This window comes from Argonema antarcticum A004/B2, from assembly GCF_023333585.1.
GTDB lineage: Bacteria > Cyanobacteriota > Cyanobacteriia > Cyanobacteriales > Aerosakkonemataceae > Argonema > Argonema antarcticum.
In genome coordinates, this window is sequence record NZ_JAIQZN010000051.1 from 1 (window position 1) to 52,916 (window position 52,916).

Sequence of the window (52,916 nt, forward strand, 5' to 3'; positions counted from 1 at the left end):
AGTCTGTTCTGAGGCATTCTTCTGTGATGTTAGAAGCCCACACTATAATCGCTTCGATTTAGTGTGGGTAGTTCACGATGTGGAAAGTATCTTTGCTATGCAGAATCAATGCCGCGATCGCTAAAAGTTCGCTCTGAGTGCATCCCTACAGTCAAGTCGTCTCTCCTCAGAAACGGCTTTCCCAGTCAAAAAGTCCTCGCTGAAGATCTAGGGATAGCCCAATCTACTGTGAGCAATTTTCTCAATGGCAGACCCGTTGATTATGTTAATTTTCGGGAAATTTGTCAGATATTGAGCCAAGAGTGGCGAAATATAGCCGATTTATCCGATACTTTGCCAGAAAATGAAATAAATAACCTGAAAGCTAAAGTTTTCATCAGCAGTCGTCATCAAGACTTCCGCCTCGTCCAGCAGTTGCAGCAAGCTTTGAGTGCGGCGGGACACGAAGTTGCGATCGCATCTGAAAACACTCCGCCCGAACAATATTTACAAAGCTGCGATTACTTGCTGCTGCTGTTGTCCCAGCAATCCGCCGTCAGCGAAATCGTCTTGGAAGAAGTGCGGGTCGCCAAAGAATTGCACAACTTTACCGCCCAAAAGCCAGCCATTTTACCGCTATGCGTAGGTTTACAAACCAAAACGCCTCTTTCCTTCGATTTGCTGCAACTTTTGCAAGAAAGTCAGCCTTGGCAGTGGTGTAGCGACGACGACACCTCAATCATAGTCTCAGAAGTTCTCAGCGTAGTGGCCCAAGGACGCACTTCCCTAAGCGCCTCCAGCAAATTAGCTGTAAACTTGGCTACTGAAGGGACTGGGGACTGGGAATTGGCAATTGGCAGGCAATTGGGCATTCTCCCCCACTCCCCCACTCACCCACTCACCCACTCCCCCCCTCCCCCACTCCCCCACTCACCCACTCCCCCCCTCCCAGTCGCGTCACCAGAGTTACCGGAGGGGCAAGTGGAGGTGGCATCGAGCTTTTATATCGATCGTCCTCCCATCGAAACGCGCTGTTATGAGACAATATGTCAGCCTGGTGCCCTCATCCGCATCAAAGCGCCCAGGCAGATGGGCAAAACCTCGTTAATGGCGAGGATTCTGCATCACGCAGAGGAACAAGGCTCAAGAGCGATCGCATTGAGTTTTCAGTTAGCTAATAAACGAATTCTTACCAACTCGGATACATTTTTACAGTGGTTTTGTGCCAGCGTCGGACAAGAATTGGGGATGCTGGAGAAGCTGGGCAAGTGTTGGGAATTAGCAGATATTATTGGCAGCAACCAGTGCTGTAAAGCTTACTTTGAACAGTTTTTGTTGCCGGAAATATCGACTTCCCTAACATTGGGTTTAGATGAAGTCGATCGCGTGTTTGAATCTCCCGAAATTGCCGATGACTTTTTTGGTTTGTTGCGAGCTTTGCATGAAGAATCCAAACGGCGCGATATTTGGAAAAAATTTCGCTTGATAGTCGTTCATTCGACAGAAGTTTATATTCCGTTGGATATCAATAAATCGCCTTTTAATGTGGGATTGCCGATAGAATTACCGGAGTTTAACTCACAGCAGGTGCAAGAGTTAGCAATGCGGCACAAACTAGATTGGAATGAGAAACAAGTCGAGCAATTAATGGGTTTAGTGGGAGGACATCCCTACTTAGTGCGCTTGGCTATGTATTGCATTGCGCGTCAGGATGTTACTTTAGATCGGGTGGTGAAAGAGGGTGCCACAGAAGCGGGAATTTATAGCGATCATCTGCGGCGGCATTTGTGGAATCTAGAAAAATATCCTGATTTGTTAGAAGCGATCGAAGAGGTTGTGAGTGCTGCGAGGGGAGTGCGATTGCGAGCGGCGCAGGCGTTTAAATTAAATAGTATGGGATTGGTGAAACTTGATGGCAATAATTGTACTCCCAGGTGTAGTTTGTATGAGCAATATTTTCGCGATCGCGTTTGTAGATAGTTCGTAGAGAATAGTTCATGGCAATCCCCAATCCCCAATCCCCAATCCCCAATCCCCAATCCCCAATCCCCAATTCTTTTTACTTTGAATTAGTCATCATCTGCTGAACTTGGGGATTGTACAGACGCAGATAGTTCCAGTAGTTGCCAAACACCTGCTTAACGTAGTCTTTAGTTTCTGGAAAAGGGATAGTTTCGATAAATTCATCTGGATCGGTGATTTTTTTCTGCCCAATCCATTTATCGACGTTACCGGAACCGGCATTGTAACTAGCCAATGCCAATAGAGAGTTATTTTTAAATTTCTGGTGGGTTTCCAGCATCAGCCATGTGCCGAGATTTATGTTGTCGTTGGTATTGTCTAAGGCGTATTGCTTAAGATTGATGATTCTGGCTACGGAGGCTCCAACTTGAGGTATCACTTGCATGACACCAACGGCACCGGCATTAGAGCGGATATTCGGCATAAATCGCGACTCCTGCCTCATTACACTAACCACTAGCAAAGGATTTAGCTCACGCTTTTGCGACCAAGTTTCGATCGCTTCTTTATATGGAAAAGGATATAGAGCATACCAGTAAATGGGTTGTTGCTTGAGAGACTCAAACTCGGCTTGCTCAGAAGGCGTCTCTCGGTCTTCCAGGGTAGCAACTTGAGTAATTCCTGATATGTAATCTCCCACTGCCAGTTTCAGGAGACCATCGGTAAACTGTTGGGTTACGGTTGGCTCGATCCGGTTTTGAAATTCTACCCGCCATAGTGTCCAGGCATCGCGATCTTGAGCCAATTGGTATAGTTCTTTCAATGTTTCAGACCCCATTGGCAGTACGAGGCGCTCGGTAGGTAAGGCTACTTGAGGTTCGATCTGCCGCACGGTGTCGAAGGTTCCCACATCCCGGCCTAGCATAGTGGCAGAACGCCAAGCATAGTAAGATTGGGGGTATTTTGTCACCACCTGTTCAAAAGCTGCTTTCGCTTGCTCTTGCTGTCCCAGTTGCAGAGACCATTTACCGATCCAAAAGCCTGCCTGACGAGCGGGTTCGCTATTCGGGTTTTGAGTGAGGATTGGCTGTGCCCATTGTAATGCTGCCTGGGAATCCCCCTCTGCTGCTTTAGCTTGAGCCATTTTCCAGCGATATTCTGCTGCTGCATCGGAGTTGCCATACTTGGTTAGCAATAATTGACGAGTCTCTTCAGCTGAAGAGGGATTGTTGAGATTATCTAAAGCTTCAGCTTTTGCTAGCATTGCCTCACCAGCTTTTTGGGGAAATTGCTCGATCGCTTGTTCGAGATAAGGCACCGCCTCTATGGATGGTTCTATTTTGGCGATCTGGATGAGGGCGTCTCCGGTTTCTTTGGCTTTGGGGAACTCACTCAGCATCTTTTTATAGGCGAGCTTAGCGTCTGTCTCCCTCTCGGCTAGCTGGAGTCCTCTAGCGACAAGGTAGGCGTGGCGAGATGAGGGTGGGGCTTTGGCATAAGCGGCGCTGGCTTGGCCGTATTTTTTGTCTTTCCAGTAGCCAAGAGCGATCGCTTGCCAGTCTTCTGGTTTGAGTGGCTCTACAGGTTTTCCCTCTATCATTCCAGGCTGGCTAAGTATCTTGTCTAGCACCAAGCTAATTTCTGGCGTGTCAAAGCTATACTTCGCCAGTAACAACATCAAGTCGCGCTGATTGGGATTTTCCTTGAGCCAGGAATTTGCCATTTCCAGGGTGAGGGGATGGCTGGGGTATTTCGCGATAACTTCGTTCCAATCTTCTCGTTTCGTCTTGCCGAGTGCAACGAGGGCTTCTGGGATCGCGGGAGAGTCGGGATAGTGTTTGAGCAAATCTTGCCACTGGGCAGTTGCTTTAGCTTCGTCGCCGATGGCTTGGTAAGCGATCGCGCGTTTGACTAGAGCTTGTGCCCCTAAAAGCGAATAATCGCACTCTAAGCCTTCTAATAAGTCCACCGCAAGAAGTCCCTGCTGCTGTTCAATTAGATCGGATGCCAGCAGATAACGGGCTCTAGCACTCTCGCGGGAGCCGTCTCCATTGGCGATCGCTTTTAATTCTCCAGCTCGTTTCTCTGGCTGCATCAGCGCCAGGGAAAAAACTGTCGTGTTGCTCTTATATCCCGTCGTTTCGCGGCTTTTTCTCGGCCACAGACAGACGATCGTTCTTCGCGCAAACCCACGGCCAAAGTGTCTTTCTAATAGGGGATATGCAATCAGCAGCACACTCAGTCCGATACAGACAGCAACTCCCATTTGATTTCTGCGTTGCGTTTGCCTTGACGAACTGTAGCCGGAAAATTTAAAACCTGACATTTTTTTCATAGAGCCTCGTGGCGACGTAAATCCTATGTTTTTAGACGATCGAGCCAGAGTGAGCCAATGCCGTCAAGAATTTACGGCTCGCTCACGGGCGCGGGAAGGACGGTGGGAAATGCGATCGCTCAGTGGCCCTTCATAGATGCCGGGGATCGCACCCTCAAACGCTACAAGTTTAACAACACAAAAGTGCTTTAATTGACATTTCCGCCGCTAAAACCGCGATCCCGTAAGCGTAAAAGCCCAATTTTACATGGAGAATAAGGACTAGAAAAGTCAAAAGTCAAAAGTCAGTAGGGGCGGGTTTTGTAAAATATTCTGTTGGTAATGAGATGTGTGGGCTAAACCCGCCCGTACAAAAGTCAAAAGAAAATTGTTCATTAGACTTCTCCAGAAATTAAAGGTGCGTTACCTGGAACCCTTGTAGAGACGTTGCATGCAACGTCTCTACTTTTTTGGAGAGGTCTATTGCTCCCCCACTCCCCACTCCTCCACTCCTCCACTCCCCCACTCCTCCACTCCCCCACTCTCCCGCTCCATGACTACCAGCCACTGACAATTGTTCTAAGTTCCGCCACATCCAGATAATCGACAGCAAATGCTTTGCGAAGCAAGTTGGGTGGAATAAACTCATCATATTTTTGGAGTTTCGGCGCTTCTTGGGCATTTACCAAGTCTTCTGCCCTAATTCCCTGCTTACAAAGAGAAAGAATTGCCTCCCCAATATCTTCTGGTTTGCTCTGACCGCACTTAACCGTCAGAAAATAAGGTGGCGAACCGCTAATACTTCTAATATCTAGAGATTCTCGACCAAATAAATTCAGCCATCTTTCCAAAGTGCGAAAAGCCACAGTACCCATCCAGGGAAAAATACAACAACTCTTACCTTCTAGCGATAAGATATTACTTCGATCCAATCCCGCATTTCGAGCTAGTTGACGAGCCGCTTTTAGTCTCTCTTTAGCACCATTTTGCAAATAGCTATACTCAATATCTTCAAACAAAACTCGCCGCATTCGTTGCAAAATGCCAGTATGAATATTAGCGCTGTTCCTGCCGCGCCAAGCAATACTCGCTATCCCCTCAACTTGCTTTACCCAAAGCGTTTTGGCTTTTGGCTCAATATCTAAAACTTCCCAAGTCCGACCTGCCAAAGTAAATTTTCCTCCCACAGGCGGCGGCATAATGATGCTACCAATTTCCATTGAGTCATCTCTGACAATATACTCTTTCTGTTCTGCAAATACGGCGTAAAACTGGAAAGATCGCACCATTTTTTCAGCAGCAGAACCGATGACTAATTCACCTTGTTCTGTCTGTTCAAGATGATCGAGATCTATCAGGTAGCGCAAGAATTGCCTAAAATCATCTTTGGAAATAGCGATAAAAGGCGGCAGAGTCAAAACGCGATCGGCAAGATAGGCTGGTGAAATTTCCCCCGTTGCTGTTAAAATACTCATTGTTTGATGATAGAGCAAACTCAAAGGATATTGCACAGGTCGAATTGGTTCGATCCAGCGTTCTTCTAAATAAACTTGGATAATAGCAATACACTGTAGAAGTTGCCAAGGAATTTGATTAGGCAAAGATTCTTCACCCGATGGCTCATTTTCAGTACAAACAAAGCGCATATCAGCGGGGTCGCCTCTTCTGCCAGTACGTCCCAATCTCTGTAGAAAGCTGGACACAGAAAATGGCGCATCTAGTTGAATTACTCGCTCTAATTGACCGATATCTATTCCTAATTCTAAAGTGATTGTAGCGGCAGTGATAGCTGGGGTATTTGGTTCGCGCATGGCTTCTTCGGCAGCTTCGCGCAACTTGGCAGAAATGCTGCCGTGATGGACGTGATAAATGTCTGGAAGTCCTTCATCAGAGGCGATTTGACGCAGATTGGTAATAACTGATTCTGTCTCGGCCCGATCGTTAGTAAAGATAAGACACTTGCGAGATTTGGTGATATTAAAAATGTATTTGTAGTGCGGACTGTCGCAGAAACCCGGTTTCTCTGAGAAACCGGGTTTCTGAATGTAGAAATGCTCTAAAGCTAAGTGAACTTTGCGCTGTTTATCACTGATATTGGCGGTAATTACCGATCTTTCTGTTTCCGATCGCAGCCAATCTTCAGCTGAGGAGTAATCCCCAAGAGTTGCTGACAAACCAATTCGACGCGGTGGTTTTTTCACAAATTTAGATAAACGCGCCAACTGGGAAAGAACCTGACAACCGCGTTCTGTTCCCATGAAAGCATGGATTTCATCAATGATGATAAACCGCAAATCTCCGAACAGGCGAGTTAGTTCGGTAGTTTTTTTGTTAATGAGCAAACTTTCCAAAGATTCTGGGGTAATTTGCAGAATCCCTTGAGGATTTTTGAGTAGCATTTCTTTGCGACTTCGCAATACATCGCCGTGCCAAGCGCAGACAGGAATCTCTGCTTGTTTCAAAAGGTCGTTGAGGCGATCGAATTGGTCATTGATCAGCGCTTTTATTGGCCCAATGTATAAAGCTCCGATGCTTGTGGCAGGTTTTTCGTGCAATAATGTCACAACCGGAAGAAAAGCTGCTTCTGTTTTGCCGGAAGCTGTGGCAGCAGCAATCAATAGGTGATCGTCTGTTTCAAAGATAACTCGGCAGGCTTCGATTTGGACTGCCCTTAATTCAGTCCAACCGTTGTTGTAGATGTATTCTTGGATAAAGGGTGCTAGTCGGGAGAAAGCATTCATATTGATTATGGATTATGGATTAAACTGACATTGTGCGATCGCAGATATTTTCTCCTATTTCCAGTAACTTCTCTTGTTCATCAGTCATCCTTCTATATCCAATGATTGAATTGCCGGTAATAATTTTTCGATTTCGTTGTCTCCCAATAAGCTTTACTACCTTTTTAGATTTTGGATTGGGGATTGAAATTGGATTCTGCAATTAGGCGATCGTAGATATATTCCCAGATTTCCAGGTTATTTTTGAAGTCAAGGAGTACCGCAGTTTTTTTCCCATCCTCGCCATTTAAAAACTGTAAGCTGGGAGGAAGCTCGTATTTTTCTAGAAGATCTGCCCATAGTTCCCAGTGTTTCTTCAAATCGATAAGGACAGCAGTTTTTCTATGTTGAGAGTCAGTGAAAAACTGAATACCCGGTAAGGCAGGCAGGTTATTCTTTGGGTAGCGTTGGACATATTTACCCCTTACACCTTGGCTGAAGTCATATTCATCCAGCATTTCCGAATCATCCTTTTCTGCATCAGGCTGAAAATTAGTTACCTTGTTCATAAGTTCTCCTTTCACGGCTTGTAGCAACACGAGCGCTAATGATACGAATATTATCCTCTCGTTCTGTGTAAACGACAACTAATAGGCGTTGTCTATCAGAATAGCCAATTGCTATAAAGCGGTATTCTTCCGTAGAGTGTAGCGGATCATCAATAATCACAGAGAAGGGATCGCTAAAAACAGTAGCAGCCTCTACAAATGAAATGCTATGTTTTTTAACGTTTGCTCTTGCCTTCTCCTCATTCCACTCAAAGTTAAGTGTCATTTCTAATAGACATCCTTTTCGCGTGAATTTTTTCAAGGTGTCACAGTGTTAAAGATAGCAAAGTTGCGGGTGTTATTCAGCACAAAAAAGCTACCCTTTTTAATCAAGTCTCCAGTGCATATTACTGGCAGACGATCCTGGTAAGCTTTAATCGCCAGGTTGTATTCTGGATGCCTTAGCTCAACATTGATTCTCCGAAGCTTCCCCACAACAACTCCCATCAAGGCGATGGTGCCAATTGAATCAAAATCTTGTATTTCAATTACCATTCCCTGAATTTCTATATCGGAAGCGTTGGTGAGCAGATCGCTTAAAATATCCAGTTGAGAACGCTTTTCTACTACCTCTAGTGTCGAAAGAGCGTCACTCATACGAGCTGCATAATCTCCCAGACTTTTTTTATTAGGGAGCAAAATTTCAAACTCATCTACATCATCTTTTTTATAAAGCCAAATAGTAGCATTATCCAAAAATGGGCGGTCTTTATACCAGCCGTGGGCTTGCAAGTAAGCAGCCAATTGACTGGGTTCTATAGTTTTAAGAATTTCGCTATCTCGCACTGTTACTTTCATGGTTGATTTCCTCGACTAATAAGTTGCATTAAGGACTGAAGCAATGACACTGTAAATTGATTGATTCTAGGTAAGGAAACTGTTACCGTTGCCGTGTTTTGTGTCTGAGGCATCCCCCGCAGTGACAGCCAATAAGCGCAATATCTTAGGCAGAGTTCTTCTTCAGACTGTTGTAACCATTCGTCTAGATTGTCGGGAACTAAAACTACAACTAAGATTCTCGGAATGGCAAAGTTATCCATTCTTAAATCATCGTAGTTTTTAAGCTTGACAGGGTATCTAACATTGCTGTCGTCGAGAAGATCCCTTGAAGTAGATTTTAACTGCAATTCCAGCCGAGGCGATCGGATACGTCCTGTTCCACCCCTAGCAGCAATCCCCCAGTCTACGCTGTCATCGTCCACCGCTGGCTTGTAGAGTGAATAGCCTGCTACTGATGCCACAGCCTGTATATAAGCATTACTGAACTGTTCTTTTTGCTGGTTGATTTCCACGCGACGCCGCACCTCTAGGACTTTCACAAAATTACCCTCCAGTATTGGAAGCAGTTTACCTACAGAGTAAACTCAGCAACTTCGCCATCTTCATCCACATTAGTTTTCTTACCAGCCGTGGTAAGCTGCAAACCAGTACCGTGAATAACTTGACCAAAAGACATTTCTGGATTTTGTTGCAAGATATTCAAAACACTCAGAAAATCTCGCACAATCTCTCCCGGTGTTAGCAACGCATTTGCACCCAAGCGGCTAATAATTTCTTGCAGAAACTCATCAAATTCGCTTTTGGTAATTTTCTTTTCACTACTGTATTGAGTGGTATGAACATCAGCCAAGCGTTGCAAAAGTTGCAATATCTCTTGCTGAGTCAAAGTTTCTAACTGAATAACTGGGCCAGAATTATCCTGCAAACCCGCTTTCGCAAAACGGCTTTTCGCTGTGCGTCTAGTCCATGCCGGGTCGGTAAAAAGTCCCCGTTTGGGATCTTCCAAAAATTTGGGTGTTCCACCTATTATAATACCAAGATGTTCCGCTCTGCCCTGCATAGTGTCGTTAAACATTGCCAGCAATTTGTCGTAGTTGTTCTGGCGAGAAACCGCATTGGTTATCTTCCACAAATGCACTGCTTCATCAAATAACACCAAAAGTCCTTTGTAGCCAATGTCGGCAGCAAATTTTGCAAACAATTTGACGTAATCGTACCAGGTATCGTCGTCAATAATTATCCGCACCCCCAGCGCTGTTTTTGCCTCCGTTTTGGTTGCAAATTCCCCGCGAAACCAACGCAGCGCCGCATCTTTTCTTTGTTTTTCATCTAATCGATAACCGCGCCAATAGTTAGTAACAACTGTGGCAAAGTCAAATCCGTGGACTAAGCCTTCAATATTTTTAACTGCTGACAAAATTGTCGATTCCACTTGGTCATCAAAGCCGCTGTCGTTGGGGCGCAATCCGCTGGTTTCGGCAACTTGGGTCTGAATGCTGCTAATCCATTTTTCTAGAATTAGTCCTAAAGCACCGCCGTTGGGATGAGTTTTGGTGGCGATGTTTCGCATTAGTTCACGATAGGTTGCTACACCTTGACCGTCTGTTCCTGCTAGTCGGCGTTCGGGGGATAAGTCAACATCAGCTACTACGAAACCTTGTTCCATTGCGTGGTTCCGAAGCAGTTGCAACATAAAGCTTTTGCCAGACCCGTAGCGTCCGACAACGAAGCGGAATGCTGCACCGCCAGCGCCTATGTTTTCTAGGTCTTGTAATAGTGCGGCCATTTCTTTTTCTCGACCGACGGCAATATGTTCGAGTCCGATTCTTGGCACGACTCCCCCACTTAAGGAACTGAGTAGTGTAGTTGAAACTCTTTTGGGAATTTTCAATTTTGCCATATTTATTCCTTGAATTTGAGAATTTCCTTAATATTTGTCAAGTACTCGGCTTCGGCAATTAGAGGAGAAACCGATCCTGGCTCAATAATTATATCGCCAATCGTAGCGATCGCACGTTCGTTTATGCCATCAATTAACAGTTCTGGCATGGTTATGTATGATTCAGCAATCTTTTTGATTTCTGGATTCGGATTTTCTAGATATACTATGGCTTTGAGTACCTGAAGTTCTGAATTGGTCAATTGAGCTACGAATTCCGTCCATTCATCAGGTATTATAGCAGATGTATCGTCATTAATTTTTATCTGAGATTTTTGGTTATTTTCGGTAATTTTTAGCTGTAATTGCTGGATTTCTGCTTCGGCGTTGTGCTTTTCAGATAAGAGCGATCGCAAACACAAATCTAACTCTTCTTTCTGTTGTTCTAGGTGGTAAACTTCTGTTTCCCAGTGATGCGCGTCTGCTGACAACAAGCGTTTTTGTTCTTCCAAAGCAATTAACTCTTGCGTTAGCTGATGCTTATATTTTTGTTGTTCTGCGGTTTGAACGTACAGTTGATTCAACTGTCTTTTCAAAAAATTTATGTGAATCTCTGTTCTCTGCTGTTCCGCTACCATAGCTGTGAGGTGATCGTACAGCTGTATTCCCCATTTTTCCAACTGGCGAATTTCCATTTCAAGACCAGTTCTAATGCGTTTGTGCTGCATTCTCTGCTTGCCGTTGACGGCGATCGCTCCACAGAAGGTAGCAGGTACGGCGATCGCAGCTGCGATCGATGCTGCCTTGATGTCTCGGATCAAAAGCAAGCTAAGGCCAAAACTCACAATGAAGGCAACTGAACCCAGTAGCCACCGATTTCTTAACATAGCTTGGCGCGATCCTCACAATTTGGCAACTACAAAACCCTGCTATTTAGTTTATTCCGTATCGCTGCCATAAAAAGAGCATTGAGCCAGGGCATCTATGCCTTTAGCGTGTGACTGATAAAGAAAAACTCTTTCTACTTGAAACCATTCTCCCTCTTTCAAAACGCAATCCCCGACTCTGGGAATAATTTTATAGGCTTTGATCCACTCTTTATCTTCAGTGGGTGCGCCATTGTTTTTATGTTCAAAAGATGTGTAGTAGACAAAATGAATTAAATATGTATCCATGTCGAAGTTCGCTTTGTGGAAACGCCGGAAGTAACAGAAAACTGCTCAGACTTAAACACTATTACCAAATTATCTAAATGTGACACCATGATGGCGACTTGTTCGGTGCTAGACTTGATTCAGTAGATGTGGCTGTGCTTCATGCTTTTATTTTGACATCTTCCTTTGGTATAGCGTTAGCTTACCAGAGGATTGCCATCCCGCACTGACGGGGTAAAGAAACGACATTAGCTTAAGATGACATCGCCGTTTTCCCGCAAGCATCCCTTTTTCAACTATCGAGTCGCTCTCCTGGTCACCATAATCCCCATTTTCGTCTTGGGTTTGACCAGCAAATTTTACCCTGGGCCGGGACACAAGTGGTTCAACAATTATTTTGGAGATTTTTTGTACCAAATCTTTTTGATTCTACTGGTGACTTTCGTCTGGCCGCAAGCTTCTCCCGCTTGGACTTCATTGGGGGTTTTCATTTTTAACTGTGCGATCGAATTTCTCCAGCTGTGGCAACCTCCCTTTTTACAAGCGATCCGAGCCACTTTATTCGGGCGTCTGCTGCTTGGCAATTCCTTTGTATGGGACGATTTTCTCTACTATGGAGGGGGATGTACCTTGGGTTTTATCTGGGTGCGTAGGCTGAAAGCAAAGGCGCTGCGATCGCTTCACCGCGCCTCCAGTCCCTGAAAAAACTAATTCGATCGAGCCCCACAATTCTTTGGTACTATGTCGGCGGCGAGAGGTGAGAATAGGCTGCGATCGTCTAACTTAAGTGTAGAGATCCTGAAAGCAAGCATTAGTTAAACCAAACTAATGAAGCCATTTGATTACACCTTAGACTTTAAAAACATCGATTTTCGCACTTCTCCCGAACTTTATCGAGTAGGTAAAGGAGAGCAAGGAGTGCTTTTGGTAGAACCCTATAAAGGAGAAATTCTTCCTTACTGGCGGTTCAAAACACCCGATATTGCTAGGGAGTCTGCCGACAAAATTTACCAGATATTTTTAGAATATCTCGATCGCGATGATTTTGTCGGCGCAGATATGGCTCGAAAATTTTTACAAATGGGTTATACGCGATCGCGCAGATACGCTAATCACAAAAGTGGCAAAAAGTACAAGCAAAATCCCCAAAAAGAAACCGATCCAGCAGCACAGCTTCTAGCTAGAAAAAATCTGTTGCCAAATGAACCAGACCCAGTAAAAGCTGAATCAGCAGCAATCTTTAAAGACAAATGGATGCAAGCGAAGACGAACGAGAAATATCTCCAGCTTTTGCAACAACACAGACAGATGTACGAATAAGATTAAATAGTGCCTTCATCCTTCATCCTGCTGCCACTGCTGCAAAACCTCAAAAGGATTAAACCCTCTGTAGTTCAGGTAATTGATCAACTTAGCTTTAGTTTTTGGATCGATATTTTGAAAAGCATCAATGTGGTATTTCCGCATAAGCTTAGCTTTTAACTGCGCCAGTTCTCCTGTTTCTCCAGCCTCTGTTTCTTCCACTTGCGAATCCCATACTTCCTCAAACACATCGGCGGCAATCCCTTTTTCCAGACATTTACGCTTAATTCCAGCCTTCCCGTATTTGCCTTGAGATGAGGCAATTAGAGTAGCGACTAAGCGAGGATCTGACTGGTAATCTTTTGATTGAATTTCCTGGAGAGCATCTGCGATCGCACTCTCATCAAACCCCTTTTCTTTTCCTTTCTTGTGCAGTTCGTAAGCACTGTACTCTCGGCGAGACAAAAGGTTCACAAAATAGGCGCTGCAACTCATTTATTTAACTCTCTTTATTCAAAGTAATTGTTTTGTAGATGCTTATCCTTTTTTACTAATTTAACATAATATCAATCGAACGAGCGTGATTTAAATGACTAATAACTAACGATCGCTTACCCATTCATGGTAGAATAACGCAGGAGAATATAAAAAATGAACAATACAGTCTCAAAGATTTTTTGGGGAAATTGACAGGCCAATTCTTCTAACTTTACTCTTCGATGCTGTTGTCACATCACAACTAATATAAATAAAATTAAAAACTCCGCTCTTTTTAGTTGAGTTTTAAGGTGTTGGGTGTAAAATGTAGGTAAGAAATTAATTATTTTCATTAGTTAGGTCTTCTTGAGAATAGCAGACCGAGTTTTTTTGACAACAATCGCTCAACCCCGGACGCAGTAAGGAGTTGAGCGATTGTTGTCACCCCGTCAGGTCTTGCATAGGAGTTTAGACTAACCGCACTTTAGGGCGCGGTTAGTCTAAACTCCAGACAATTAAACTACAATATAATTTAGTTGCTAAACCAAACAAAACAATGGCTAGATTACTCAAACGGTGGGAGTCACCCCGTCGAGAAGGCAGAAACGACAAAGGCAGAGGCGGTTCCGCACGTCAGCGACAGCTGAAAAAGCAACAGCAGATGCTACGCAAGAAACTCAAAGAACAGTCTGAAACAGAAAACAAGAAAAACTCAACGGGAGGGAATATTAGTTCCCTCCCTAATTTTTTTATCCAAGTTGGGCGAAACGAAATTAGAGTTAGCTTGCCAAATTTTAATCGTCCCATCATACGCGCCACTCGCTAGCAATTGCCCATCGGGACTAAAAGCGACACACTGCACCCAGTCTATATCTAGGGGAACCTCGCTAATTAGCTGTCCAGTTTGCAAATCCCAAAGTTTTAAACCATCTCTACCTGCACTAGCCAAAGTACGTCCATCTGGATTAACAGCTATAGAATTAACGATATCTTGATGTCCTAAAAGTGTATAAGATCTCTTTTTTCTGAGATTCCATACTTTAATCGTATGATCGTAACTGCTACTGATTAAGTTTTCACCATCAGGACTAAATGCCACAGAAGTAATAGCACCCTGATGTCCCGATATAGCACCGAGAAATTGGCTAGTCTCTAAGTTCCACAATTGAACTACTTTATCCCTACCGCCAGTCGCCAAAAGCTGACCGTCGGGACTAATCGCCAGTGTATAAACAAGTGGTTGAGACAAAGGTACGCGAGTGTAAAGCAGTCGTTCCGTCCGCAAATCTATTAATTTTATGCCATCCAAACCGCCGCTGACTAATGTTTGACCATCTGGCGTAATAGCAAGGGACAAAATATTACTAAAATCCTGTGTCAAACTACGGCTTAATCGCCCAGTTTTGAGACTCCAAAGATTGAGCGTGGTGTCTTCGCTACCGCTGGCAATAGTTAGATTATCAGGAGTAATGGCAAGACTAAGTACTCTGTTGCTATGAGCTTTAATTGTGCGAATATTTTTGCCCTTGATGGGATTCCACAACCTAATTTTGGTGTCAATATCAGTTCCACCGCTAGCCATAAATTTGCCATCGGGGCTAAAAGTAAGGGCATAAACGGGACCCCAATGAGCTTTGAGAACGTGGAGCAATTTAACGTTTTGCCATCCTCCAGTATTGAGAAAAGGTGGAACTGGAACGACGACTGGGGCAGGCGGAACTGGAATGCCCACTGGCGGAGGAACTGGAACGGGCAATGGTTTATACTGGGCAGTGGTATTCGACTGCCCTTGACTGAGAAAGTTAAAAGTCAAAAGGCAAAAGATAAAAGAAAGATTTAAGAGGATCGGGTTGTTCCATTTTTGTCTTTTGGAGTTAACTTTATGAGGTTTCATCCTGTTCGGATTGAATGTTGGGACAGATGATTTTGTCTAGGCAGTCGGCTGAGGGTTGTTCTTGCCAACTAGATAATAATTCTTGCAATTCAGAACGCAGGATTTCTAGCGTTTCGATTTGGTTGGCAATTGCTTCTATCTTTGCCTCTAAATGTTGCTTTACTTCGCTACAAGGTAATTTACCCCGATCGTGAATTTCTAGAAATAGTTGAATCTCTTTTAGGCTCATCCCCAAAGACTGCGATCGTTTGATGAAATCGAGTCTTTTGAGTACCTGAAGATTAAACAAACGATAGCCTGAGTCAGATCGGATCGCAACTGTGGATAGTAAGCCGAGATCGTCATAATATCGAATAGTTTTTACCGACAACCCACTATAATCGGCAACTTCGCCGATCTTAAGCAGTTTGCCTGCAACAGCTGTATTCATTAGTCATTAGGAAAGGGAAGATTTTAGATTTTAGATTTCAAATTTGTCGATTTTAAATCTGAAATTTGAAATTTTAAATCTGAAATTAGTCATTTCCCCTCTAGCGGGGGGGATGTTTCCGGTTGGGAACGCTCAAATTAGGTAACTGAGGTCGAGACGGGCTAGGGGGTAAATAATATTCGGGTGCTTCTGAGGGAACTTCAGCGGTGCTACGGTGAATCATCCACCAACGGAGTGCGATCGCTAATCCTACCGTTCCCATTCCGATCGTGAATAAAGACCAGCGTTCGCCCAAACCACCGATCGCAGCATCGACCGCCCCAACGGTAACCACAAAGCTAGTAATCGGTTCCCTGCGGTAGGCTGACTTCAAAAACCGCGCCCAAGCAGCATTCATCACAATTCGTACTATTCCTCTTTTTGATCTGATATTAACGCTTACTATTCTAAAACCCCAACAGCCGAAGAGAAATGGGAGTGGGGGAGTGGGGGAGTGGGGGAGTGGGGGAGTAACCTTTCTTCTTCCCTCTTCCCTAGTCCCTAGCCCCTAGCCCCTAGCCCCTAATTTAGGCCCAGCCAGGACAGCAGACCTTGACCCGTGAGGTATTCAATCAGCAGGGTGAGGACAAAGCCGATCATAGCTGCTCTGCCATTCAAACGTTCTGCATACTCATTAAAACCAAACTTTGGCTCCTCCAACTTCGGAGTGGTAGTTGGTTGCGGTTGTGTCGTTTTTGGTTGGAACCCTTGCGTCATAAACTTTTTAACCCTTTCTGAATCAAATTGTTCTCCACCAGGCCAGATTGGCTGCCAACCAGAGGTGTTACTCAGGGTTGCCTAGTTACAAATCTTAACCTTCTCTATTGTAGAGAAGGTTAACCAGTATTGGCACTCTGCCATCAAGCCGAGATCGGGCTAGCCGACTTAAGCTGGAAGTATAGGTCAGATTGAGGTAAAAAATGGAAATTGGCGTTCCCAAAGAAACGAAGGATCTGGAATTTCGGGTTGGGTTGAGTCCGAGTAGCGTGCGGGTGTTGCAAGATGCCGGTCATACTGTATTTGTAGAAACAGCAGCCGGTGCTGGTGCGGGTTTTGGAGATGAAGATTATATCCAGGCAGGGGCTAAGATTGTGCCTAAAACAGAAGCAGCCTGGAATAGGGAACTGGTGGTCAAGGTGAAAGAACCGCTCAAACCAGAGTACCAGTTTCTCCAGAAAGAGCAGTTACTGTTTACTTATCTGCATTTGGCTGCCGATCGCACATTAACCGAACATTTAATTGATTCTGGCGTCAGTGCTTTAGCCTACGAAACGGTAGAATTGCCAGATGGCAAACTCCCCCTCCTCACCCCCATGAGCATCATCGCCGGACGCCTCGCCGTGCAATTCGGAGCGAGATTTCTGGAGAGACAGCAAGGGGGTCGAGGCGTCCTCCTGGGAGGTGTTCCTGGCGTCAGACCGGGTAAAGTAATGATTTTAGGCGGTGGCGTCGTGGGTACGGAAGCCGCCAAGATTGCTATAGGTATGGGTGCTAGAGTCCAAATTTTAGATGTGAATGTAGAGCGTTTAGCTTATCTGGAAACACTTTTTGGCTCTAGAGTCGAACTGCTATACAGTAATCCATCTGCGATCGAAGCCAATGTTCCAGACGCCGATTTATTAATCGGTGCGGTTTTGGTACCGGGAAAGAAAGCCCCTATCCTCGTATCGCGAAATTTTGTCAAAAAAATGTATCCCGGTTCTGTAATTGTCGATGTGGCGGTAGACCAAGGTGGTTGTATAGAAACATTGCATCCCACCTCTCACACCAATCCAGTTTACATCGACGAAGGAGTCATCCATTACGGTGTCCCAAATATGCCAGGAGCCGTGCCTTGGACTGCCACTCAGGCTCTTAATAATAGTACCTTGCCCTATGTTCTGAAACTGGCGAATCGTGGCATGAAAGCACTGGAATTAGACCCAGCGCTAGGTAAGGGTTTGAATGTTCAGAAGCACAAGTTGGTGCATCCCGCTGTGCGGGAGGTGTTTCCAGATTTAGCTGAGCCTTCTGACAAAAAAGGTAGTTCTGGTGGCGGTAAGAAAAAGCGTTGATTTTCGGCATAAAAAATCATTACTCTCATCCCACTAGAAGAATACCTATTTAACGGATCGCTTTCTCGTTTGAGGACAGCAAGGAAGAAGAAAAGAAGATATAGCGCTTTTCAGGTGAGTGAGGTAAAAAGAAACGGCTCTTCCGTACTTACTATGCTATTTGAGTAGAGGGGGAGAGGGGGAGAGTGGGAGAGGGGGAGAGTGGGAGAGGGGGAGAGTGGGAGAGGGGGAGAGTGGCAGAGTGGCAGAGTGGGAGAGGCGAAAAGAAATAAAAATGTTCTTAGGTGAACAAAAGCATAGCAACTCCGAAAGAGCCAATTCTGTCCCCTTTTCTCCAAAAATTACTGGGTTTGCCTCCCCAACCCAGTGGGGCATCGGGAAATGTGACGATTAATACGCCGGTATTACAAGTTACAGATGGGGGTCTCGTTACAGTAAGAAACGATGGTTCGGGGAATGCTGGAAACTTAATAATCAGGGCTAGCTCGATTTTGGTGGATCGTTTAGGTAGTATCAGCGCATCCACGGCATCGGGTCAGGGGGGCAACGCCATCCTTGAGGTACAAAATTTATTGCAATTACGTAACGGCGGTCAAATTTCGGCAGCAGCAGGCGGTAGTGGGAACGGTGGTAATCTCTCTATTAACGCCGATAACATTGTTGCTCTCGAAAACAGCGACATCAGCGCCAATGCCATCACCGGAGCGGGAGGTAACATTCAGATTAACACTCAAGGGATTTTCGGTACTCAATTTCGTCCCCAACAAACACCGTTAAGTGATATTACTGCTAGTTCCGACTTCGGACTTTCTGGTAATGTCAATATCACCACCCCAAATGTTAATCCCACTTCTGGATTAATTGAATTACCTATCAAACTTGTTGATTCTGCTAACCAAATTGTTTCTAGTTGTTCCGCCACACGAGATAATAGGTTTACTGTTGTGGGAAGGGGCGGTTTAGCTCAAGACCCGACATTACCATTTAGCAGTGAGGAAATTTGGCAAGATTGGGGAAATTATTTAACTGCGAAACCCCAAAGAAATGTCACACAATCACACAGTATCAACAGATTTTTAGTGAATAATCTACCAGAAATTGTAGAAGCAACTACTTGGCAAGTTAACTCACAAGGTCAAGTAGTTTTGGTTTCTGAGCGATCGCATTTCCCTTCCTTATTCAATCCCTCCTCTAATTGTCACGTTTTCTAAAGTTTAACTTATTGTTAACCTTTTCATTGTAATGAATTAACATCTCAGATCCACATCCCTATTTTTGGCAGGAACGCCATTCTTAATCCGCCCAGCCACTACCATCAATAGTAGCGCCAGTCGATCGTCCGACAGCCCATCCACGAAATTCTGCATCTCCAGTAGGGATTCCAACTGTTTGGGACAATCGGATTCACTGATCCCCTCGCTTCCTCCAGCTTTTGCTAACTGGGAACAGAAGTAGGCGCAAGACCCTGGTCTAATCTTCTCCATCGCCTCCAAGAACTTCCACAGCACATCTGTAGAAACGCCTGTTTTGCTCTTACCGCGACGAAACTCGGAAATGTGATTCTCACTCACGCCAGATACCTGGGAGATTTGCTTGCCAGTGATACCGTAATATTCGAGAGTTTGCCTGAAAATTTCTGGGATCATTTTAAGTTTTGTAAAGCTCTTTTTTCAGATAGCCTCTAAGCTTAGTGTAACCTTTAACCTTTTTCCTTTACCCTTTTTTGGTGATTATTATCACAACACCACCTGACTGCTAAGCTGAAACGCACCTAATTCACATATCCTGGATGGCAGGAATGCCTACCCGACAAGAGTTAGGCTTTTTTGAGTTATACAGTTTAAATGCCGAGCAGCTTATCACTAATACTATCCCGGATCGAGAGGAATAATAGAAGTATAAGTAAAAAGCAATTTATGCCAGGAGGTAAAGATGTTACCTATTTATAGTTTTTTATATCCTAAAAGCCGATACTACGGTGATGTTAACCCAGAAAATTTAGTGTTCAATGCGAATTTACAGGAATTTGCTCAACGAGTGAATTATATCAGTTGCTTGGCAAGCAATGGTAAGCTTTCCATAGAGCAGGCATTTAGTGACATTGAAGCGCTCTGGGAACAGTTGGAGAATACGAAAAAGCAGTTGGGAGTAGGCGATCATCCCTTCTCGATCGAGAACGGAAATGCTTAATTTGAGGATGTGCGATCGCGCTTTGGAAAAAGTGCGATCGCACATCCTTGATGGTATGCTTATTAGGTTCAATCAAAATTTCGGTAAATGTCTATTCTTCCAGAAATTAGAACTCTTATCAACCGACTGAACCAGGAACTAGATGAGACTGAGCGAGAAGCAACCGATGGACTGAACCTACTCAGACCAATATTGTCCCGTTTTCCAGATAATGCTACACTGATACAGTTCTTTGCCTATTTCAACACTGCCCTATTCTTCGTAGCGGACTCTAGACGCAGGGTTCAGGATACGGTTCAGATGATTTATTTTGCCAGTCGATGTGACAGCCGAGGAAATTCAGGATGCTGGTGAAGAATTAGGGACATTACTAGGGCAGGTGCTGGAAACCAAAATAGGTGTCAGGCGGATTATTACTATTTTAAGGGAATTACCGTGAAAGAATTACCAGATGAAAAAACACTGCTTGAACTTCTGGCGCTGGCAAAAGACGCTGAACGTAAAGCTAGAAAATTGAATGAGCTATCAATAGCATTCGAGGAAAAGTGGAAACGTAAGCTAGAAGGTAAACAAGCTGCAAAACAGCAAGCTAGCGAGATAAGTTAGGCGTAAAGAGAAGCAATCTTATTCCTAACAATACAAAAATTTATCGATAACTTTAGAACTTCGAGGTAGATTATCCTAACCTAAAGCCACAGAAGCAACCAAAGCACCTGCCTTGGCTGCACACAGGCATAAGTTATCAAACTTTGGCTGCGATCGCGATACCTTAAAAGATGTCGTCCGCAATACATCTAGAGGAAGCTATGGAGCCAGACTCTTTACCAACCGAGGTGATTCTGACGCATCCGCGTCAGTCCCTCGGTAACGTGAATCTCGACTGGACACCGCAACCCGGTAACTATCTCGATCTCGAAGGTAAAACCTACGCCGTTTTAGAACGTCGTCACCGCTATCAACTCAAGTCAGGGCGCTACAAGTTGCACAAAATTGCCCTGTACGTACAGTCTGCACCGCGCCCTACAGAAAGAAGCCTGATCGAGGGACGCTGGGTGCTGGGAGATGCCAATTGCCACTTCAATGCTCGTTCAGAACTAATTCGCTGTGCTGTCAATCCAGAGGGGCCGTGCGATCGCTGCCGCTTCTACGAAAAATCCTCAGCATAGTAGATGGACGCCTACCCTAATGGCCGTTTTCCAAAATCTCTCCCACTGCTAAACGCATCCCGTTGGCAAAGTCCAAACCAGACTGAGGGCGTTTGCCAGCCACTTGCACTTTACGCAATAGCAAAAGTCCCGCGTCCGTTTGCACGATCGGGCCAATTCCCTTAAGAATAGCCACTACCTCGCCCGGTTGTGCCGCACCAGAAGACAGCTCAAACCATTTTTCCTCCAGCACTCTCAATTCTGAGGGCAACTGCGACCAAAAATCAGGTGCAATGGGTGCTGTGCTGGAGATCTTCAACGCCGCACCCCGAAAAGTTGCCACACAATCAGGGAAAAACCCTCTTACCTGATTGTGTAGTTCAAAAGCCGATCGCGACCAAGAAAGCCAGTAATCTTCTTTTTTAATCAAAGGTGCGTAAGTAGCTTGGGACGAATCTTGAGGGATAGGAGTAAGCGACCCACTTTCCAACTTCAGCAGCGTTTCCACCAACAAATCTGCCCCCAACACAGATAACGTCTGGGCTAACTGTTCGCTGTTGTCCATCAGCAGAATGGGTACATAAGCTTTCAGCAGCATCGCACCCGTATCCATGCCAGCATCCATAAGCATCGTGGCGATCCCCGTTTCCATCTCGCCATTGTAGAGACACCACTGAATCGGTGCAGCACCTCGGTACTTGGGTAGCAGCGAACCGTGAACGTTGATGCAACCCAACTTGGGCATATCCAGAATTTCTTGGGAAAGGATTTGCCCATAGGCTACAACTGCAAACGCATCTGCCTGCGCTTGTCTGAGCAGATTGAGCGTTTCAGGATCTTTTTTAACCCGCTGGGGTTGCCAGACTGGCAGCTGATGAGCCAAGGCAACATTTTTCACTGGTGAGGGAATCAGCTCGTTACCGCGACCCCGCCGTTTATCGGGTTGGGTGACAACTGCCACAACCTCAAAATCTGGATGATTTAACAAGTTTTCCAAGCTAGGCACTGCAAACTGAGGAGTGCCAAAAAAGATTACTTTCATAAAGAACAAATGACTAATGACTATTGACTCTCAACGAAAATTTCCACCCGACGGTTGCGTTGGAGGTTGATTTTGGTATCGTTGGGAGCAAGAGGGCGAGTTTCTCCGTACCCCACCACAAACAAGCGGTTTTTAAGACGGGATAGATACTGTTCAACCGCTTGAGCTTGCCGAAAGGATAGGACTCGATTGTTCTTTGCTTCTCCAGCGCCATCGGTGTGGGCAGCAATGCGGATAGTTGCGGTTGGGTAATTTTGCAATTCGGCGACCAGCTTGTCCAAAATTAGGCGTGCTTCTGGACGCAAAGTAGCATCGCTGTCTTGGAACAAGGCGTCGCTGGGCAGTGTTGCTGTCAGGGTGTCTGGAGAAATCAGAGACGTGGGGGTAGTAGAAGGTACTCGATCGACTTCTGCTGCTGCTGCTGTGTCCCCAGTCTGTTGCGGTTGGGGAGTTGCTTTGAGTTGCTGGGTGAGAACTTGGATTCGCGTTTCCAGGGGTTCGGTGGAAGCACTGCTGCCAACTCTGTTTTCCAAGGCGGCGGTGCTAGAGCGCAAACTCTTCAACTGTGCCTGCAACTGGTTTAGTTCCGCTTGCAATTTCTGTCTCTGTTGTGCCGTCAGCTTTGGTGCGGTCCGAACAGCTGCCGCTTCAGACTCAGGACTGGTCTGTTCTGTGGAAGTAGGATTGTTGGGGGTAGTAGGCGGGTTTTTCATATCGCCGGGAAGTTGCAGCAATTTCGCCACCAGAGGCTTATTTGGCGTCGTAGCGGGACGAACAGTTGCGATCGCTACGCCCAAAAGCGCCGCTATTACGCCTCCTACTCCCAAAAGTAGCAATCTGAATAGCAAAACCAGTAAAAATCGGCCAAAGCCTGTTGATTCATCTGAATATTCCTTCACGTTCGTTTCCCTCATCCGAACACTCTTGAACAATAAAGCCAACCTAGCATCTGCGATATTATCTCTATTCGCTGATGTTGGCATCCGATCCTGAATGTATAGGAAAGTGCTGAGTGCTGAGTGCTGAGTTAAAACACAGTCCCCGCCTTGCTGTGAGCGTTTAATACTGTCCTAATCGCCTTGGCTACTGCTGTATTTATTTCAGCAAACAGCAGTTTAAAAATTAAAAAGATTATGGAATTTGCAAGTTAAAACATCCTTCCCCTGATATAAATAAAAGATAAAGAAGCTCAAAGAGCCCTTGGGTGTTCGTCCTCACACAAAAAAACGCATTATAGAGATTTATAAATGTTACAACACCCATTGCTTCGTGGATGGCGACCCACAAAACCATACCAGGTAACCCTTGCAGCTATATTGCTGATGGTTTCGGGGATAGTCACCTTTGACTCATCTGCCTTAGCTAAAAAGCTTGTCAAGGAGGAAGTGTCAGCCAGTAAGGTGCGATCGCAAAAAGCGAAGGACGCGAGGGCGTCCCGCTACGCTCTAGCAGTCCCTACTGCTGCTCCTGCTAGTTCCGAACCACAGCAAACTGACCCGCTTGATAGCCCTCATCCCGTTCCGTGGAATTGGATATTGACCACTCAAGAGCAAGTCAGTTCGGCCAAAGGTGCTGGGGTACGCTTCTATCGCACCCCATCCCTGGTTTCCCCAGATGGTCAGTACGCAGCCTACAGCCGCATTCAAATCCAAGTGCAGTCGGAAATGTACAAGAGTCGCGTCAGTAGCGTGATGTTTGTGGAAAATCTGGCTACGGGGAATTTGCGGACGGTGAGTGCTAATTCTCCCTTAGCAAATCATCCGTTGAAGAAAAATGAACCAGCCGATATGCCAGGGGTGATTTCGATTTTGATGCCAGTCTCTTGGTCTCAAAAGGGCGATCGCCTTTTGGCACGCCAATTTGAAGGCCAATTTAACACATCCGATGCTTCCGACTACGCTGTTGTCTGGGATCGGCAGCAGAATCGTGCCAAAACCCTCTCTCCCGGTAAAATCGAATACAGCCAAGCCGTCTTGTTAGGTTGGAGTCAAACCAAACCTGACCAAGTTCTCTTCCGTGCTGGCGAATTAGGTGACGGTAAGCCGCCCTTATGGGCAGTTAATCTGCGCGGTCAAACCGTGGCGGCCAAAAAAGACCAACCGATCGTTTTCGGTCGCAGCGTCGCTAATACCTGGGCAGGGCCGCAAGCCCATTGGTAGTGGATTTTAGATTTTAGATTTTGGATTTTGGATTAAATGAGCATAATCCAAAATCCAAAATTATCTAGCTAAAATTTTACAAATATTTCTTTTAAATATTAATACTTAGCCTTAAGGATACTTTTGTTACCAGATTTGAATGTGGTGGACTTATAGCAACCGCCAGGGCGATTAAGCCAACTCCAACTGTTACATGAAGTCCATAATCCCTTACGGAGTAACCTCTTCCCTCTTCCCTCTTCCCTAGCCCCTAGCCCCTAGCCCCTAGTCCCTAGCTATATTTGACAACCCCTGTAGTTTGAGGAACATCCGATCGCAAATACCGTCAAAGGCTGTGAAACAGAAAATTCCGTGCAAAACCAAGCCTTAACCAGCAGCAATATTTGGGATAAGGAAAAAAGTTTTTTCGCTTACTTACTTTATAGCCTTATCGCCTTACGCTATTCGGTGTTCTGATTATTGAACTCAAAATTTAATGATGATTCCAGCTAGTTGCCATGCACGATCGGGCCGAAAGCGTAAGCTGCACTAAAGGTAGGCGAGGTGAAAATCAAGCCGGGAATACCTAACTTAGAGGGATAGAAAAATGATCGATAAAATCAAAAAATTGATTTCAATAACACTGGTAGTAGCAGCAACCAGTATTGGCATAACTTCCGAGGCACAGGCGCAACGTATCCGTCCAAACGACGGGCGAGTCGAGCAAATTTTAACCCGCATAGAAACTAACACAGATACTTTTCAGGTGAGCCTCGACCAAGCACTCGATCGCAGTCGTCTGAATGGAAGCAATCGAGAAGACGAAATCAATCGGTATGTCAGAGATTTTGAACGTGCGACCGATCGCCTACAGGAACGTTACGACAGGAATCAATCGATCGCTTCCGATCTTCAGAGTGTGATTAATAGCGCATCGAGAATAGACAACTTCGTGCAACGAAGACGCCTTGGCCAGCGTGCTGAAAGAGACTGGGCTACCGTGCGCCGCAACGTGAATGAATTGGAACGCATTTATAACAACAGAGGGAGGAGATAAGTAGGTAGGTGGGCGTCAATAACTGAACACCCAGAAACCGGGTTTCTCCAAGAAACCCGGTTTCTAAAGGCGCGGCAGTTTTATAGCAACCGCCAAGGCGGTTAGGGCAACTCCAACTCTTATCTCTAGTTCATAACCCCTTACGGAGTAAGCTTTTCCCTCTTCCCTCTTCCCTAGCCCCTAGCCCCTAGCCCCTAGCCCCTAGTCCCTAGCTATACGTTTAATTATGCCCACCTACTTAATCTTAAGTTGCATAAGAATCATTTACCAATTGTCAGTTGCTAAAACTGACATTTTGCACCTGCCAATTCACCCGCCAGGGATTCAAATCCCTGGCTAATAGCGAAAGTCCACTGAAGTGGACTAGGAAAGTTTCTAAGTTTGCTTGAACTTTGAAGGCGCTTTTACTCCTAGATGTAGGGGCAATTCATGAATTGCCCCTACAGATTTATTAGGTGCAAAATCAAATGCGTAAGTCCTAAAAGAGTTCGATCTGACAGCTACTGACTCAGAAAGCGACCCGCCATCCCCATAGCGTCAGCGATATCGATATCGCCATCTCGGTCGGAATCTAAAAAGGAATTCAGGACTGGATTTGAACCCTGCTGAGGATTTTGAGAATTTGAGCCAGTTTGCAGTAAATTCAGCACCAGGGGAACTAATACTGGCAGCATTTGTTGAATCATACCGGCATCCAATCCCGTCCTTTGTGCAACTGCCTGTACGACTTCCTGCACTTGATTAAATCCGAAGAGCGCATCGACAGCTTGGGAGTTGGGATATGTGCCGCTATATTGATTCACAAGGCTCTGCGCTTGCTCAAAACCTTCATTAGCTTGTTTTTGCTGTAAGGCGGAGCGCACGTGGTTTCCCACCACGGACAAGGCGGTTTGCACGGTTGAGGGATCGGCACCATAGCCATCACCCAGCTGCTGGACAGTGCTGAGAATGCTGGCAAGTTGACCCGTACTGCCTTGCTGGTCGGAATTGTTGACGGCATTCAAAACTTGGTCTAAAAGTCCCATAATTGTGGCTCTTTGTGCTGTTTTAGGCAAATATCTCACATTTAGCGGCTGTTCGCCTCTAGCTAAAAGAGGATTTTCTTCATTTAACCCTTTCTGATGAACGGGAAGCGGGAAGTGTGGAAATTAGTCCTAATATTACGGCAGAACTGAATGAAGCCGGAGAATTAAGTGGGATAGAAATTATTAAGGCTAGTTCTTTTATTCGAGATTAGATTTTAGAATCTGTGCAAGCGAAATTATTAACAGTCAGTGAAAAGACGTAACCGATTGGTTAATTTTAACAGTAACTTTATCTCAACTGAAATGTAGCTTTCTCCAAGATTGGTCTAACGTCAGATGGATGTCTTGAGACTTCATGTTGCCAATGACCAAAACCACCATGCTGATTAACAGCTTTAATCCATCGATCGAGAAATCCCCATTTAGCCTCATCTTGGCGAGTTGGTTGTCCTTTAGTTTCCAAAATCAAGAAATTGCCATTTTTCAGTCGGATAATGAAATCGGGGCGATATTTGCGAACAACTCCTTCAAAAATATAAAGAATCTCAAATCCCAGGCGATCGTTTTTTACCCAAGCATCGACAATATTATCATTTCTCTCTCGATCGAGTTCATAAGCTTCGCTGGCTTCCCATGTACTATCAAAAATGCAACAATTAATATGGGATTTTTGGGTATACTCGCAAGGTTTACCCGTGTACCAGGGACGCATATCAGATGTAGAACGGATGGGATGTTCCAGATCGAATACTGGTTCAATTACTTCTGAATTTTCTAAATAAATAGCCTGCCAAATGTGCTGAACAACTTTTCTCATATTGAGAGTAATCAGAATCCGCCGTTTAATTTCATTCAAACTGAATAAGGGTGGATTAATTTCGATAAAATCTGATTGGATAAATTCTTCGACTAATCGAATTAGTTTGGATAGTAAGTATTCTCGATTGCCTTGCCAACCAGGTTTCATCTGGTCAAAAATATCTCTAGCAACTTCAAAAGCAATTTTTTGGAATCGAAATTTGCGACATAAATCTTCTAGGTCAATCGCTTTAATTTTAGTCACATCCGGTTTGCCATCGACACTCGGAGCGAGTTCTGCTAAGGTAATATTGTCATAGGCATCTAACTTTAAAGGTTCAACCAGACTCAGATCGAGTTTGAGTTCTGGCTTATAAATGTAATCAATGCGGACAATATTGGGAAAGCTTATTTCAAACTGCTGCTTTTCAATATCCGGTTTAATTTCAGTTTTAGGATTAGGGGGTGGTGGCGGAGTTCCTTCATCAGATTCGTGGGGAAGAAAGGTAAAAGGAACACCAAAAATATTGACATATTCAGCTTCCAGTAGATTTGTTTCTGGATTGATATCATAAGCAGTTCTCCGTAAACCTCTACCTACAACTTGTTCGCACAAAAGCTGGCTGGTAAACGCCCGAATCCCCATAATATGTGTCACTGTTTTGGCATCCCAACCTTCAGATAACATCCCAACAGAAATAACATTTTGAATCTGTTCCCCAGGCTTCCCAACTTGACCGACTGTATCAACTATTTTTCGTAAAAATTCTGCTTGTTCTTTCTTTGAAAGTTTGCGAATAGGTTCATCATCAGAGTTATCATCTTCGCTATTTTCTGTGGCTGTGTCTTGTATCTCGGTACTTTCTTCTTGGGATTCTGCCATTTTTAAAACATTAGAATCAATGTGTAAAGTGCGTTCGGGAATGCAGAGTTCTTCGATCTGAATTTTGTGATGATCGAAAGCATATTTAATTCTAGCCGCCGTTTCGGTACGGTTGGCAATAGAAATCATCGCTGGTGGAACTTTATGCCCTGATTCTTGCCATGCTTTCGCCGTTTCTAGCCAATCTTTTCCGAGTAAAAGATAGCCATTAGCAAGCAAATCAGGCAGGGATTCATCAGGTTTAGCTTTACGATTGACATCATCGTAAACTTCGGGATCTCGATAGAGATGGTAAAGACGGGATTTAAAGTCTTTTACATTCATTCTGGCATCGTCACGAATCACCACGCGAGGGGTTTTAACTAAGCCAGATTCAATCGCATCATTTAAGCCAAAATCGCTGACAATCCAGCCAAATAAAGCTTCTTCTGAACTTTTTTTACCAGAGGGTGCAAAGGGTGTGGCAGAAAAGTCAAAACAGGTGATAATTTTTCTAGCTTGATGAATGCGATCGAGTCCACCAACCCATTTTGTAGCCTCGTCTAATTCTTCTTTACTAATACCTTTAATCTTGGATTCAGCAGGTATGCGCCATGCGTGGTGTGCTTCATCGTTGATGACAACAATGTTGCTGGAGTTGGCAATTTCTCCTAATACTTCTCTGGCGTAGGCTTGGTTACTTTTTGCACCACGTTTATCAACTCCTTTTTTCTTTTTAATTTGTTCTTCTGTTTCCCAGTTTAGGGCGTGCCAATTACGGATTAATACTTTGCCTTGACGAAGTTTATCGAATAATCCCAGAGGAACAATATTGAATATTTCATAGTAGTTATTTTCAGCGGAGGGAATCAGAACTTGCAGACGATTTCTCACAGTTAGTCCGGGGGCGACAATAAAAATAGCTTTAGAAAAACGGGTATCTTGGGGATAGGTGACTTTATTGATAATTTGCCATGCAATTAACATCGCCATAACGATAGTTTTGCCCGAACCTGTTGCCATTTTGGAACAGAGGCGTTTGAAGTTTCCCCCATCGTCAGGAATATCAATGCCAACTTTTGCAGATGGTGGGGATTCTGTTAGCCAGATTAGGGTTTTTATGGCTTCTAACTGACAGAAAAAGAAGGGGAAATCGCGTTCTTCTGATTTGTCCCAGTGTTCTAGGAGACGCTTGGTAACGCCTGTAACGCCGAGGTATCCATCATCGCACCAAGCTTTGACGCGGGGACGGATTTGGTTAACTAGAGGAATTTCGACAAATTTGCCTGGATCGTCGAAGGTTTTGGAGCTTTCGGAAGCAATGATATAGCCTGCGGGTCTTCTTCCTTCTGCAAGGCTAAATAGGCGAGAAGTGCGATCGTAGTGCCAATAACATTTTGGCTCCTCATAGGGAGAGTTGATGATAAGTTGATTGATGGTAGCTTGCGATCGCATAAATTTTGGTAATAAAAAAAATATTAACTTTGAGTTGATGGTAGAGAATCAGAATTTTCTGGATTGATTAATGAGTACGAACTTTCAAAAAGACTTAAATAGGGTTCGTAACGATAAAGTCTATTGCGTTGCCAACCTGTGACTTCATGAAGCAAACCAACTTCCACAAATTTCTCGACTGTTTTACTGGCAGTTGCGTAAGTACATCGCAGTTCATCTTCTACCAAACGAATATTTACAATGGGATGCTGAAAAAGTAAATCTAGAAAGCGCAAGCCATAACTGCTGCTAGCTATCTGCTGACCGATTATTTCGCGGTGTTTTTCTCGCATTTCTAGAATAGAACGGGCTGTTGCTGTTGCTGACTGGCTGACTTCAAAAATACCTTTTAGAAAAAACTTTAACCATCCTTCCCAATCTCCATGAGTGCGAATTGCCATCAGGCGATCGTAATACTCCATTCTGTGAAATTTTAGATAATGGCTGAGGTATAGCAAAGGCTTTTGAAGAATTTGTTGCTGGCAAAGCAGAAAAGTAATTAGCAATCGTCCAATTCGTCCGTTGCCATCTAAAAAAGGGTGAATTGTTTCAAATTGAGCGTGAGCTAATCCGCAATGAATCAGTACGGGTAAAGAATTGGTATCGTGTAAAAATTTTTCTAGATTGTGGAGAGATTTGTGCATTTCTGCCACTGGTGGAGGTATAAAAGCCGCAGTAGCCAGGTTACAACCTTGAGGGCCAATCCAATTTTGACTTTTCCGAAATTCTCCTGGTGTGCGATCGCTCCCTCGTACATCCTCAAGCAATTCTGCATGAATTTCTTTGAGCAAGCGCAGACAAAGCGGTAATTCTTGAAGCCGCTGCAAGCCGTAGTTCATAGCGTTAACGTAGTTAACAACCTCCTGCACATCTTTAAAGCGTTCTTCACCTGTAGCATCAATTTCGTATTGAAGGACATCCTCTAGGGTACTTTGCGTCCCTTCGATTTGGGAGCTAAGAACGGCCTCCTGACGGACGTACATCGCTACGAACAAGTCAGGGTTGGGCAAAATAGAGGTGGCCCCGTCCAGTCTTCCCAAAGCGCGATCGGCATTGGAAAGCAAGCGATTTAACTCTGCGTCCATTTTGATGGGCGGTTTTGGGGGTAGGGGCGCTGGAATGAAAGCGCTGTATCCTTCAATTTGTTGGATGTATCGACCGGATCGCATAATAGGCTGACTGCGGGGCAAAGTTTCAGGTCTTGGAATCTTATGTTAGTCCAGTATAATAAGATGGCTGGAACGGAATCTTATTATAGTAAAACACTTTTTAGTATAATAAGATTGATGGGCTAATGGCTCACCCACCATTAAAAATTTGCTTTGCGGTCAAATTCAACTCTGGAAATACCGCCGATTCAACTTTTTCATCTCCCCGAAACAGCTTAATTTGATACTCACCATCTACTAACTGATAAACCGACAAAGTAGGCTGTTTAGGAAAACCAATATAACGGCTACCCCCTAAACCCAGATAATCTACAATCCAATATTCAGGAATGCCTAATGCTTCATAGTCGATCATTTTGTGTGCATAATCATCACGCCAATTTGTGCTGACAACTTCAACCACTAATTTTATGGAATCTCCCTGAGTAATAACTGATTCTCTTTCCCATCGAGACTCATTGGCTGCTACGGCTTGTTTATCTAATACAATTACATCTGGATCGTAGCCAGAGTTATCGCTAAATTTAATTGTACATTCCTTGGGAATAAAGTAAGGAAGTTGCACTCGCTTGATTTCAAAACCAAATTCTATCGTCTGAAAACCTGCGATCGCTGAATGTTTACCAGTTGGATTTGGCATTTCAACAATAACTCCGTTATGTAGTTCGTAGCGTCCGTTTTCTGGTTTCCATTCCAGAAACTCATCAAAAGTCATTAACTTGGATATAGCTTGAATCATGGCACAACCTCTAATCCTCTAACATCATTTTAAGGTGAAAATAATCTGGGAGAGCGTCAGGGCGTTAATCGGATAATTTTCAGGCTTTCAATCCCCCGATCGTCCACAATTTTAACAGCAACGCGCTGATATTCTCCCATCTCAAAAGGTAACGATACAGTTCCTTGATAAGACTCGATTAAATCCTCATCTATTTCGGCTTTTAAATTCTTAGCTAGGCGCGACCAAGCATCTTTTTCTCCTGCTATTGGGAAGAATACTTGACGGGGGAAGATACTTCTACCATCATAATCAATATCTAACATCCAAACAGCTATTTTTTCCACACTGCCAGACTCGATATTTCCGGTTTTTGTGTTATAATAATCAAAGCCAAAAACTTCGACTTCGCACTTACCTTTATTTTCTCCTTTCTCGATGCGACGCAGGGCAACATCTGGTTGACCAATCAACCAAAAACTCTCATTACTAGCGCGTTTTTTCTTCAAATCTTCTGTTAGTAAATCCGCGTTCATTTGCGCTTTTAACAATGTGACACCAGGCCAATTAGTTTCCTCGATATCTTTGGCAGCTTCCGGGTCAAATTGAAAGGCGGCAAATACAATTAATTTCGGTTTGGGGACTAAAGTTTGTGCTTCTTCAATCGCTTGGGTGACTTGGCGTTGTTCTAAAGGTGCGTGTTGTGGCCCGAAGGAAATTACCACCCGCATCGGCTTCTCTTCTTCCCCCTGTATTCGGGGGGACTGAGGGGGGCTAGGTTTTGTTTCAGCATCGGCATGAAGCCAACGAGTTCCGGGTAAAGATTCGACTCTGGAGAATAAAATGTATTGTCCGTTTTTACCGCGAATTCCCGTTTTTAGGAGTTCATCTCGCCATTCTGATTGGCGCAATGTTTCGCCAGAACGGGCGATTGAATTGTCAGGAATGGGTGGATTGATAATATCGTGAATTGGTTTAACTGTGGGTGCGGGTACGGCTTCGACGGTGAAGGGGCCAGTAACTCTGGCTTTGGATTTGTCTAATAATGGTTGGTCGTAGAGTGTTTCTTGGTAGGCGTATTTATTAATGGCTTGTTCGATTTCTATGCGTTTCATCCCTTCCCGAATTTCGGGGTTATTGGCAATAGATTTGAGGGTGATGTGAGGGACGGTTTTGTATTTGAATCCATCGCTTACGCCTGCTTGGGAATTTGCTAGTTGATAATAGTCAAAGGTGGCGGTCATTAACCTTTGTTTGGCTAAGGTTATTGCTACTCTTGAGGTATCGCAGGTTATCCATCTGCGTCCCCATTGTTCAGCTACGTAGGCTGTTGTACCGCTACCGCAGGTGATGTCGAGGACTAAATCGCCTGGGTCGGTGGTCATTAATAAACAACGTTCAATAACCTTTGGATTCGTTTGAACAACAAATAACTTTCCTTCTGGTGTACCTGCTACCGAAGTGTCTGTCCAGATATTTGTCAATCTGATGACGGGGAAATCATCTAGGAATCTTATGTAAGCCAAACTACTTTCACGACCTAATAATCTTTTTGCTAGTTTTAAATTTTCCATCCCATCAGGATATTTCGCTTTCCAATGACTTCCAGTGCGAGGATGATAAATATTATTTTCAAAGTTAAAAGGTTGTAGTTCTGAAGCCGATCCTTGACTGGTAGTATTATCAAGCCTGAACACTTTAGAACCTTCGGGCAGAGGTTCCATACCATCTCGCTCTTTTTGAGTCATTAAAGGGCGAGTTCCATCTAATAGTTCTAAATAGCGGTAATCGCCACTTTTTAGGGTAGTTGTCGTTTTTTCTGAAAATAATGGGTAATATTTAATTTCTCGACTCTTGGAATACCAAATAATATAGTCTCCAATACGGCTTAAAGTTGATGATTCAAATCCTCCTGTTGTTGCGTAAGATACTAAACTGACGAAGCTTTTCGTCCCAAAAACCTCATCCATCAAACATCTAACCAGATGCACATTCTCATCCGAAATCTGCACAAAAACACTGCCACTTTCCGACAACAACTCCCTCGCCAACAACAATCTATCTCTTAAATAAGTCAAATAAGAATGAATCCCCAACTCCCAAGTATCTCGAAATGCCTTAATTGTTTCCGGTTCTTGAGTCAAATCCTCATCTTTTCCATCTTTCACATCGCGCTTATTCACAAACGGCTGAAAATTTGAACCATATTTAATCCCATAAGGGGGATCGAAATAAATCATCTGGACTTGTCCCGCCATTCCCTCTTTTTCTAATAGGGAATTTATCACTAAAAGCGAGTCTCCAGCAACTAAGCGGTTACTCCAATTATGCTGATGTTTGTAAAATTCGATCGCTTGTCGAATTGGCGGATTTTCTTCTGGTATTTCAAATAGAGATAACTGCACACCCTCACTTTGATTTTGCTTGCGGACTGCCTCTATAATCGTGCGAGGATCGATGCGTTCGTGAACGTGCAGGGAGACTGTTGGCACTTCAAAATTAGTATGTTCTGCTTTACCAGCCCAAACTAATTGGGGATCGAGGTGCGGATCGTAGCTATAATTTTTATTATCGCCATCTGGATCGGTTTCTGGCGTAACCAGTCCGACGGGTGGGTTATTCACTCGTTGCTGATTTTCGTGGTTGTATTGATCTATCTGTCTTCGATCCGGTTTCTTTTGCCGAGCCATGCGACTTCCTCTAGTCTCAAAGTCTTTAGTTTACAATTTATAGCAACTTTAGGGCGATTAAGGCAACTCCAACTGTTACCTTTAGTCCATAATCCCTTACTTCGTCAAGCTTTTTCCTCTTCCCTCTTCCCTAGTCTCTAGCAAGAAAGCCCCTAGTCCCTAGCTATATCTGACACCTTTGCCGAATTTGTTGGATGTTTTTTGGGCGTAAATTACTATTAGCAACAGCTAATTGCTCAAATTCTTCATCACTAAGTTTTAGGACAGGGGGTAAATTAGTATCTCTTAGATACTCGCAGCAGTTTGAAGGCCCCAGCTGAGCCTAATTCTTGATATTGATGACGCTTTAAAACTTTTGGATCGAGGTCTTGAGAGTTGCTGAGAATTAGGACTGTAGGTGGATTTGGCACAGTAACAGCTGTTTCCTTAATGTAGACAAAGGCTTCCTTGAATGTTTGGATGTAATTCACCGTGCGCTGGGTATAAAATACCACGCTAGGTCTGATGAAGCCGATCGCAATTAACTCTTCCCCAGGCTTTTCTACCTGAGTGACAAGCGCCGATAGTTGTCTCAAAGGTAGCTGACGCTGCTCGTCAATTAGCAAGGCGGCGGGTGGCGCGACAAAAATCATAAACGCCATAAACCCTGCCAAGTTGGCACTCCAAAGCCATCGCCTTTGTCGCCACAGCAAAAATATGCTGGCAATAGCTGCTGTCCCCCAGACGATCCCGCTTAGGATCGGCAAACCCGATTGTTGCAGTATCTGACGCACTTGGGGCATGGCTGGGTCATATCCCATTAATTTGGGACTCAAGAAAGTTCCAACAGCAAGAATTATCAGGAACAGAATGTTAAAAATCGCACTAATAAATAGTCCAGTATTTTTTTTGCTCCCCCTCAATTCCCCCCTCACCGTCCCACGGGGAGGGGCTGGGGGTAGGGTTCCCTTCATTTGGTCGCTCCAAAAAAGCGTTACCATAATTGCGCCTGCTGGCATTAAGGGAAGTACGTAGCTGGGAAGTTTGGTAACGGAAATGCTGAAAAAGCCAAAGACGCAAATAAACCAAAATAGGGCAAATAAACCCAGATGAGTTGAGCGTGGGGATTGTTTCCACTTGTCTCGTTCCCAGAAGCGCAAATGAGCGATCGCAATTGGCAAATAAATCGACCAAGGCGCAAGGCTAACTAAAATTACTGGAATGTAAAAATACCAAGGGCCACGGTGACTGCTGACAACGCTGGTGAAACGTTGAAGGTTGTGATAGCCAAAAAATGTGTCGATGTAGGCTTTTCCATTTGCCAATGTCACCAAAACAAACCAGGGTATTGCGATCGCACTCGTAATTAAAATCCCCCGCACGAGTCGCATTTCCTGCAAAACTTCCCTGAATTTGCCCACATACAGCAGGAAAGCACCAATAATCAACGCTGGCAATACGGCACCCACTGGCCCTTTTGCCAAAATAGCTAAGGCAATGAAGACGTAAAACCCGATATACCAAACCGAAGAAGGTAAAAGGAAAGAATAACGTACATTCTCTCTCCCTCCCAAAGCATATCCAATAAAAAATGTCAATAGTGCCATCCCGATCGTACTTGCCAGCAGCATATCGGAGACACCAGTTCGTCCCCAAGCGATCCAGGCAGGATTTAAGGCTATGATGGCAGCACCAATCCAGGCGGATATCCACAACTGGCGTTCTCGTTGAATGGGGCGATCGATTTGCTCCTCAACGGCGGTGGCGGGACGGGGAAAACCAAAATATCGCAGTGTATAGAAGCCTAAAGCTGTCAGGGCGATCGCGAAAAGCGCTGAAGGAAGTCGCGCCGCCCATTCGTTAACACCGATAATTTTAAATGCGATCGCCATTAGCCAATAAACCAAAGGCGGCTTATCAAAACGAGTTTCACCATTCCAATAAGGAGTAATCCAGTCCACAGTCACTGTCATTTGACGCGCCGCTTCCACAAACATCGGTTCTGTCTTATCCACCAACCCGATGCTGCCCAAATACCACAAAAAAGCTACGCAGCTAATTACTACCAACCAGATAATTGAGAAGTTACAGTTTAGATTTGGCTCTTTCTTAAAATCCTTCCACCAATTTTTTGTTTTGTGATTTTTCATCTTGTCTCTATCGTTATTATCCTAACCATTAACCGCTTTTAATACTTTTTCTCTTTCTTGCCTGAGAAGTTTAGTATTGCCAAACATATTGTCAGCCAAATGTAGCCAAAAGCATAGCCTCCAATGATATCAGAAGGCCAGTGTACTCTTAGGTACATACTGCTCAAGCCCATTAAAAGCAGAAACAAAGTAGTCACACCATAAATGTAAATACTGAGCTTAGGATATCTAGCTGCCAGCAGATAAGCTAAATAAAAGTACAGCACCAGATTGCCTGTAGCGTGACCGCTTGGGTAGCCAAAGCCTCCCGCAGTTTTGTCTATACGCTCCGGGGGACGACGACGAGCAAAAAATGGTTTGAGTATTTCATCAACAAGTAGTAAAACGCTCAGTGAAGCAAATGCTAAAGTCATCGCTTCTCTCCAATAGCGTTTCCACCAAAGTATGCCTAGACTTGTCACAACTACAAGGGCAGCAATATGTGTATCTCCTATTAAATAAAAAACTGACAAAATATAGCCACTTATAGGATTAATCACTTCATGCAGCCACTGCAAAAAAGCAACCTCAAATTCAAAAACCTTTTTTTCTCGGACTTCTTGACTAAGAAAAATTAAAGGCAATAGTATAAATAAAGAAATATATAATCTTACCTTACCCGTTGCAGCAACCAGAGAAGAGAACCAACTATAAAGCTTAGATTTCATGTGCGATTTGGGGGGATAGGGCAGATACAGCAAAAGTCAAAAGTCAAAAGTCAAAAGTCAAAATGAAATGCTTTCTGTGAATTGATTCTAGCGTTTTAGTAAGTTTAAACCGCCCTGGCGGTTGCTGTGTAAGTGGAGATCGCCAAAAGGCTACCAGTGGGAAACCTCACCCCCCCAACCCCCCTCTCCGAGATCGGAGAGGAGGGAGAAAGACTTCCCAATTTTCGTTGACAAAGAGGAGGGAGAAAGACTTCCCAATCTTCGTTGACGGGGAAAGGGGCGTCTTTCTCCCCTCCCTGTTGACGGGGAGGGGTTGGGGGCAGGGGCAAGGGTTCGATCTAGCCGACCAAAACGACAAGGTAGCAAAAAATAAGCCAAATTGGAAGATCTGCCCCTAACCCCCAGTCTTAGGGTTGCAAAATTAACTGCCAATTTTTAACCTGAAAAGCCGATAACTTTGGTATAATATATCTTCCTTTGCATTAAAACAAGCTTGAGGAGACAGCAAGCAAAATACCGTCATACCAAGCAATGCAAAATACCCGTCTCAACAACCTAGTAGATTCGATCGCCAGTCAAGCAGGAGGCTGGTTTCGCAATCCTTGGCGGCGACTCTCTCTGATAACGATCGCCCTGCTGTCCGGCGTTTTCCTGGGAACGGCGATTCCGACTACAGCAGGACAAGCTGCTGATTGGGATATCGTTGGGGCCGCACTGTTGGTTATATTTACGGAGCTATCAAGTCGTATTTTTTACCGCACCAACCGACAGGGAGTTTCGCGATCGCTCTTAATAGAAATGTTAAATGCGCTCAAAATTGGTCTGACTTACAGCCTGTTTATCGAAGCCTTCAAGCTCGGATCGTGATGCCATGCTGCCAGAAAGTCGATCGCTAAGTCAGATCCTCCAAGAGTGGTTATCAGCAGATTCACTACCAAACTCTACCAAGCAACAGCTGGAAATTTGGGCGTTAGCTGATGAATTACGAGCAAAAGCGTTTGGTATTATACCAGAAAATGTAGAAAAAGTTATCCAAGCGCGATTGCGCCTTTTCCAATCCGTCTACTCAGAAGTTATCCAATTTTGCTATAAAACTGGTTTCCACAGCGACAGCCTTATCCTAGAAAATCTGTGGAACCTTTGGCTTCCCTTGGCGATGCAGCTAGCAGAATACCGACAGCAGCAGATATATCCCCTCATCCAAGGCATTTTGGGAGGACAGGGAACCGGCAAAACTACACTAGCCGAGATTCTAAAGATAATTCTGAATCATCTTGGCTACAGCACGCTCAGCCTTTCTCTCGACGATCTTTACAAAACTTATGCCGATCGCCAACTTCTCAAACAAAAAGACCCCCGCTTAATATGGCGCGGGCCACCGGGAACCCACGATGTCCAGTTGGGTATTGCCGTTTTGGATGAATTGCGTCAGTCAAAGGATTTTGGATTAGAAGAAATTGAAAATCCAAAATCGATTCAAGTTCCCCGCTTTGATAAATCTGCTTGGGGTGGAGAAGGCGATCGCACGCGATGGGAAGTAGTGGAGAATATAGATATTGTGCTATTTGAAGGTTGGTTTGTCGGCGTTCGACCGATCGATCCGGCTGTTTTCGACACTGCACCTGCGCCTATCCTCACAGAAGCCGATCGCACTTTTGCCCGCGATATGAATGCTAAATTACAAGATTATGTACCTTTGTGGAAACGATTGGATCGGTTGATAGTGCTGTACCCTCCTGATTATCGCCTCTCCCAGCAGTGGCGGCGTCAGGCGGAACAAAAAGCGATCGCATCTGGCAAATCTGGAATGACGGATGAAAAGGTGAATCTATTTGTTGAGTATTTTTGGCGAAGTCTCCACCCGGATTTGTTCGTAAAGCCTTTCGTAAGAAACCAAAACTGGGTAGATTTAGTCATCGAGATCGATGGGGATCATTCTCCAGGTGCTGTCTACCGACCTAGCGATCGTTTAACTTAAGAATTAATTAAGTTTGTTGGTTTAGTTTAGCGACAAAATTTGCTAACGTCTTGGCACCCATGTCTAAAAACTGTTCCCAAAGGTTACTCACCCAACTGACAAAACCAACTCCATCTCGATCCCGAAAATCGAAACGCTTCCTGCCGCGTTTGCGGCGCAGCTTTCATTACTTTTACTTGCGCTTTATCCGCTTGCGAGGCAGTCCAGAATCTCTTGCCAGAGGTGTAGCTGCTGGCGTTTTCGCCGGATTATTTCCCCTAATAGCTACACAAATGGCCGTTGCCATCCTGATCGCAGTTCTAATCCGGGGCAATAAAATGGTCGCCGCCGCAGCTACTTGGATCAGCAATCCATTGACTGGAGTACCTATTTATGCTTTCAATTTTCAGGTTGGTCAATGGCTGTTAGGCTCTGACGATCAGTCTTTTTCTGCTGAAAGTTTCGACTCCTGGCAGGCTATCATGCAATTGGGAACTGAGTTTGTGACAGATCTCCTTGTCGGCTGCTTGGTTGTAGCGTCTGTCTGTGCTGTTGGCAGCTATTTTTTGGCTTTGTGGGTGGTGAGGCGGGTGCGGGCTAAAAGGCGATCGGGCCACTTGAGTTAACTTGTTTACTTGAGTCTAACTTATCATTTGCCTTGTCAAAGCATCATCGTAGCGTCCATCTAAGATGCTATTTCTTAAGTCTATTAGTTCCTGAGTCATAAATATTGCCTTCATAAATATGTTTTTAAGCTAAATATAGATCGCCAAGGTGGGCATTACCCACCCTACGAAAACACAATCCCTAATTGTTAGTCTGAATACGGTTCAACAGATCGTAAAACGGTTGCCAATTATCCGATTGTACAATCGGTTCCCAAATCGCTTCTATTACCGGGCGAAGTATGATAGTTTTGGGATTGCGATCGCACAACATCCGCTCAACCTTATCCATCTCGTCTTGCGATAAACTATTCAAAACGCGATGGTACAAATTTCGCCAATTATCTAACAAATCAACCTGCTCAGATGACTGTACAATAGAAGCACCGCTAAAGATGCGATTGGCATCTTCTCGCCAGTCACGAGAAAACTGCTGTCTTAGTTCGGCAAAGAACTCGTGATAACCCACCTGAGTATCATTCAAAAGCTGAATTGTTAGATAGAACAACTTATCTACTTCTGGTATTTCCAGTCGATCGAAACCCAACTTATTTAGCATCAACTGCTTATATCTCAACAGATAATGAGGTTCAAAATTGGTTAATGCAGCTTCCATCTCAGCGCTCGGAATTATAGCAGCTAATGGTTCCTGGAGCATTTCTAAATTCAACCGACAAATCCCCGGTTGATTCTCGTAACTGTAACGCCCGTAATAATCAAAATATGCAGCTGTAAATTGCGGGTTATAAGTAGGAATAAAAGCATAAGGGCCATAATCAAAACTTTCACCCGTAATTGACATATTATCTGTGTTCAGAACCGCATGACAAAAACCTGCCGCCATCCATTGAGCCACCAATTCTGCCACCCTTTGCACTAATTCTGTGTAGAATAGCGAGTACTTGTCAGTTTCTTGTGGGATGGGCATCTTGCCCGTTACAGACGAATGGATAGAGGGGTAATACTGCTCAATTACGTGGTCTAAAAGCTTTTGAGTTAAATCTTTGCGACCGATATAGCGCAAACGCTCAAACGTGCCAAAGCGGATATGCGATCGACTAAAACGTACCATCACCGATGACCGAGTTGGCGAAGGTTCATCTCCGCGCCATAAAGATTGGCCAGTTTCAATCATGCTCAAACAGCGAGATGTCCTCACACCCATTTGGTGCAGCATTTCACCTGCCAGCACTTCCCGCAAGCCACCTTTAAGTGTTAAACTACCATCACCACCGCGAGAGTAAGGCGTCCGACCAGAACCTTTGGTGCCGAAGTCGTAAAGTTCGCCATCAGTCCCGCGAACTTGACCGTAGAGAAAGCCTCTTCCATCGCCCAAAAAGGGGTTGTATTCACCAAACTGATAACCGTGGTAGCGCAAAGCCAAAAAAGGCCGACGTTCCTCAAATTTACCAAAAGCTTCAATAAAGTGGTCGTCTGTCACTGCTTCGGGGTCTAGTCCCAGTAAGGGTAGCAGTTGGTCGTTGCGGAATCGCAGAACGCGATCGGGAAATTCAGCCGCTGCGACTTCATCATAATAATCATCTCCCAAGGCTTCCAGCGCCGGTTCGTAATTAAGTGTAAGTAAAGGGTTGGGAAAATTTTGGTTTTTTGGAGTTGCGGCGATCGTCATTTGGTTTAATTTTAATTCATTCTTATATTAGAGTAGGGTGCATTGCAATGCACCCTACAAGTAGACAGTAGCCTATCGTTGGCCGCTGGGACGGTTCGGCTGGACTTGATTTTGCAATCGTTGTAGTTGTTCTGGAGTCAGAACGTTTTTAATGTTCTCGTTAGAACTCTCAACGATCGATCGAATACGAGCTATCTTCTCTGTTTCCAGATTCAAAGAACGTAGGGCTACACCGGGGTTTTGACCAGCTTGAACTGCTTGGGTAAAACTACTGCGCTGCTGAGGTGTTAATACTGCCTCAATTTGTTGTTGTCTGTTGACGAGAATGTCCCGTATTTGTTGCACCTGTTGAGGTGTGAGATTTAATGCCTCCTCTATTGAGGCTGGGCGATTAGAAGGGTTTGCAGGAGTTGCAGGACGAGTATTGGGAGTATTGGGGGTCGAGGGTTGTGAAAAGGCAATACCGGGAACCAGAGTAGCTAGGGCTACTGTTGTTCCGACAATGGAGATGCGCTTGGCAAAATTGAAAGCCATTAAAATTTTGATAGAAAGCAAACTTCTCCTATACTAATCGTTGTAAGTTATGGTGTGTGAATCTGCTGACCTTAAGAATTGAAAATTTCTGCCTTGGGAACCGAGCCAACTAAATTAGCGTCGCAAAGCAGTTTGAGACTTTATTCCAAATCTGGGTTAGCTACCCCCTTTTTCGGCTTCAATGTTGTTCCTTCTCCCCCACTCACCCACTCCCCCGCTGCCTCTCAAAATAACGGGGTTAATCGAAGCGGATTTGGTATTATTCGTCCACCTGGCTGATGCGGCGCAGATTTAGAATATCGCTCAATTTCTTAATTTGGGTGAAAATGCGATCCAGTTGATTGGAGTCGCGGATATCAATGCCTAAGTTAATCAAGGCAGGGCGTCCATCAAAGGTTTTTACCTGAGCATTCCGCACGTTGACATTATTATCTGTCAGGCGAGATAAAATATCTTTGAGAACGCCTACGCGATCGAGTACTTCAATTTGAATGTTGACAGGATAGGTCTGAGGACGAAGGCTGTCGGAATCGATCGGGTTCCAGCTAACGGGCACAAGGCGATCGCCCTCCACACTTTCCACATTGGGACATCCTTGTCGATGAATCGAAATGCCGCGACTGCTGCGGGTCACGACCCCAAGAATCTGTTCGCCGGGAATTGGGTTGCAACAGCCAGCCAGGTAATAAAGCAACCCTTCGACGCCCACAATGGGGGAGTTCAAACTCTTGTGATGTCCCCCCTTACTGCTGCTGGTAGATGGCAAAGCGCGTGGTGTTGTGGGGATAAGGGGTAGCGCCTCCAGAGCAAGTGCGATCGGTTGCTGACCTTTCACCGCTTCTCGGATGCGATTCACCACCATGTTAAGCGTCACTTCTCCGTAACCCAAGGCAGCTAGTAAATCTTCTACGCTGTGGTAATTGCATCGTTCCGCCACCGCCTGCATCGGTTCAGACTTCAGCAAAGCTTCAAAACCGCTTTTGCCCAGTTCCTTTTCTAGCATCTCCCTACCGCGTGCGACATTTTCGTCGCGGTTACTGCGCTTATACCACTGCCGAATCCTATTTCTTGCAGAAGGAGTCACCACAAAATTGAGCCAGTCCAAACTGGGGTGGCCATTTTTCAGCGTCACAATCTCCACAATGTCACCATTTTTCAGCGATGTACCCAGCGGCATCATTCGCCCATTCACCTTAGCACCAGCACAGTGGTTTCCCACCTCTGTGTGTATCCGATAAGCAAAATCAACAGGCGTCGCGCCTTGACTGAGGGAAATCACATCGCCTTTTGGCGTGAATACATAAACATCGTCTTCAAATAAATTATCTTTGACGCTTTCGATATATTCCTGAGCATCTTTCAGGTCGTTTTGCCATTCCAGCAGCTGTCGCAACCAGGTAAACTTTTCATCCGATCCTGTCACCTGGGTATTGTTAGACCGACCCGTTTCCTTATACTTCCAATGAGCGGCAATCCCATATTCCGCTATCTGGTGCATTTGCAAGGTGCGGATCTGTACCTCGATCGGACGCCCCGTCGGGCCAATCACAACCGTATGCAATGATTGATAGCGATTCGGTTTGGGTAGACCGATATAGTCCTTAAATCTGCCTGGAACTGGTCGAAAAGCATCGTGAACGACAGCCAAAGAGCGATAGCATTCGTCGTTCGACTTAACAATGATGCGGATAGCAGCCAGATCGTAAATTTCGTGAAATTCCTTTTGCTGCCGGTGCATCTTTTGGTAAATGCTATAAAGGTGCTTGGGTCGTCCGCTGATGTCTGAGCAATTTATTCCGGCTTGCTGTAGACCCTGACGCAAAATTTCCGTCACCCCTGCCAGTCTAGCTTCGCGATCGGTCCGCTTCTCGGCAACTAACTCTTGTATTTGACGGTATGATTCTGTTTCCAGATACTTGAACGACAAATCTTCCAGTTCCCACTTAAAGCGCCCAATTCCCAGGCGATTAGCCAGCGGAGCAAAAATTTCTCGCGTTTCCAAAGCGATCCGCCGACGTTTTTCGTCAGTCAGGTGTTCAAGGGTTCTCATATTATGCAAGCGATCGGCCAGCTTCACCACAATTACCCGGATATCTTGAGCCATTGCCAAGAACATCCGGCGGAAGTTTTCGGCTTGTCGCTCGGTTTTGCTGGAGAAATTTTCCGAAAACTTCGAGAGTTTGGTCACACCTTCTACCAAACGTCGCACTTCTGGGCCAAAGCGCTGCTCTATTTCTTCGACGGTGACTTCTGTATCCTCAACAACATCGTGGAGGAAACCGGCTGCGATCATAGCACCCGATCCCCCCAGGTCGCGCAACAATCCTGCTACTGCGACGGGGTGACAGATGTAAGGTTCTCCCGATTTCCGATACTGACCGTCGTGCAGCTGATAAGCAAATTCAAAAGCTCGACAAACTAACCCTGTGTCTGCGGGATCGCAGGCGTCTGGCCCAGCACATAAACATTCCTGTAGCCACTGAGGGATTACGCAATTAATAGTGGAAGTTGGAGCCATCACGTTCATAATTTTGTACTTAATCCTTAAAAATAGAAGGGTTTTAGCAGATTCACTGCAAAGTTGTGGTACTTTATGATGCTTTGTCGCTTTTCTAGGGCTGTTGGCCGCCCTTGCTAGAGAGCAAAATCAAGAAGGGTATCTTTAAGAATATTCTTATTGGGGAATGCGATCGCTCCCCAAAATGTAAAACTTGTTGTAGGCTTTCACCCTGCCCATAGTGCTGAGTAGCCACTAACGATCGCCAAGTCGGGATCTTGCCTTTACTCAGATCTTGCTCAAAGAATATCTATAAGACCGCAGAGGGGCAGAGGAGCAGAGGGTAAGAGGGGAAAAAGAATGATAGATAATCTTCTGGCCCAAAAGCAGTTAAACTCTTCTTCTTCGATCGCTTGGAGGAGCATATTTCTTTAATTTCCACGCTTCCAAGAAACTTTGTCTCTGCTTATCTTAAATTAAAAGACAAAATTCTTTACATTGATTCTATCGCAAGGATACATTTTGTGAATGTTACCGCCCAATCTTAGCGTCCGCTATCAAAAATTCCAGCAAGCCCTAGAGCAACTGCAACAGACAGCTGCACAAGAGAAAGCGGACTCGGTGAAGTTGCGGGATAGTTTCGGCGAAGTACAACAAATTTTTCAAAGTCAAATTGCCAATTTGAGCGGTAATGAACTAGATTCGGCTACTTTGCCCAGCGTTCAGTCATATTTAACCGAAATCGATAAGGAACTGCGACTCTTAAGCATAGACGTGATGTTTTTGCAAGCAGCACGTCGAAGCGAAACGGCACAAGCTAGACTGACTAAGATAAGCGATCGCCTTCATACTCTGATTGCCTACTGCCAAGCACTTCTGCAAGTTCAATAAATAAAAAGCCAGGATGCAAACCTGCTTGAATATTATGAATGTAGTTTAGGCAAGGATAAAGAAGCTGTGCAATGTCCGAAAGATAAGAAGATAACGCTGGTCGATAGCACCTTCGCCAATAATTTATCTGTAAAGCACTGCCCTGATTGTCAAGGTAGTTGGATTCCTGCTGATGAATATCAAAGCTGGCAAGCCCGTCAACCCCAACAGCAGGTAGAGCCACAGATGCTGACTCAATCTGTAAATGTGGATTTTGTCCAGTCTCCCTTTGATACCAAAGCCGCCCTTTGTCCCGACTGTCAGCACTATCTATCGCGAGCCAAGGTTCACTTTAGAACACCTTTTTACGTAGAGCGCTGTATGTATTGTGGCGGGATCTGGTGCGACAAGGGCGAGTGGGATGTCTTGGCAGAGTTGGGGCTCCACACTACTATTGAGCATATGTTTTCCCCTGAATGGCAAATGCGGGCGCGGGAGCAGGAACTAGCTGAGAAAGAGCGACAGGCCACAATTGATAAACTGGGGTCAGAAGTAGCGGCAATGGTGTTTAAGCTAGCAGATGTTTTGGAAAAACATCCTTGTGGAGAATTTGGGGTCGCCTATCTGATGCGACGATTCGATAATTGACATCAGTTATTAGTCATCAGTCATTAGTCATTAGCAAAGTACTTTTCACTAATGACTAATGACTAATCAGCAATGACAAAGGACAAATGACGAATGACTAATGACAAAGTGCTGTTTGACGTGGAAAATTTGCGGGTAGCGTATCCTAGTTACCAGTCTGCTTCTGTTGATGGGGAATCTTCGTCCATAAGTTGGGCTGTGGATGATGTCTCTTTTAGCCTCAAATCGGGGGAACGTTTGGGATTGGTGGGTGAATCTGGCTGCGGTAAATCAACGCTGGGACGCGCTGCTATGCGGTTGCTACCACCCGACAGCCAGGTTGAAGGAAATATCCGCTTTGAAGGTGAATCTGTTTTAGATTTGACTCCTGCTCAGCTGCGCCGATTTCGAGGGGAAGCGGTGGCGCTAATTTTTCAAGACCCGATGACGCGCCTCGATCCTTTGATGACAATTGGGGATCACTGCGTGGAAACGCTCAAAGCTCATCAATCCCATTTGTCGCGGCGTCAAGCGAAGGAAAAGGCGATTGAAACGCTGGAGGCTGTGAAGATCCCGGCAAATCGTTGGTCGCAGTATCCTCATGAGTTTAGCGGTGGGATGCGACAGCGGGTTGCGATCGCACTTGCCTTACTCCTCAATCCCAAACTTATTGTGGCAGATGAACCGACTACCAGCTTGGACGTTACCGTTTCGGCTCAAATTTTGGAGGAACTAACGCGGCTTTGTCGGGAACGGGATATGGCTTTGCTGTTAATTTCCCACGATTTGGCAATGGTGGGTGAATACTGCGATCTTATGGCTGTGATGTATGCTGGCAAAATTGTAGAATCTGGTTCCACTAAGTCAATACTCCAACATCCTCAACACGAATATACGCGATCGCTTCTCCAAGCCGCCCTCCACATTCAAGCCGTCAGCGACGATGAAGCGGGGGATTCAGGGAATTTTTCCACACATTCCTCATTGCTCAAAACTCAAAACTCTCCCAGTCCCCAGTCCCCACTCCCCAGTCCCCAATCTCCAATTCTGCTGGTAAAAGATTTAAAGCAGCACTACACGCTGGAAGGTAATTTCATCGAACAGTTATTTTCCAAAAATATTCCTGTTATCAAAGCTGTAGATGGCGTCAGTCTAGAACTTTATCCCGGTGAAATACTGGGATTGGTAGGAGAATCCGGTTGTGGAAAAAGTACCTTATCGCGAACAATTTTGCAACTGCGGAAGCCGACTTCTGGGAAGGTAGAGTTTCTTGGAGAGGAACTAACTAACCTGTCCCGCGAGTCCATGCGGCTGACTCGGCGGCAAATCCAAATGATATTTCAAGACCCCCATGCTTGCCTCAATCCCCGCATGACAGTAGAACAAAGTATCGCCGATCCCCTGTTTATTCACAAACTGGCTGAGCCGGGAGAGGCTAAAAAGCAGGTGATGCAGATGTTGGAACGAGTGGGTTTAACGCCAGCATCTGAGTACTACAACCGATATCCATCCGGTCTTTCTGGGGGACAGCAGCAACGGGTAGCGATCGCACGGGCCTTAATTACCAGACCCAAACTAATTATCTGCGATGAACCTGTCAGTATGCTTGATGCTCATGTTCAGACGCAGGTGCTGGAGCTAATGTTGGAACTCAAACGAGATTTCGATCTGACGTATTTATTTATTACTCACGATCTTTCGGTAGCGAGGTTTTTTTGCGATCGCATCGCCGTCATGAATGCCGGTCGCATAGTCGAACTAGGCAATACCAGAGATATTTTTACCAATCCCCAGCATCTTTATACCCAAACCTTGTTACAAGCTGCTCCCCTACTAGCTCGTTCCACCAATTAGTTAGAGTGGGCATGACCAATAACCGATCGCCAATTTCAGATTTCAGATTTCAAATTGCAGATTTCAAATCTGAAATCTACAATTTGAAATTTGAACTTTTCTAATGACCAATGACTAATTTAGTAACTAATCAAGTCCACTTCTGAGCCACCAGTTCAGCCAGATCGACAACCCGTTGGCTGTAACCCCACTCGTTGTCATACCAAGCCACAACCTTAACCATATCGCCATCCATGACCATTGTCAGACTGGCATCTACGATCGAAGAGGCATCAGTACCGCGATAATCCGACGAGACAAGCTCTAGGTCGCTGTATTCCAGAACGCCTTTCAACGAATTGTTCGCAGCTTCCTTCAGGACTTGGTTCACCTCTTCAGCAAACGTCCTTTTCTCGACAATAACTACCAAATCCACCACAGAAACATTAGGAGTAGGAACTCGCAAAGCGATCCCATTGAGCTTACCCTTTAGTGCTGGCAAAACCAGAGAAACTGCTTTAGCTGCACCAGTCGAAGTCGGCACAATGTTCATCGCCGCCGCTCTTGCCCGTCTTAAATCACGGTGGCTAGCATCTAGTAAACGCTGGTCACCAGTGTAACTGTGAGTGGTAGTCATAGTGCCTTTGATGATGCCGAATTGTTCGTGCAACACCTTAGCAATCGGAGCCAGACAGTTAGTGGTACAGCTAGCATTGCTAATGATCCAATGCTTTTCGTGTTCATACTGGTCGTGATTGACCCCGTACACAAAAGTACCGTCATCGCCTTTGCCAGGAGCGGTAATCAGAACCTTCTTGGCACCAGCAGTTAAATGCTTGGATGCCCCTTCCTTGCTGACAAAGACGCCGGTCGATTCGATGATCAGGTCAATATCCCAAGCTTTCCAGGGCAAATTCTCTGGATTGCGATCTGACACGCATTTGACCGTCTTGCCGTTTACGATGATGGAATTTTCATCGTAATTTATATCAGCATCAAACCTCCCCAGCATGGTGTCATATTTCAGCAAGTGGGAGTTGGTTTTTGGATCGGAGGTGTCATTGATACCAACAACCTCAATTTGACTATCTTTTCTGCCTGCCCAACAGCGCATGAAGTTGCGTCCGATGCGTCCAAAACCGTTAATTGCTACTCTAATCACTGCGTCTTGCCCTCTGTCTACTCAATTGATCGATCCCTAGTGATGAACCAGATCATATCGCAAAGGGTGGACAAATCGAAGCGTCTTATGTGGTTTGGACTTGGAGCAGAGGAGCAGAGGAGCAATTTTCTTGACAACTGACAACTGACCACTGACAACTGACAACTGACTGGGCAACCTGCTGGCAGAGCGAATTAACTGAGGAGTTGCCAAAGGCGTCTGGGCGGGGTGCCACCAGCCATTGACAGGCTGGCACGAGTTCCTCTCGTCGATGCCATTGAGGTAAGGTTTGAAAGGCATCTAAGCCAATAATCCAATACCAATGGGTGTGGGGGTAAAAAGATTGGAGGTCTTCGAGGGTGTCAATAGCGTAAGAATAACCGATGCGCTGGCAGGATTTTGGCCCGATCGCCAAATCTGAGCGATCGCAAATAGCCAATCGCACTAATTCCCAACGATGCTCAAAATCTAACCAACAAGACTGGGATTTGTGAGGAGGGCAGCGAGCCGGTATCCAAATAACTCTATCTAGCCCAAACTGACTCAGCGCTGTCTCTGCCATCAACAGGTGTCCCCAGTGAACGGGATCGAACTTACCCCCGAAAATTGCCAATTTCCCCATACTCGAACAGGATTTCCGGAGCGATAATAGATTCCACGCTTAAAGGTAAAAATAGTACATCACTGTAAAAATTGTCAAAAAATACCGTACTCTCTAGCATAACTGCATAGATTTCCAGGAAATATATCTTTAGGCTATTAAGCTAAATCAGCATTAACGCTGTATCGTGAAAAAATAATTCCTGCTATGATATCGCCTGTTATGGGTGCAGTGCGGTCTTTGTGTGGTGTGTAAGGAGCTAAGATGCTAAATTCTGTAGATTTTAGCGGGAAGCCATTTCATTTCATCGGTATAGGTGGAATTGGAATGTCAGCTCTCGCCTACGTTGTGGCGAAACGGAAACTGCCTGTATCCGGCTCGGATATTCGCCCAAGTCACATTACTCAGCGATTACAGGTAATAGGGGCTCACATCTTTGGTAGTCAAGACGCCACAAATTTAGAGTTCTTCCACCAGAAAGCAGACTCGGTTTGTGTAGCCGAAGCGACCGCCACGGTTAGTGTAGGCTCAAAAACTCTCCGAATGACGGAACAAGTCTGCAAACCGGAAGATCGCTATCAAGTCTCGCTCCCAACAGCTGTCTTGCCTCAAGTTATTTGTTCCACAGCAATCAATACCGCCAATCCTGAGTATCGAGCGGCACTTGAGTTAGGTTGTCCGATTTTCCATCGCTCAGATTTGCTGGCCGCCTTAATTGAGGATTACCAGAGCATTGCAGTGGCAGGTACCCACGGTAAAACTACCACCAGTAGTATGATCGGGTATTTGCTGCTGGTGGCGGGTCTAGACCCGACAATTGTAGTCGGGGGAGAGGTGGCGGCATGGGAAGGCAATGCCCGTATGGGACAAGGCGATTATCTAGTCGCTGAGGCGGATGAATCGGATGGCTCTCTCGTCAAGCTCTCCGCCCAAATTGGGGTGGTGACTAACATCGAACTCGATCATCCAGACCACTACGAAAACCTGGAAGAGGTGATAACCACATTCCAAGTATTTGCACAACGCTGTCAAATTACGGTTGGGTGCATTGACTGCCCCACTGTCCGGGATCGGCTAAAACCGACAGTTAGCTATAGCCTACAGATGGATTCTGGCGCTGACTATACGGTAGATTGTGCGGTGTATCGTGCTGATGGTACTACGGCACGGGTTTGGGAGCGAGGAAAAATCCTGGGGCAGTTGAATTTTAAGTTGTTGGGAGAACATAATCTCAGTAACGCACTGGCAGCGATCGCAGTTGGTCGTAACTTGGGCTTGGAATTTGCGGTTATTGCAAATGCTCTAGCTACTTTTGAGGGAGCCCGCCGTCGCTTTGAACATCGAGGCGAAGTCAATGGCATCCGCTTTATTGACGACTACGCCCACCACCCCAGCGAAATTAGCGCCACGCTGGCAGCCGCACGCATCCAAGCCAAGGAATTGTTCAATTCATCGTCTGGAAGGGTTGTAGCCATCTTTCAACCTCACCGTTACAGTCGTACCCTTGCTTTCTTATCAGAATTTGGTCTGTGCTTCAATAATGCCGACCTTGTGGTCGTCTCTGACATTTATAGTGCAGGCGAACCAAATCCCGACAAAATTAGCGGTGAAATGGTGGTAGATGAGATCGCCAAACACCACCCCCAAGTGAGGTATCAACCTTCGCTTCATTCGATGTATCAGTTTCTCACAGAAAATCTCCACCCTGGTGACATTGCCCTCTTTCTCGGAGCTGGAAACCTAAATCAGGTAATTCCAGAAGTCATGGCTTTTTACGAAAACGCCGAGCGGGGTGTGCATCAAGAATGTCGCCGCAGCGCCTAATTTGTGCAAAAAATATGTTTGCCCTCAAGTTTTAGGGCGTGTGTAATCAGCTATGACTGTCTCCAATCACCTCTCCCAAGGACTTAAGGTGGCTAGCTCACAAGCCCCTCTGTTCAACCTAAATCAACCAAAAGAAAGGCAATTTTACCTTCCCGGTACGGAATGCCCGGTCAAGTACCAAGTTTCTCTGGCAAGCCTGACTTCCTTTCGGGTCGGCGGCCCAGCCGAGTGGTACGTCGCGCCCAGACAATTGAGCGAGTTACAAGCCTGCTTTGAATGGGCTATGTCTTCCGACCTACCGATTACTTTGTTGGGGGCTGGCTCGAACTTGCTTGTGAGCGATCGCGGTTTACCCGGTTTGGTCATCTGTACTCGCCACCTTCGTTACACCCACTTCGACCCCGAAACAGGTCAGGTGACCGCCGCCGCCGGAGAACCCCTAGTGCGTCTGGCGTGGCAAGCAGCTGAGCGGGGTTGGCAAGGCATGGAATGGGCAGTTGGTATTCCCGGCACCGTTGGTGGTGCTGCGGTCATGAATGCAGGCGCTCACAATAGCTGTACAGCAGATATTTTGGCACGCGCTCGCGTGCTTTGCCCGGACGGTAGCATTCAGATTCTCACTTCCCAAGACCTGCGCTACAGCTATCGCAGCTCAATACTGCAAGGTGAAAATCGCTTGGTCACTCAGGTTACTTTCCAACTTCAACCAGGAGCAGACCCAGCAAGGGTGATGGCCGCCACAACCGAACATCTCCGGCGGCGGCATAGCACTCAGCCTTATAACAAGCCTAGCTGCGGCAGTGTGTTTCGGAATCCAACACCTCATGCAGCTGCGTGGTTAATTGAGCAAACAGGTCTCAAAGGCCATCGCATCGGAGGTGCTACAGTTGCCGAACGCCACGCCAACTTTATTCTCAACTGCGGTGGGGCAACGGCTAATGATATTTTCCAGCTGATCCGCTATGTCCAGAGTAAGGTTGAACAGCACTGGTCTCTGTGCTTGGAGCCGGAGGTGAAGATTCTGGGCGAGTTTCAACCTGTTTAGAGGTAATGGGCTTAAGGTGATGAGTAAGCAAGTGTAAGGCTCATCACCATTCATTAGACCTCTCCAAAAAACATTGTAGAGACGTTTCATGAAACGTCTCTACAAGGGTTCTAGGCGACGCACCTTTGATTTCTGGAGATGTCTATTGCTGACAAATGGCAAAAGGATTGTGTCCGGTCACCCTTGTCAAAGGGCTGTTAGCGGATATTAGGTGGGTGAGCGTTAAAATCAGGTAGGTATACGCAGTCAATTAACCTATGTCACAGAAACAGGGATTCGGCTTCGGTCTAGGCAAAATGAAAGAGCTGGCCGATGCTTTCAAAAAAGCTCAACAGGTTCAAGAAGGTGCCAAAAGGCTTCAAGAAGAATTGGAGCAAATGGAGATTGAGGGACAGTCTGAAGATGGCTTAGTCAAGGTTGTTCTCAATGGCAACCAAGAACCCATTAGCGTGGAAATTTCCCCTGACGCCCTTGGGCAAGGAGCAGAAGCCCTTTCTACCATCGTTGCGGCGGCGATGAAAGATGCCTACCAAAAATCCACTGCTACGATGCGGAGTCGCATGGAAGAGTTGACGAGTGGGCTAGATCTACCAGGGCTTTGAATTAGCTGTAGGGGCGCTGCATTCCGTAACAAATCTTTGGGTTTAACCAAAAAATTATCCCCGGAATGAATCGCTCCTACAATACGATCGCAGCAGGGCTGTCTGGCGAAGCTAGAACAGCCCTGCTGTATTTTTGGCAATCTACAAACTGGCAGTTTTGCCAGTTTCAGCTTGAGTGGGAATTGGCTTAACGTCGCTGTAGCCCATGTTACTGGCTACTGTACGCAAAACTGATATTTGCCGTTCGATTTTTGCTAACATTCATTAACAAAAACTTCCTGTTTCATCTGGGACTGTCGGCAGCACCCCATCC

At 45.3% G+C, this 52,916-nt stretch carries 50 protein-coding genes and 1 pseudogene; 22 read left to right on the forward strand and 29 right to left on the reverse strand.

Features of this window, described 5'->3' with window-relative positions:
• The first annotated feature begins 108 nt into the window (after positions 1–108).
• Positions 109–1,959, forward strand: coding sequence for an AAA-like domain-containing protein (locus tag LAY57_RS20415; protein WP_249068705.1), 1,851 nt, complete (start codon positions 109–111; stop codon positions 1,957–1,959).
• A gap of 79 nt (positions 1,960–2,038) precedes the next feature.
• Here LAY57_RS20415 and LAY57_RS20420 read toward each other — a convergent pair whose 3' ends face one another.
• From LAY57_RS20420 to LAY57_RS20460, 9 genes are all read right to left on the reverse strand, one after another.
• The gene (locus LAY57_RS20420; protein ID WP_249068707.1) at positions 2,039–4,267 is read right to left on the reverse strand and encodes a lytic transglycosylase domain-containing protein; all 2,229 of its coding nucleotides are present in this window, start codon (positions 4,265–4,267) and stop codon (positions 2,039–2,041) included.
• A gap of 545 nt (positions 4,268–4,812) precedes the next feature.
• A complete protein-coding gene (locus LAY57_RS20425) occupies positions 4,813–6,996 on the reverse strand; it encodes a DEAD/DEAH box helicase (RefSeq protein ID WP_249068708.1) in 2,184 nt (727 codons plus the stop codon).
• A gap of 164 nt (positions 6,997–7,160) precedes the next feature.
• Complete coding sequence (locus LAY57_RS20430; protein WP_249068709.1) at positions 7,161–7,544, reverse strand: hypothetical protein; 384 nt, start codon at positions 7,542–7,544, stop codon at positions 7,161–7,163.
• Positions 7,528–7,809 (reverse strand): BrnT family toxin, encoded by a 282-nt coding sequence (locus tag LAY57_RS20435; protein ID WP_249068710.1) that lies wholly within the window; start codon positions 7,807–7,809, stop codon positions 7,528–7,530. Before LAY57_RS20435 ends, LAY57_RS20430 begins: the two co-directional genes overlap by 17 nt.
• 32 nt (positions 7,810–7,841) lie before the next feature.
• Positions 7,842–8,381 carry a hypothetical protein gene (locus tag LAY57_RS20440; RefSeq protein ID WP_249068712.1) on the reverse strand — a complete coding sequence of 180 codons (540 nt, stop codon included), beginning with the start codon at positions 8,379–8,381 and terminating at the stop codon, positions 7,842–7,844.
• Entirely contained in the window at positions 8,378–8,902 is a 525-nt protein-coding gene (locus tag LAY57_RS20445; protein WP_249068713.1) for a DUF4365 domain-containing protein, read from the reverse strand. Before LAY57_RS20445 ends, LAY57_RS20440 begins: the two co-directional genes overlap by 4 nt.
• 32 nt (positions 8,903–8,934) lie before the next feature.
• A complete protein-coding gene (locus LAY57_RS20450; RefSeq protein ID WP_249068715.1) occupies positions 8,935–10,263 on the reverse strand; it encodes an ATP-binding protein in 1,329 nt (442 codons plus the stop codon).
• A 2-nt stretch (positions 10,264–10,265) separates the two neighbouring features.
• Positions 10,266–11,129 carry a tellurite resistance TerB C-terminal domain-containing protein gene (locus LAY57_RS20455; RefSeq protein WP_249068717.1) on the reverse strand — a complete coding sequence of 288 codons (864 nt, stop codon included), beginning with the start codon at positions 11,127–11,129 and terminating at the stop codon, positions 10,266–10,268.
• A gap of 51 nt (positions 11,130–11,180) precedes the next feature.
• Positions 11,181–11,417: a hypothetical protein gene (locus LAY57_RS20460; RefSeq protein WP_249068719.1), complete on the reverse strand. Its 237-nt coding sequence runs from the start codon at positions 11,415–11,417 to the stop codon at positions 11,181–11,183.
• 237 nt (positions 11,418–11,654) lie between these two features.
• On the opposite strand from LAY57_RS20460, the gene LAY57_RS20465 reads away from it, so the two are divergent.
• The gene (locus tag LAY57_RS20465; protein WP_249068723.1) at positions 11,655–12,098 is read left to right on the forward strand and encodes a ribosomal maturation YjgA family protein; all 444 of its coding nucleotides are present in this window, start codon (positions 11,655–11,657) and stop codon (positions 12,096–12,098) included.
• 126 nt (positions 12,099–12,224) lie between these two features.
• On the forward strand, positions 12,225–12,716 hold the full coding sequence (locus LAY57_RS20470; protein ID WP_249068725.1) for a DUF4385 domain-containing protein: 492 nt from the start codon (positions 12,225–12,227) through the stop codon (positions 12,714–12,716).
• 15 nt (positions 12,717–12,731) lie between these two features.
• On the opposite strand, the gene LAY57_RS20475 is transcribed toward LAY57_RS20470, so the two are convergent.
• The 5 genes from LAY57_RS20475 to LAY57_RS20495 all read right to left on the reverse strand — a co-directional run bounded on the left by LAY57_RS20475 (position 12,732) and on the right by LAY57_RS20495 (position 16,255).
• A complete protein-coding gene (locus tag LAY57_RS20475; protein ID WP_249068727.1) occupies positions 12,732–13,193 on the reverse strand; it encodes a regulatory protein RecX in 462 nt (153 codons plus the stop codon).
• Between the two features lie 694 nt (positions 13,194–13,887).
• Positions 13,888–14,988 (reverse strand): WD40 repeat domain-containing protein, encoded by a 1,101-nt coding sequence (locus tag LAY57_RS20480; RefSeq protein WP_249068728.1) that lies wholly within the window; start codon positions 14,986–14,988, stop codon positions 13,888–13,890.
• 67 nt (positions 14,989–15,055) lie between these two features.
• The gene (locus LAY57_RS20485) at positions 15,056–15,499 is read right to left on the reverse strand and encodes a heavy metal-responsive transcriptional regulator (RefSeq protein WP_249068729.1); all 444 of its coding nucleotides are present in this window, start codon (positions 15,497–15,499) and stop codon (positions 15,056–15,058) included.
• 100 nt (positions 15,500–15,599) lie between these two features.
• Positions 15,600–15,896: a hypothetical protein gene (locus LAY57_RS20490; protein ID WP_249068730.1), complete on the reverse strand. Its 297-nt coding sequence runs from the start codon at positions 15,894–15,896 to the stop codon at positions 15,600–15,602.
• 164 nt (positions 15,897–16,060) lie between these two features.
• On the reverse strand, positions 16,061–16,255 hold the full coding sequence (locus LAY57_RS20495) for a CAB/ELIP/HLIP family chlorophyll-binding protein (protein ID WP_249068731.1): 195 nt from the start codon (positions 16,253–16,255) through the stop codon (positions 16,061–16,063).
• Between the two features lie 203 nt (positions 16,256–16,458).
• Between LAY57_RS20495 and ald the strand changes: the two genes are divergently transcribed.
• Together ald and LAY57_RS20505 are read left to right on the forward strand one after the other, a co-directional pair.
• A complete protein-coding gene (ald, locus tag LAY57_RS20500) occupies positions 16,459–17,592 on the forward strand; it encodes an alanine dehydrogenase (protein WP_249068732.1) in 1,134 nt (377 codons plus the stop codon).
• A gap of 284 nt (positions 17,593–17,876) precedes the next feature.
• A complete protein-coding gene (locus tag LAY57_RS20505; RefSeq protein WP_249068733.1) occupies positions 17,877–18,803 on the forward strand; it encodes an S-layer family protein in 927 nt (308 codons plus the stop codon).
• Between the two features lie 36 nt (positions 18,804–18,839).
• On the opposite strand, the gene LAY57_RS20510 is transcribed toward LAY57_RS20505, so the two are convergent.
• Positions 18,840–19,238, reverse strand: coding sequence for a helix-turn-helix domain-containing protein (locus LAY57_RS20510; RefSeq protein ID WP_249068734.1), 399 nt, complete (start codon positions 19,236–19,238; stop codon positions 18,840–18,842).
• Positions 19,239–19,524: 286 nt separating this feature from the next.
• On the opposite strand from LAY57_RS20510, the gene LAY57_RS20515 reads away from it, so the two are divergent.
• The 5 genes from LAY57_RS20515 (at position 19,525) to LAY57_RS20530 (ending at position 20,948) form a co-directional block, all read left to right on the forward strand.
• Positions 19,525–19,782, forward strand: a complete 258-nt coding sequence (locus LAY57_RS20515; RefSeq protein ID WP_249068735.1) for a DUF7219 family protein — start codon at positions 19,525–19,527, stop codon at positions 19,780–19,782.
• Positions 19,775–19,912: a hypothetical protein gene (locus tag LAY57_RS20520; RefSeq protein WP_249068736.1), complete on the forward strand. Its 138-nt coding sequence runs from the start codon at positions 19,775–19,777 to the stop codon at positions 19,910–19,912. The genes LAY57_RS20515 and LAY57_RS20520 overlap by 8 nt, the downstream gene beginning before the upstream one ends.
• Before the next feature lie 180 nt (positions 19,913–20,092).
• A complete protein-coding gene (locus LAY57_RS35905; RefSeq protein WP_275994242.1) occupies positions 20,093–20,221 on the forward strand; it encodes a hypothetical protein in 129 nt (42 codons plus the stop codon).
• Positions 20,218–20,388 carry a hypothetical protein gene (locus LAY57_RS20525; protein WP_249068737.1) on the forward strand — a complete coding sequence of 57 codons (171 nt, stop codon included), beginning with the start codon at positions 20,218–20,220 and terminating at the stop codon, positions 20,386–20,388. Before LAY57_RS35905 ends, LAY57_RS20525 begins: the two co-directional genes overlap by 4 nt.
• Positions 20,389–20,588: 200 nt before the next feature.
• Positions 20,589–20,948 carry a DUF6464 family protein gene (locus tag LAY57_RS20530; RefSeq protein WP_249068738.1) on the forward strand — a complete coding sequence of 120 codons (360 nt, stop codon included), beginning with the start codon at positions 20,589–20,591 and terminating at the stop codon, positions 20,946–20,948.
• A 16-nt stretch (positions 20,949–20,964) separates the two neighbouring features.
• Here LAY57_RS20530 and fmt read toward each other — a convergent pair whose 3' ends face one another.
• Positions 20,965–21,969 (reverse strand): methionyl-tRNA formyltransferase, encoded by a 1,005-nt coding sequence (gene fmt / locus LAY57_RS20535; RefSeq protein ID WP_249068739.1) that lies wholly within the window; start codon positions 21,967–21,969, stop codon positions 20,965–20,967.
• 20 nt (positions 21,970–21,989) lie between these two features.
• Entirely contained in the window at positions 21,990–22,883 is an 894-nt protein-coding gene (locus LAY57_RS20540) for an OmpA family protein (protein ID WP_249068740.1), read from the reverse strand.
• Between the two features lie 333 nt (positions 22,884–23,216).
• Between LAY57_RS20540 and LAY57_RS20545 the strand changes: the two genes are divergently transcribed.
• Entirely contained in the window at positions 23,217–24,128 is a 912-nt protein-coding gene (locus LAY57_RS20545; protein WP_249068741.1) for a hypothetical protein, read from the forward strand.
• A 586-nt stretch (positions 24,129–24,714) separates the two neighbouring features.
• Positions 24,715–25,164 carry a hypothetical protein gene (locus tag LAY57_RS20550; protein WP_249068742.1) on the forward strand — a complete coding sequence of 150 codons (450 nt, stop codon included), beginning with the start codon at positions 24,715–24,717 and terminating at the stop codon, positions 25,162–25,164.
• 500 nt (positions 25,165–25,664) lie between these two features.
• Here the strand turns inward: LAY57_RS20550 and LAY57_RS20555 are convergent, their stop codons facing one another.
• Positions 25,665–26,228 carry a DUF937 domain-containing protein gene (locus tag LAY57_RS20555; RefSeq protein ID WP_338022458.1) on the reverse strand — a complete coding sequence of 188 codons (564 nt, stop codon included), beginning with the start codon at positions 26,226–26,228 and terminating at the stop codon, positions 25,665–25,667.
• Between the two features lie 41 nt (positions 26,229–26,269).
• Between LAY57_RS20555 and LAY57_RS20560 the strand changes: the two are divergent.
• Positions 26,270–26,401 (forward strand): annotated as a pseudogene (locus LAY57_RS20560) (DUF2283 domain-containing protein); the annotation flags it as partial.
• A 77-nt stretch (positions 26,402–26,478) separates the two neighbouring features.
• Here LAY57_RS20560 and LAY57_RS20565 read toward each other — a convergent pair.
• The 6 genes from LAY57_RS20565 to LAY57_RS20590 all read right to left on the reverse strand — a co-directional run bounded on the left by LAY57_RS20565 (position 26,479) and on the right by LAY57_RS20590 (position 36,756).
• The gene (locus LAY57_RS20565; RefSeq protein WP_249068744.1) at positions 26,479–29,304 is read right to left on the reverse strand and encodes a BPTD_3080 family restriction endonuclease; all 2,826 of its coding nucleotides are present in this window, start codon (positions 29,302–29,304) and stop codon (positions 26,479–26,481) included.
• Positions 29,305–29,327: 23 nt separating this feature from the next.
• Positions 29,328–30,512, reverse strand: coding sequence for a Fic family protein (locus LAY57_RS20570; protein ID WP_249068745.1), 1,185 nt, complete (start codon positions 30,510–30,512; stop codon positions 29,328–29,330).
• A gap of 130 nt (positions 30,513–30,642) precedes the next feature.
• Positions 30,643–31,251, reverse strand: coding sequence for a Uma2 family endonuclease (locus LAY57_RS20575; RefSeq protein WP_249068746.1), 609 nt, complete (start codon positions 31,249–31,251; stop codon positions 30,643–30,645).
• A gap of 56 nt (positions 31,252–31,307) precedes the next feature.
• A complete protein-coding gene (locus LAY57_RS20580) occupies positions 31,308–33,920 on the reverse strand; it encodes a site-specific DNA-methyltransferase (RefSeq protein WP_249068747.1) in 2,613 nt (870 codons plus the stop codon).
• A 275-nt stretch (positions 33,921–34,195) separates the two neighbouring features.
• The gene (locus LAY57_RS20585) at positions 34,196–36,049 is read right to left on the reverse strand and encodes an ArnT family glycosyltransferase (RefSeq protein WP_249068748.1); all 1,854 of its coding nucleotides are present in this window, start codon (positions 36,047–36,049) and stop codon (positions 34,196–34,198) included.
• A 38-nt stretch (positions 36,050–36,087) separates the two neighbouring features.
• Complete coding sequence (locus LAY57_RS20590) at positions 36,088–36,756, reverse strand: phosphatase PAP2 family protein (RefSeq protein ID WP_249068749.1); 669 nt, start codon at positions 36,754–36,756, stop codon at positions 36,088–36,090.
• Positions 36,757–37,287: 531 nt separating this feature from the next.
• Between LAY57_RS20590 and LAY57_RS20595 the strand changes: the two genes are divergently transcribed.
• Genes LAY57_RS20595 through LAY57_RS20605 form a run of 3 tightly spaced genes read left to right on the forward strand, consistent with a single transcriptional unit; the run spans position 37,288 to position 39,339 of the window.
• A complete protein-coding gene (locus LAY57_RS20595) occupies positions 37,288–37,623 on the forward strand; it encodes a DUF565 domain-containing protein (RefSeq protein ID WP_249068750.1) in 336 nt (111 codons plus the stop codon).
• A gap of 4 nt (positions 37,624–37,627) precedes the next feature.
• The gene (locus tag LAY57_RS20600; protein WP_249068751.1) at positions 37,628–38,734 is read left to right on the forward strand and encodes a glycerate kinase; all 1,107 of its coding nucleotides are present in this window, start codon (positions 37,628–37,630) and stop codon (positions 38,732–38,734) included.
• Positions 38,735–38,793: 59 nt separating this feature from the next.
• On the forward strand, positions 38,794–39,339 hold the full coding sequence (locus LAY57_RS20605; protein ID WP_249068752.1) for a DUF2062 domain-containing protein: 546 nt from the start codon (positions 38,794–38,796) through the stop codon (positions 39,337–39,339).
• Between the two features lie 181 nt (positions 39,340–39,520).
• Here LAY57_RS20605 and LAY57_RS20610 read toward each other — a convergent pair whose 3' ends face one another.
• From LAY57_RS20610 to LAY57_RS20620, 3 genes are all read right to left on the reverse strand, one after another.
• Positions 39,521–41,008, reverse strand: coding sequence for a protein adenylyltransferase SelO (locus LAY57_RS20610; RefSeq protein WP_249068753.1), 1,488 nt, complete (start codon positions 41,006–41,008; stop codon positions 39,521–39,523).
• A gap of 72 nt (positions 41,009–41,080) precedes the next feature.
• Positions 41,081–41,542: a Spy/CpxP family protein refolding chaperone gene (locus LAY57_RS20615; protein ID WP_249068754.1), complete on the reverse strand. Its 462-nt coding sequence runs from the start codon at positions 41,540–41,542 to the stop codon at positions 41,081–41,083.
• A gap of 259 nt (positions 41,543–41,801) precedes the next feature.
• Positions 41,802–44,069 carry a RelA/SpoT family protein gene (locus tag LAY57_RS20620; protein ID WP_249068755.1) on the reverse strand — a complete coding sequence of 756 codons (2,268 nt, stop codon included), beginning with the start codon at positions 44,067–44,069 and terminating at the stop codon, positions 41,802–41,804.
• 498 nt (positions 44,070–44,567) lie between these two features.
• On the opposite strand from LAY57_RS20620, the gene patD reads away from it, so the two are divergent.
• From patD to LAY57_RS20635, 3 genes are all read left to right on the forward strand, one after another.
• The gene (gene patD, locus LAY57_RS20625; protein ID WP_249068756.1) at positions 44,568–44,930 is read left to right on the forward strand and encodes a heterocyst frequency control protein PatD; all 363 of its coding nucleotides are present in this window, start codon (positions 44,568–44,570) and stop codon (positions 44,928–44,930) included.
• A gap of 66 nt (positions 44,931–44,996) precedes the next feature.
• Positions 44,997–45,557, forward strand: a complete 561-nt coding sequence (locus tag LAY57_RS20630; RefSeq protein ID WP_249068757.1) for a TFIIB-type zinc ribbon-containing protein — start codon at positions 44,997–44,999, stop codon at positions 45,555–45,557.
• 93 nt (positions 45,558–45,650) lie between these two features.
• Positions 45,651–47,390 carry a dipeptide ABC transporter ATP-binding protein gene (locus LAY57_RS20635; protein WP_249068758.1) on the forward strand — a complete coding sequence of 580 codons (1,740 nt, stop codon included), beginning with the start codon at positions 45,651–45,653 and terminating at the stop codon, positions 47,388–47,390.
• Positions 47,391–47,520: 130 nt separating this feature from the next.
• Here LAY57_RS20635 and LAY57_RS20640 read toward each other — a convergent pair whose 3' ends face one another.
• Both LAY57_RS20640 and nadD read right to left on the reverse strand, forming a co-directional pair.
• Positions 47,521–48,531 (reverse strand): type I glyceraldehyde-3-phosphate dehydrogenase, encoded by a 1,011-nt coding sequence (locus tag LAY57_RS20640; RefSeq protein WP_249068759.1) that lies wholly within the window; start codon positions 48,529–48,531, stop codon positions 47,521–47,523.
• A gap of 85 nt (positions 48,532–48,616) precedes the next feature.
• Positions 48,617–49,153, reverse strand: a complete 537-nt coding sequence (nadD, locus tag LAY57_RS20645) for a nicotinate (nicotinamide) nucleotide adenylyltransferase (protein WP_249068760.1) — start codon at positions 49,151–49,153, stop codon at positions 48,617–48,619.
• Between the two features lie 243 nt (positions 49,154–49,396).
• Here nadD and murC point away from each other — a divergent pair, with 243 nt between their 5' ends.
• From murC to LAY57_RS20660, 3 genes are all read left to right on the forward strand, one after another.
• On the forward strand, positions 49,397–50,956 hold the full coding sequence (gene murC / locus LAY57_RS20650; RefSeq protein WP_249068761.1) for a UDP-N-acetylmuramate--L-alanine ligase: 1,560 nt from the start codon (positions 49,397–49,399) through the stop codon (positions 50,954–50,956).
• A gap of 52 nt (positions 50,957–51,008) precedes the next feature.
• A complete protein-coding gene (murB, locus tag LAY57_RS20655) occupies positions 51,009–52,001 on the forward strand; it encodes a UDP-N-acetylmuramate dehydrogenase (protein WP_249068762.1) in 993 nt (330 codons plus the stop codon).
• A gap of 257 nt (positions 52,002–52,258) precedes the next feature.
• On the forward strand, positions 52,259–52,603 hold the full coding sequence (locus tag LAY57_RS20660) for a YbaB/EbfC family nucleoid-associated protein (protein WP_249068763.1): 345 nt from the start codon (positions 52,259–52,261) through the stop codon (positions 52,601–52,603).
• Positions 52,604–52,916 lie beyond the last annotated feature (313 nt).

Bases quoted from the DNA above. Each gene is read 5' to 3' on its own strand.
- LAY57_RS20465 (WP_249068723.1), top strand. From the start codon at position 11,655: ATGACATCGCCGTTTTCCCGCAAGCATCCCTTTTTCAACTATCGAGTC.
- fmt (WP_249068739.1), bottom strand. From the start codon at position 21,969: ATGAAAGTAATCTTTTTTGGCACTCCTCAGTTTGCAGTGCCTAGCTTG.
- LAY57_RS20495 (WP_249068731.1), bottom strand. From the start codon at position 16,255: ATGACGCAAGGGTTCCAACCAAAAACGACACAACCGCAACCAACTACC.
- LAY57_RS20540 (WP_249068740.1), bottom strand. From the start codon at position 22,883: ATGAGGGAAACGAACGTGAAGGAATATTCAGATGAATCAACAGGCTTT.
- LAY57_RS20635 (WP_249068758.1), top strand. From the start codon at position 45,651: ATGACTAATGACAAAGTGCTGTTTGACGTGGAAAATTTGCGGGTAGCG.
- LAY57_RS20475 (WP_249068727.1), bottom strand. From the start codon at position 13,193: ATGAGTTGCAGCGCCTATTTTGTGAACCTTTTGTCTCGCCGAGAGTAC.
- LAY57_RS20515 (WP_249068735.1), top strand. From the start codon at position 19,525: ATGTTACCTATTTATAGTTTTTTATATCCTAAAAGCCGATACTACGGT.
- LAY57_RS20585 (WP_249068748.1), bottom strand. From the start codon at position 36,049: ATGAAAAATCACAAAACAAAAAATTGGTGGAAGGATTTTAAGAAAGAG.
- LAY57_RS20600 (WP_249068751.1), top strand. From the start codon at position 37,628: ATGCTGCCAGAAAGTCGATCGCTAAGTCAGATCCTCCAAGAGTGGTTA.
- nadD (WP_249068760.1), bottom strand. From the start codon at position 49,153: ATGGGGAAATTGGCAATTTTCGGGGGTAAGTTCGATCCCGTTCACTGG.
- LAY57_RS20490 (WP_249068730.1), bottom strand. From the start codon at position 15,896: ATGAATGCTGCTTGGGCGCGGTTTTTGAAGTCAGCCTACCGCAGGGAA.
- patD (WP_249068756.1), top strand. From the start codon at position 44,568: ATGTTACCGCCCAATCTTAGCGTCCGCTATCAAAAATTCCAGCAAGCC.
- LAY57_RS20565 (WP_249068744.1), bottom strand. From the start codon at position 29,304: ATGCGATCGCAAGCTACCATCAATCAACTTATCATCAACTCTCCCTAT.
- LAY57_RS20580 (WP_249068747.1), bottom strand. From the start codon at position 33,920: ATGGCTCGGCAAAAGAAACCGGATCGAAGACAGATAGATCAATACAAC.
- LAY57_RS20415 (WP_249068705.1), top strand. From the start codon at position 109: ATGCCGCGATCGCTAAAAGTTCGCTCTGAGTGCATCCCTACAGTCAAG.
- LAY57_RS20530 (WP_249068738.1), top strand. From the start codon at position 20,589: ATGGAGCCAGACTCTTTACCAACCGAGGTGATTCTGACGCATCCGCGT.
- LAY57_RS20485 (WP_249068729.1), bottom strand. From the start codon at position 15,499: ATGAATACAGCTGTTGCAGGCAAACTGCTTAAGATCGGCGAAGTTGCC.
- LAY57_RS20610 (WP_249068753.1), bottom strand. From the start codon at position 41,008: ATGACGATCGCCGCAACTCCAAAAAACCAAAATTTTCCCAACCCTTTA.
- LAY57_RS20455 (WP_249068717.1), bottom strand. From the start codon at position 11,129: ATGTTAAGAAATCGGTGGCTACTGGGTTCAGTTGCCTTCATTGTGAGT.
- LAY57_RS20620 (WP_249068755.1), bottom strand. From the start codon at position 44,069: ATGAACGTGATGGCTCCAACTTCCACTATTAATTGCGTAATCCCTCAG.
- LAY57_RS20510 (WP_249068734.1), bottom strand. From the start codon at position 19,238: ATGATCCCAGAAATTTTCAGGCAAACTCTCGAATATTACGGTATCACT.
- LAY57_RS20435 (WP_249068710.1), bottom strand. From the start codon at position 7,809: ATGACACTTAACTTTGAGTGGAATGAGGAGAAGGCAAGAGCAAACGTT.
- ald (WP_249068732.1), top strand. From the start codon at position 16,459: ATGGAAATTGGCGTTCCCAAAGAAACGAAGGATCTGGAATTTCGGGTT.
- LAY57_RS20545 (WP_249068741.1), top strand. From the start codon at position 23,217: ATGTTACAACACCCATTGCTTCGTGGATGGCGACCCACAAAACCATAC.
- LAY57_RS20470 (WP_249068725.1), top strand. From the start codon at position 12,225: ATGAAGCCATTTGATTACACCTTAGACTTTAAAAACATCGATTTTCGC.
- LAY57_RS20575 (WP_249068746.1), bottom strand. From the start codon at position 31,251: ATGATTCAAGCTATATCCAAGTTAATGACTTTTGATGAGTTTCTGGAA.
- LAY57_RS20590 (WP_249068749.1), bottom strand. From the start codon at position 36,756: ATGAAATCTAAGCTTTATAGTTGGTTCTCTTCTCTGGTTGCTGCAACG.
- murB (WP_249068762.1), top strand. From the start codon at position 51,009: ATGACTGTCTCCAATCACCTCTCCCAAGGACTTAAGGTGGCTAGCTCA.
- LAY57_RS20615 (WP_249068754.1), bottom strand. From the start codon at position 41,542: ATGGCTTTCAATTTTGCCAAGCGCATCTCCATTGTCGGAACAACAGTA.
- LAY57_RS20605 (WP_249068752.1), top strand. From the start codon at position 38,794: ATGTCTAAAAACTGTTCCCAAAGGTTACTCACCCAACTGACAAAACCA.
- LAY57_RS20450 (WP_249068715.1), bottom strand. From the start codon at position 10,263: ATGGCAAAATTGAAAATTCCCAAAAGAGTTTCAACTACACTACTCAGT.
- LAY57_RS20430 (WP_249068709.1), bottom strand. From the start codon at position 7,544: ATGAACAAGGTAACTAATTTTCAGCCTGATGCAGAAAAGGATGATTCG.
- LAY57_RS20425 (WP_249068708.1), bottom strand. From the start codon at position 6,996: ATGAATGCTTTCTCCCGACTAGCACCCTTTATCCAAGAATACATCTAC.
- LAY57_RS20570 (WP_249068745.1), bottom strand. From the start codon at position 30,512: ATGCGATCCGGTCGATACATCCAACAAATTGAAGGATACAGCGCTTTC.
- LAY57_RS20440 (WP_249068712.1), bottom strand. From the start codon at position 8,381: ATGAAAGTAACAGTGCGAGATAGCGAAATTCTTAAAACTATAGAACCC.
- LAY57_RS20520 (WP_249068736.1), top strand. From the start codon at position 19,775: ATGCTTAATTTGAGGATGTGCGATCGCGCTTTGGAAAAAGTGCGATCG.
- LAY57_RS20550 (WP_249068742.1), top strand. From the start codon at position 24,715: ATGATCGATAAAATCAAAAAATTGATTTCAATAACACTGGTAGTAGCA.
- LAY57_RS20460 (WP_249068719.1), bottom strand. From the start codon at position 11,417: ATGGATACATATTTAATTCATTTTGTCTACTACACATCTTTTGAACAT.
- LAY57_RS20595 (WP_249068750.1), top strand. From the start codon at position 37,288: ATGCAAAATACCCGTCTCAACAACCTAGTAGATTCGATCGCCAGTCAA.
- LAY57_RS20420 (WP_249068707.1), bottom strand. From the start codon at position 4,267: ATGTCAGGTTTTAAATTTTCCGGCTACAGTTCGTCAAGGCAAACGCAA.
- murC (WP_249068761.1), top strand. From the start codon at position 49,397: ATGCTAAATTCTGTAGATTTTAGCGGGAAGCCATTTCATTTCATCGGT.
- LAY57_RS20660 (WP_249068763.1), top strand. From the start codon at position 52,259: ATGTCACAGAAACAGGGATTCGGCTTCGGTCTAGGCAAAATGAAAGAG.